General features: G+C 65.3%; 52 protein-coding genes and 1 riboswitch (1 of these 53 only partly in view). Of the genes, 24 read left to right on the forward strand and 28 right to left on the reverse strand.

Annotated elements, in window-relative coordinates:
- Positions 1 to 601: 601 nt before the first annotated feature.
- Together ACEN8I_RS19225 and mltB are read left to right on the forward strand one after the other, a co-directional pair.
- A complete protein-coding gene (locus tag ACEN8I_RS19225) occupies positions 602 to 2,629 on the forward strand; it encodes a transglutaminaseTgpA domain-containing protein (RefSeq protein WP_413330180.1) in 2,028 nt (675 codons plus the stop codon).
- 60 nt (positions 2,630 to 2,689) lie between these two features.
- Positions 2,690 to 3,766: a lytic murein transglycosylase B gene (gene mltB / locus ACEN8I_RS19230; RefSeq protein WP_413330181.1), complete on the forward strand. Its 1,077-nt coding sequence runs from the start codon at positions 2,690 to 2,692 to the stop codon at positions 3,764 to 3,766.
- A 17-nt stretch (positions 3,767 to 3,783) separates the two neighbouring features.
- Here the strand turns inward: mltB and ACEN8I_RS19235 are convergent, their stop codons facing one another.
- The 12 genes from ACEN8I_RS19235 to ACEN8I_RS19290 form a co-directional block, all read right to left on the reverse strand.
- Positions 3,784 to 4,875, reverse strand: coding sequence for a serine hydrolase domain-containing protein (locus tag ACEN8I_RS19235; protein ID WP_413330182.1), 1,092 nt, complete (start codon positions 4,873 to 4,875; stop codon positions 3,784 to 3,786).
- Between the two features lie 42 nt (positions 4,876 to 4,917).
- Positions 4,918 to 5,889, reverse strand: coding sequence for a Bug family tripartite tricarboxylate transporter substrate binding protein (locus ACEN8I_RS19240; RefSeq protein ID WP_413330183.1), 972 nt, complete (start codon positions 5,887 to 5,889; stop codon positions 4,918 to 4,920).
- A gap of 149 nt (positions 5,890 to 6,038) precedes the next feature.
- On the reverse strand, positions 6,039 to 6,473 hold the full coding sequence (locus ACEN8I_RS19245; protein ID WP_413330184.1) for a TIGR02594 family protein: 435 nt from the start codon (positions 6,471 to 6,473) through the stop codon (positions 6,039 to 6,041).
- A 10-nt stretch (positions 6,474 to 6,483) separates the two neighbouring features.
- A complete protein-coding gene (locus ACEN8I_RS19250) occupies positions 6,484 to 7,032 on the reverse strand; it encodes a cysteine hydrolase family protein (protein WP_413330185.1) in 549 nt (182 codons plus the stop codon).
- A 75-nt stretch (positions 7,033 to 7,107) separates the two neighbouring features.
- On the reverse strand, positions 7,108 to 7,602 hold the full coding sequence (locus ACEN8I_RS19255) for a GFA family protein (RefSeq protein WP_413330186.1): 495 nt from the start codon (positions 7,600 to 7,602) through the stop codon (positions 7,108 to 7,110).
- Positions 7,603 to 7,683: 81 nt separating this feature from the next.
- Complete coding sequence (locus tag ACEN8I_RS19260; RefSeq protein ID WP_413330187.1) at positions 7,684 to 8,460, reverse strand: hypothetical protein; 777 nt, start codon at positions 8,458 to 8,460, stop codon at positions 7,684 to 7,686.
- A gap of 112 nt (positions 8,461 to 8,572) precedes the next feature.
- The gene (locus ACEN8I_RS19265) at positions 8,573 to 9,064 is read right to left on the reverse strand and encodes a GNAT family N-acetyltransferase (protein WP_413330188.1); all 492 of its coding nucleotides are present in this window, start codon (positions 9,062 to 9,064) and stop codon (positions 8,573 to 8,575) included.
- Between the two features lie 74 nt (positions 9,065 to 9,138).
- The gene (gene lspA, locus ACEN8I_RS19270; RefSeq protein WP_413330189.1) at positions 9,139 to 9,633 is read right to left on the reverse strand and encodes a signal peptidase II; all 495 of its coding nucleotides are present in this window, start codon (positions 9,631 to 9,633) and stop codon (positions 9,139 to 9,141) included.
- Between the two features lie 38 nt (positions 9,634 to 9,671).
- Positions 9,672 to 10,490, reverse strand: coding sequence for a transglutaminase family protein (locus ACEN8I_RS19275; protein ID WP_413330190.1), 819 nt, complete (start codon positions 10,488 to 10,490; stop codon positions 9,672 to 9,674).
- A gap of 40 nt (positions 10,491 to 10,530) precedes the next feature.
- Positions 10,531 to 11,493, reverse strand: a complete 963-nt coding sequence (locus ACEN8I_RS19280; protein ID WP_007867221.1) for an alpha-E domain-containing protein — start codon at positions 11,491 to 11,493, stop codon at positions 10,531 to 10,533.
- 2 nt (positions 11,494 to 11,495) lie between these two features.
- Entirely contained in the window at positions 11,496 to 13,001 is a 1,506-nt protein-coding gene (locus tag ACEN8I_RS19285; protein WP_413330191.1) for a circularly permuted type 2 ATP-grasp protein, read from the reverse strand.
- 90 nt (positions 13,002 to 13,091) lie between these two features.
- A complete protein-coding gene (locus ACEN8I_RS19290; RefSeq protein ID WP_413330192.1) occupies positions 13,092 to 15,581 on the reverse strand; it encodes a DNA internalization-related competence protein ComEC/Rec2 in 2,490 nt (829 codons plus the stop codon).
- Between the two features lie 249 nt (positions 15,582 to 15,830).
- On the opposite strand from ACEN8I_RS19290, the gene ACEN8I_RS19295 reads away from it, so the two are divergent.
- The 3 genes from ACEN8I_RS19295 to ACEN8I_RS19305 all read left to right on the forward strand — a co-directional run bounded on the left by ACEN8I_RS19295 (position 15,831) and on the right by ACEN8I_RS19305 (position 23,332).
- The gene (locus ACEN8I_RS19295) at positions 15,831 to 19,433 is read left to right on the forward strand and encodes a DUF2126 domain-containing protein (protein WP_413330193.1); all 3,603 of its coding nucleotides are present in this window, start codon (positions 15,831 to 15,833) and stop codon (positions 19,431 to 19,433) included.
- Between the two features lie 151 nt (positions 19,434 to 19,584).
- On the forward strand, positions 19,585 to 22,368 hold the full coding sequence (locus tag ACEN8I_RS19300; RefSeq protein ID WP_413330194.1) for a circularly permuted type 2 ATP-grasp protein: 2,784 nt from the start codon (positions 19,585 to 19,587) through the stop codon (positions 22,366 to 22,368).
- A gap of 22 nt (positions 22,369 to 22,390) precedes the next feature.
- On the forward strand, positions 22,391 to 23,332 hold the full coding sequence (locus ACEN8I_RS19305; RefSeq protein ID WP_413330195.1) for a transglutaminase family protein: 942 nt from the start codon (positions 22,391 to 22,393) through the stop codon (positions 23,330 to 23,332).
- On the opposite strand, the gene ACEN8I_RS19310 is transcribed toward ACEN8I_RS19305, so the two are convergent.
- Positions 23,319 to 24,254: a LysR substrate-binding domain-containing protein gene (locus ACEN8I_RS19310; protein ID WP_413330196.1), complete on the reverse strand. Its 936-nt coding sequence runs from the start codon at positions 24,252 to 24,254 to the stop codon at positions 23,319 to 23,321. The genes ACEN8I_RS19305 and ACEN8I_RS19310 overlap by 14 nt on opposite strands.
- A gap of 83 nt (positions 24,255 to 24,337) precedes the next feature.
- On the opposite strand from ACEN8I_RS19310, the gene ACEN8I_RS19315 reads away from it, so the two are divergent.
- The 4 genes from ACEN8I_RS19315 (at position 24,338) to ACEN8I_RS19330 (ending at position 27,993) form a co-directional block, all read left to right on the forward strand.
- Complete coding sequence (locus ACEN8I_RS19315; RefSeq protein WP_413330197.1) at positions 24,338 to 25,525, forward strand: pyridoxal-phosphate dependent enzyme; 1,188 nt, start codon at positions 24,338 to 24,340, stop codon at positions 25,523 to 25,525.
- A 57-nt stretch (positions 25,526 to 25,582) separates the two neighbouring features.
- Complete coding sequence (locus tag ACEN8I_RS19320; protein WP_413330198.1) at positions 25,583 to 26,548, forward strand: tripartite tricarboxylate transporter substrate binding protein; 966 nt, start codon at positions 25,583 to 25,585, stop codon at positions 26,546 to 26,548.
- Between the two features lie 125 nt (positions 26,549 to 26,673).
- Positions 26,674 to 27,126 (forward strand): RidA family protein, encoded by a 453-nt coding sequence (locus ACEN8I_RS19325; protein ID WP_413330199.1) that lies wholly within the window; start codon positions 26,674 to 26,676, stop codon positions 27,124 to 27,126.
- 108 nt (positions 27,127 to 27,234) lie between these two features.
- Positions 27,235 to 27,391: riboswitch (FMN riboswitch) on the forward strand.
- Between the two features lie 92 nt (positions 27,392 to 27,483).
- Positions 27,484 to 27,993, forward strand: a complete 510-nt coding sequence (locus ACEN8I_RS19330; RefSeq protein ID WP_413330200.1) for a 6,7-dimethyl-8-ribityllumazine synthase — start codon at positions 27,484 to 27,486, stop codon at positions 27,991 to 27,993.
- A 52-nt stretch (positions 27,994 to 28,045) separates the two neighbouring features.
- Here the strand turns inward: ACEN8I_RS19330 and parC are convergent, their stop codons facing one another.
- From parC to ACEN8I_RS19345, 3 genes are all read right to left on the reverse strand, one after another.
- Complete coding sequence (gene parC, locus ACEN8I_RS19335) at positions 28,046 to 30,403, reverse strand: DNA topoisomerase IV subunit A (protein WP_413330201.1); 2,358 nt, start codon at positions 30,401 to 30,403, stop codon at positions 28,046 to 28,048.
- Between the two features lie 143 nt (positions 30,404 to 30,546).
- Entirely contained in the window at positions 30,547 to 31,419 is an 873-nt protein-coding gene (locus tag ACEN8I_RS19340; RefSeq protein WP_413330202.1) for a lytic transglycosylase domain-containing protein, read from the reverse strand.
- Positions 31,419 to 33,389 carry a DNA topoisomerase IV subunit B gene (locus ACEN8I_RS19345; protein WP_413330203.1) on the reverse strand — a complete coding sequence of 657 codons (1,971 nt, stop codon included), beginning with the start codon at positions 33,387 to 33,389 and terminating at the stop codon, positions 31,419 to 31,421. The genes ACEN8I_RS19340 and ACEN8I_RS19345 overlap by 1 nt, the downstream gene beginning before the upstream one ends.
- A gap of 189 nt (positions 33,390 to 33,578) precedes the next feature.
- On the opposite strand from ACEN8I_RS19345, the gene ACEN8I_RS19350 reads away from it, so the two are divergent.
- The 6 genes from ACEN8I_RS19350 (at position 33,579) to ACEN8I_RS19375 (ending at position 39,348) form a co-directional block, all read left to right on the forward strand.
- The gene (locus ACEN8I_RS19350) at positions 33,579 to 34,799 is read left to right on the forward strand and encodes an MFS transporter (protein ID WP_413330204.1); all 1,221 of its coding nucleotides are present in this window, start codon (positions 33,579 to 33,581) and stop codon (positions 34,797 to 34,799) included.
- A 182-nt stretch (positions 34,800 to 34,981) separates the two neighbouring features.
- Positions 34,982 to 35,794: an SDR family oxidoreductase gene (locus ACEN8I_RS19355; protein WP_413330205.1), complete on the forward strand. Its 813-nt coding sequence runs from the start codon at positions 34,982 to 34,984 to the stop codon at positions 35,792 to 35,794.
- Positions 35,791 to 36,372, forward strand: coding sequence for a class I SAM-dependent methyltransferase (locus ACEN8I_RS19360; RefSeq protein ID WP_413330206.1), 582 nt, complete (start codon positions 35,791 to 35,793; stop codon positions 36,370 to 36,372). The genes ACEN8I_RS19355 and ACEN8I_RS19360 overlap by 4 nt, the downstream gene beginning before the upstream one ends.
- A 92-nt stretch (positions 36,373 to 36,464) precedes the next feature.
- Positions 36,465 to 37,349, forward strand: coding sequence for a 4-hydroxy-tetrahydrodipicolinate synthase (gene dapA / locus ACEN8I_RS19365; protein ID WP_413330207.1), 885 nt, complete (start codon positions 36,465 to 36,467; stop codon positions 37,347 to 37,349).
- Positions 37,350 to 37,434: 85 nt separating this feature from the next.
- Complete coding sequence (gene bamC / locus ACEN8I_RS19370) at positions 37,435 to 38,529, forward strand: outer membrane protein assembly factor BamC (protein WP_413330208.1); 1,095 nt, start codon at positions 37,435 to 37,437, stop codon at positions 38,527 to 38,529.
- Positions 38,530 to 38,574: 45 nt separating this feature from the next.
- Positions 38,575 to 39,348 carry an MBL fold metallo-hydrolase gene (locus ACEN8I_RS19375; RefSeq protein ID WP_413330209.1) on the forward strand — a complete coding sequence of 258 codons (774 nt, stop codon included), beginning with the start codon at positions 38,575 to 38,577 and terminating at the stop codon, positions 39,346 to 39,348.
- 75 nt (positions 39,349 to 39,423) lie between these two features.
- On the opposite strand, the gene ACEN8I_RS19380 is transcribed toward ACEN8I_RS19375, so the two are convergent.
- The 3 genes from ACEN8I_RS19380 to ACEN8I_RS19390 form a co-directional block, all read right to left on the reverse strand.
- Positions 39,424 to 39,642 (reverse strand): hypothetical protein, encoded by a 219-nt coding sequence (locus ACEN8I_RS19380; protein ID WP_413330210.1) that lies wholly within the window; start codon positions 39,640 to 39,642, stop codon positions 39,424 to 39,426.
- A 245-nt stretch (positions 39,643 to 39,887) separates the two neighbouring features.
- The gene (locus ACEN8I_RS19385; protein WP_413330211.1) at positions 39,888 to 40,397 is read right to left on the reverse strand and encodes a hypothetical protein; all 510 of its coding nucleotides are present in this window, start codon (positions 40,395 to 40,397) and stop codon (positions 39,888 to 39,890) included.
- A gap of 42 nt (positions 40,398 to 40,439) precedes the next feature.
- Complete coding sequence (locus tag ACEN8I_RS19390) at positions 40,440 to 41,657, reverse strand: cupin domain-containing protein (RefSeq protein WP_413330212.1); 1,218 nt, start codon at positions 41,655 to 41,657, stop codon at positions 40,440 to 40,442.
- Between the two features lie 14 nt (positions 41,658 to 41,671).
- On the opposite strand from ACEN8I_RS19390, the gene ACEN8I_RS19395 reads away from it, so the two are divergent.
- Positions 41,672 to 42,196 (forward strand): FKBP-type peptidyl-prolyl cis-trans isomerase, encoded by a 525-nt coding sequence (locus ACEN8I_RS19395; protein ID WP_413330213.1) that lies wholly within the window; start codon positions 41,672 to 41,674, stop codon positions 42,194 to 42,196.
- A 54-nt stretch (positions 42,197 to 42,250) separates the two neighbouring features.
- On the opposite strand, the gene ACEN8I_RS19400 is transcribed toward ACEN8I_RS19395, so the two are convergent.
- The 4 genes from ACEN8I_RS19400 to coaBC form a co-directional block, all read right to left on the reverse strand.
- Positions 42,251 to 42,802 (reverse strand): glycine zipper 2TM domain-containing protein, encoded by a 552-nt coding sequence (locus ACEN8I_RS19400; protein ID WP_413330214.1) that lies wholly within the window; start codon positions 42,800 to 42,802, stop codon positions 42,251 to 42,253.
- Positions 42,803 to 42,982: 180 nt separating this feature from the next.
- A complete protein-coding gene (gene dut, locus ACEN8I_RS19405; RefSeq protein ID WP_413330215.1) occupies positions 42,983 to 43,429 on the reverse strand; it encodes a dUTP diphosphatase in 447 nt (148 codons plus the stop codon).
- A gap of 3 nt (positions 43,430 to 43,432) precedes the next feature.
- Positions 43,433 to 43,891 carry a hypothetical protein gene (locus ACEN8I_RS19410; RefSeq protein WP_413330216.1) on the reverse strand — a complete coding sequence of 153 codons (459 nt, stop codon included), beginning with the start codon at positions 43,889 to 43,891 and terminating at the stop codon, positions 43,433 to 43,435.
- Positions 43,888 to 45,183 (reverse strand): bifunctional phosphopantothenoylcysteine decarboxylase/phosphopantothenate--cysteine ligase CoaBC, encoded by a 1,296-nt coding sequence (gene coaBC, locus ACEN8I_RS19415; protein ID WP_413330217.1) that lies wholly within the window; start codon positions 45,181 to 45,183, stop codon positions 43,888 to 43,890. The genes ACEN8I_RS19410 and coaBC overlap by 4 nt, the downstream gene beginning before the upstream one ends.
- Before the next feature lie 102 nt (positions 45,184 to 45,285).
- Between coaBC and ACEN8I_RS19420 the strand changes: the two genes are divergently transcribed.
- From ACEN8I_RS19420 to ACEN8I_RS19445, 6 genes are all read left to right on the forward strand, one after another.
- Positions 45,286 to 46,977: a CTP synthase gene (locus ACEN8I_RS19420; RefSeq protein WP_413330218.1), complete on the forward strand. Its 1,692-nt coding sequence runs from the start codon at positions 45,286 to 45,288 to the stop codon at positions 46,975 to 46,977.
- 2 nt (positions 46,978 to 46,979) lie between these two features.
- Positions 46,980 to 47,837: a 3-deoxy-8-phosphooctulonate synthase gene (gene kdsA, locus ACEN8I_RS19425; protein ID WP_413330219.1), complete on the forward strand. Its 858-nt coding sequence runs from the start codon at positions 46,980 to 46,982 to the stop codon at positions 47,835 to 47,837.
- Positions 47,838 to 47,936: 99 nt separating this feature from the next.
- Positions 47,937 to 48,227, forward strand: a complete 291-nt coding sequence (locus tag ACEN8I_RS19430; protein WP_413330220.1) for a DUF1330 domain-containing protein — start codon at positions 47,937 to 47,939, stop codon at positions 48,225 to 48,227.
- Positions 48,228 to 48,277: 50 nt separating this feature from the next.
- A complete protein-coding gene (gene eno / locus ACEN8I_RS19435; protein WP_007873230.1) occupies positions 48,278 to 49,561 on the forward strand; it encodes a phosphopyruvate hydratase in 1,284 nt (427 codons plus the stop codon).
- A gap of 15 nt (positions 49,562 to 49,576) precedes the next feature.
- Positions 49,577 to 49,852, forward strand: coding sequence for a cell division protein FtsB (gene ftsB / locus ACEN8I_RS19440; protein WP_413330221.1), 276 nt, complete (start codon positions 49,577 to 49,579; stop codon positions 49,850 to 49,852).
- A gap of 39 nt (positions 49,853 to 49,891) precedes the next feature.
- Complete coding sequence (locus ACEN8I_RS19445; protein ID WP_413330222.1) at positions 49,892 to 50,356, forward strand: hypothetical protein; 465 nt, start codon at positions 49,892 to 49,894, stop codon at positions 50,354 to 50,356.
- Here the strand turns inward: ACEN8I_RS19445 and ACEN8I_RS19450 are convergent.
- Together ACEN8I_RS19450 and ACEN8I_RS19455 are read right to left on the reverse strand one after the other, a co-directional pair.
- A complete protein-coding gene (locus tag ACEN8I_RS19450; protein ID WP_413330223.1) occupies positions 50,350 to 51,318 on the reverse strand; it encodes an Hsp33 family molecular chaperone HslO in 969 nt (322 codons plus the stop codon). The two genes, ACEN8I_RS19445 and ACEN8I_RS19450, sit on opposite strands and share 7 nt — an antisense overlap.
- 49 nt (positions 51,319 to 51,367) lie before the next feature.
- On the reverse strand, positions 51,368 to 51,892 hold the full coding sequence (locus tag ACEN8I_RS19455; RefSeq protein ID WP_413330224.1) for a gamma carbonic anhydrase family protein: 525 nt from the start codon (positions 51,890 to 51,892) through the stop codon (positions 51,368 to 51,370).
- A gap of 110 nt (positions 51,893 to 52,002) precedes the next feature.
- Between ACEN8I_RS19455 and ACEN8I_RS19460 the strand changes: the two genes are divergently transcribed.
- Positions 52,003 to 52,815, forward strand: a complete 813-nt coding sequence (locus ACEN8I_RS19460) for a ferritin-like domain-containing protein (RefSeq protein ID WP_413330225.1) — start codon at positions 52,003 to 52,005, stop codon at positions 52,813 to 52,815.
- 101 nt (positions 52,816 to 52,916) lie between these two features.
- Positions 52,917 to 54,197: a class I SAM-dependent methyltransferase gene (locus ACEN8I_RS19465; protein WP_413330226.1), complete on the forward strand. Its 1,281-nt coding sequence runs from the start codon at positions 52,917 to 52,919 to the stop codon at positions 54,195 to 54,197.
- A gap of 112 nt (positions 54,198 to 54,309) precedes the next feature.
- Here ACEN8I_RS19465 and ACEN8I_RS19470 read toward each other — a convergent pair whose 3' ends face one another.
- From ACEN8I_RS19470 to ACEN8I_RS19480, 3 genes are all read right to left on the reverse strand, one after another.
- Entirely contained in the window at positions 54,310 to 55,299 is a 990-nt protein-coding gene (locus ACEN8I_RS19470; protein ID WP_413330227.1) for a Bug family tripartite tricarboxylate transporter substrate binding protein, read from the reverse strand.
- A gap of 35 nt (positions 55,300 to 55,334) precedes the next feature.
- The gene (xerD, locus tag ACEN8I_RS19475; protein WP_413330228.1) at positions 55,335 to 56,237 is read right to left on the reverse strand and encodes a site-specific tyrosine recombinase XerD; all 903 of its coding nucleotides are present in this window, start codon (positions 56,235 to 56,237) and stop codon (positions 55,335 to 55,337) included.
- 75 nt (positions 56,238 to 56,312) lie between these two features.
- A protein-coding gene (locus ACEN8I_RS19480) for a tripartite tricarboxylate transporter substrate binding protein BugE (RefSeq protein WP_413330229.1) crosses the window boundary here: on the reverse strand, positions 56,313 to 56,337 show its 3' portion. The gene runs 956 nt beyond the window's last position; 25 of the gene's 981 nt are visible here — the last part of the coding sequence; the start codon falls outside the window, past its right edge; its stop codon occupies positions 56,313 to 56,315.

Consider the following 56,337-nt stretch of genomic DNA (forward strand, 5'->3'; position numbering starts at 1 on the left):
CCCGGCGGGCGACCTACTTTCTTTTGCTTCGCCAAAAGAAAGTAGGCAAAGAAAAGGCGACCCGCAGTCTGGGTCCCTCCGCTTCGCTCCGGGCAACCTGCGCTGCTCGACTCCGGAGGGGGTCCGCAGAACTCGCTACGCTGCGCTTCGCTCAAACAACTGCGGCCCTAATCCCTCCTCCGTCTGCGCTGCTCGGCCCAGCCAGGACGGGGCAATCGGGATCGGGGACAGAAGACAAATACCAAAGAAAAATCAATACAAACAAGGACACGCCTTGGCGTGTTCTTGTTGATTTAGGTATCGGTATTTCTTTTCTCCATCCCTTGTGTATGCGCCGAGGAGCGGAGGTTCAGGCGGATCAGGGATCGCGTTGTCTGAGCGAAGCGCAGCGCAGCGAGTTTAGCGAGACCCCGCCTGAAGCGAGCACCGCAGGTTGCCCCGGAGCGAAGCGCAGGGGACGCAGACACCAGGGTCGCCTTTTCTTTGCTTACTTTCTTTTGGCGAAGCAAAAGAAAGTGAGTTGCCGCCGGGCAACCCCGGCCAGCAAGCCTATGCAACGGGCAAGAGCGCGCAAGCCGGAGCAAGACCCGGCGGAGACACCATGCTGAGCCGCCTCCAATCCCTCCCTCGCGACGCCCGCGACACCCTGTTCCTGCTGGCAGTCATCGCCTGGGTCCTACTACCCCAGGTCAACGAACTACCGCTTTGGTGCAGCGCCCTGGCAGGCGCGGTGCTGCTGTGGCGCGGCTGGCTGGCGGTGAAGGCGCGGCCGCTGCCGGGCAAGCGATGGCTGCTGCTGTTGATGGTGCTCACCCTGGCCGCGACCTGGCTCACGCACCGCACGCTGCTGGGACGCGATGCGGGGGTGACGCTGCTGGTGGTGTTGCTGACGCTCAAGACGCTGGAGCTGCGCGCCAGGCGCGATGCCTTTGTGGTGTTTTTCCTCGGCTTCTTTTGCATGCTGAGCAATTTCTTCTACTCGCAATCGCTGTTGACGGCACTCAGCATGCTGCTGGGCCTGCTGGGCCTGCTGACCATGCTGGTCAACGCGCACATGCCTGTCGGCAGGCCGCCGCTGTCGCAGGCCGCCAAAACCGCCGGCTGGATGGCCCTGCTGGGCACACCCATCATGCTGGTGCTGTTCCTGCTGTTCCCGCGGCTGGCGCCCCTGTGGGGCGTGCCCAGCGACACGCCGGCCGGGCGCAGCGGCCTGAGTTCCAGCATGCAGGTCGGCACCATCGCCAGCCTGGCGCTGGACGAAAGCGTGGCCCTGCGCATCAAGTTCGACGGCGCGCCGCCGCGCAAGCAGGACATGTACTTTCGCGGCCCTGTGCTGGCCAGCTTCGATGGGCGCGAATGGCGGCCCTCGCGCCTGAACACCTCCGCGCGCTATGGCGTGACGGCCGACCTTGCCGTCACCGGCACGCCGGTCAGCTACGAGGTCACGATGGAGCCCACCAACCGGCCCTGGCTGTTTGTGATGGAGGCGGCGGCCCAGAGCCCTGCGCTGCCGTCCGGCTTCCAGGGCGTGATGCAGCCCGACCTGCAATGGCTGGCGAACCGCCCCATCAACGACCTGCTGCGCTACAAGGCCCAGAGCTACCCGAGCTTTCAGCACGGCCCGCTGCAAAGCGCGCCGGGCCTGCAGGAGTTCATCGACCTGCCGTCCGGCTTCAACCCGCGCACGAAGGCTCTTGCCAACGAGATACGCAACACGCCACGCCTGGCGCGCGCCGGCACCGCCGCGCTCGTGGAAGAGGTCATGAACCGCCTGCGCACCGGCGGCTACAGCTACACGCTGGAGCCCGGCGTTTACGGCCAGCACAGCGCCGACGAATTCTGGTTCGACCGCAAGCAGGGCTTTTGTGAACACATCGCCTCGGCCTTTGTCATCCTGATGCGCGCCATGGACGTCCCGGCGCGCATCGTCACCGGCTACCAGGGCGGCGAATTCAATACCGTGGACGGCTTCTGGGTGGTGCGCCAAAGCAGCGCCCATGCCTGGGCCGAAGTCTGGGAAGCCGGCCGCGGCTGGGTGCGTGTGGACCCGACCTCGGTGGTCGCCCCGGGGCGCATAGGCGCGTTCGAGCGGCTGGAGGCGCCGCAAGGCGCGGTCGCGCGGGCCCTGCGCACTTTCAGCCCGACGCTCATGACCCAGCTGCGCCTCTTTTGGGAAGCGACCAACAACAGCTGGAACCAGTGGGTGCTCAACTACACCCAAGGCAGGCAGCTCAACCTGCTGAAAAACATCGGCTTTGAATCGCCAAGCTGGGAAGACCTCAGCTATATGCTGATCGCCATCCTGGTGGCGGCCGCGTTGCTGGGAGCGGCCTGGAGCTGGTGGGACCGCAGCCAGCACGACCCCTGGGTGCGTTTGCTCATGCGCGCGCGCCACCGGCTGGACAAGGCCGGCATCCCCAGCACACCGGCCACCTCGCCGCGCCAGCTCGCCCAGGAAGTGCTGGCCCGCTACGGCCAACAGCCGGGCAGCGCCGCGCAGGCCCTGGCCGACTGGCTGCTGCGCCTGGAGCAGCAGCGCTACGCCGCCGCGCCGGCCGGTGCGGGCAAGGCGGCGCCGCAGTTGCATGCGCTCAGGGAGGAGTTCAGCCGGCTGAGCTGGCCTGCGTAAAATCGGGACTGGCTCCGCCGTCCCTTCGCGCCTCCCCCACTTCATCCGACCACCCCACTCATGCCCCTTTACCGTTCCGGATTCGCCTTTTTCCTGATCGCCGCGCTGGCCTGTTCCGCCTGGGCCGGTGACGCCAAACCCTTACGGAAAAAAGTGGCCGCGCCAGCGCAAACCGAGGGGCCGCTGTATTCGACACGCCCCGAGGCCATGCAGTTCGCCGACGACATGGCCGCGCGCCGCGACCTGGACCCGGACTGGGTGCGCGACGCCATCGGCCAGTCGCGCTACAACGCCACCGTCGTGCGCCTCATGCAGCCGCCCACCAAAACCTTTGTCAAGAACTGGCGCGTCTACAGGAGCCGCTTCATAGACCCCGTGCGCATCGAAGCCGGCCGGCGCTTCTGGCTGGAGAACCAGGCGGCGCTGGAGCGCGCCGAAAAGGAATACGGCGTGCCCGCCGAAATCATCGTCGGCATCATCGGCGTGGAAACCATTTACGGCCGCGACACCGGCAACTTTCGCGTGATGGACGCGCTGACCACGCTGGCCTTTGACTTCCCCCCCAACCACCCACGTGCCAAAGAGCGCAGTGAATTCTTCAAAGGCGAGATCGAGCAATTCCTGACCCTGCAAAACCGGCTGGCAGCCAACCCCTTCGACGCGCGGGGCAGCTTTGCCGGCGCCATGGGCATGCCGCAGTTCATGCCATCCAGCTGGATCAAGTACGCCGTCGACTTCGACGGCGACGGGACGGTGGACCTCTGGAACAGCAAGGCCGACGTGATCGGCTCCGTCGCGAGCTACTTCAAGGCCTTCAACTGGAAGCCCGGCATGCCCACACACTATCCCGTGAGCTTCGACAAAAGCCGCCTCGACATGAACGCGCTGATGGCGCCCGACATCCTGCCGACCTTCAGCGTGGCCAGCTTCACCGAAAAAGGCGCGGTGCTCGAAGGCCCGGCCCTTGAGCACCAGGGGCCGCTCGCCCTGGTCGAACTGCTCAATGGCCAGGACGCTCCGCAATACGTGGCCGGCACCGAGAATTTTTACGCCATCACGCGCTACAACTGGAGCAGCTACTACGCAATGGCGGTGATTGAGCTGGGGCGGGAAGTGGCGGCGCGGGTGAGGCAGTAGGCCGAGCGACAGGCCGCTTAACGGCAGGGCGCCCCCGCCAATGTTCTGGCCGCCGTCAAAAAATCACCGGGAGCAACCCAGCTGACGTCCCAATTGCCCGCGACGGGGACCTGGCGCTTGTGGGCAATCACCATCTGGCGCTTGGGCACGACAAGAATGTACTGGCCATGCACGCCCCACGCCATGTAGGCACCCTGGAGCGGGGAATCCGATGGCTCCTCCAGTACCCACCACAGGTAGCCGTAAGCAAAATGGCGTCTGGCCGTTCGGGGCGGATGCATCTCCACGGAAGGGGTCACGGCAGCAGTGGTCTCGGCAACCCAGCGTTGCGGAATGAGTGTCTGCCCGCGCCAGCTGCCTTGCTCAAGCATCAGGTAGCCCAGGCGCGCCATGTCCCGGGTGGATAGAAAGAAGTGATAGGCGGCGTGCTCCGACTTCGTGAGGTCGCCGGTGCGGCGATGGCGTTCCAGGTGAAAGTCCTCAAGTTGCAAGGGGGCGGCGAGGTCATCGGCAAATGCGCGGTAGATGCTCTTTCCCGTCAGTGATTCAAACACTGTGCCGGCGGCGTTGAAATCCCAGTTGTTGTAGAGAAAGTACGTGCCTGGTATTTGCGAGCCCCGCGCCGGGGCAGACGCAAGGTCGTCACCGCCATTGGCGGCCGGATGGTACACACCGGAACGCGCCGTCAGCAGATCCCTGAGCCTGGCCTGCCGTTCGATGGGCAGGAGCCCGCCTATATCGTCGACACCAAGATCGGCCAGGGTTTTCTCGAGATCAATCGTTCCGTCCGCCACATATTTGCCGTAAAGCATGGACAGGATGCTTTTGCGGGCCGAGAACAAAATGCTGACGAGGTCAGTCGGGCCATAGCTGAACAACACCCTCCCCTGCTGCACCGCCATCAGTGACGTTGTGTCCAGGGTCCGCAGGTAGTCGCGTGCCCCGTCGAGCTGCGCATGGCATTCGGGACTCAGGGACGAGGGAGGGACCTCCTCCCACGACTTTCCGGGGTAAACCGCAGGCTCATCGGCCGGCGTTTGAGTCGCTCCCGCTGCCGATGGCAGCAGCAATGAGATGCAGAGGAAAAGTGGGGCCAGGTAATTCAGCATTTTTTAGATGCGATCATCGGCGGCCCAGCCAATGCAAACCACCTACTCAGGCTTGATGTTCGCGCTCTTGACCAGCTTGCCCCAACGATCAGCCTCCGACTTGATCAAGGCGGCGAACTGCTCGGGTGTACCGCCACCGATTTCGTTGCCCTGCCCCAGCATCTGCTCCTTGATGGTCGGGTCGGCGAGCGCCTTGTTGACGGTTTCATTGAGCAGCTTGATGAGGGCCGCGGGTGTGCCTGCCGGTGCTATCAGCCCCTGCCAGTTCTGCACCTCGAAGCCCGGCACGCCGGCCTCGGCCATGGTGGGCAGATCGGGAAACAGCGGCGAGCGCGTCTTGCTGGTGATGGCCAGCGCGCGCAGCTTTCCGGCGCGGATCGAGGGCGCGGCCGAGTACATCTGCTCAAACATCATGTCCACCTGTCCGCCCATCAGGTCGGTCGTGGCGGGCGCGCCGCCCTTGTAGGGAATGTGGGTGATGGACAGGCCGGCCAGCGACTTGAACATCTCGCCCGACAAATGGTGCGAGCCGCCCAAGCCGCCCGAAGCGAAGGACAGCTTGCCGGGGCTGGCCTTGGCGGCCGCGATGATGTCCTTGACGCTCTTGAACGGCGAGCTTGCGGGCACCATCAGCACCAGCGGCCCTTTTTCGATCAGGCAAACCGGCGCAAGGTCCTTGGCTGGGTCGAAGTTCAACTTCTTGAACATGGTGGGATTGACAGCGAGCGGCGCGAAATTTCCCATGCCGATGACATAGCCGTCCGGCTTAGCGTGGGCCACCGCGTCAGTGCCGATGTTGCCGCCCGCGCCCGGCTTGTTGTCCACGAGCACCGGCTGGCCCAGCGCCGTGGAGAGGAAACGGCCGATCTGGCGTGAGCGCTGGTCGGCATTGCCGCCTGCCGAATAAGGGCAGATGAAAGTGATGGGCTTGCTCGGGTATTTGTCCTGGGCCCAGGCCAGCGAGGGCAAGGCGATGGCAATCGAAGTGGCTTGCAGGAGATGGCGGCGTTTCATGGGGAATCCTTGTTGTCAGTGGTGTCCCCAACCTTAATGCGCGTAGCTGTCAATCTGCTGGCACAACGACCCGTGGTTTCCCCTAGATGTCACGGCCCACCGAAAGCAGAATGAAAGATATAGCCCCAACACGGCCCATCGCAAAAGAGTCAGGCCGTCTTTTGCGATGGCCAGCGATAAGCCAGCACCGCCGCCAGCGGATAAAAATGCTCACGCACCTCATCGAGCTGGTTGCCGCCCCACAAATACACATACTCTGCATCCGCGCGAAGAAAAAAACCGACATGGCCCTTCCAGCCGCCCGGGTCTTCGCGCGAAAGGACGGCAATGCAGCCGGGCACGGGCGCTGCCAGCGGCTCGCCCCACTCCAGCCATGAACGCGCGAGTGCGGAGCCGGTACCGGGAATGCCGGCCTGGTCCAAAACCCAGTTCACGAAGGAAGAACACCACGAGGCCTTGTCGTCATAGCCGCGGATATTGGTGAGCGCGTGGTATTCGGTGACCCGGGGGTTGCTCTGGCCCACGGGGAATGTGCGAACGCCGGCTTCGGCACGGGCGATGGGCATCCAGGGTGATTGCTGCATAAAAGTCAAATCAGGCGCAAGCCGTAACCTCGATCTCACTCGCAAGCTGCGGAGTGACTCTTGGACCAAAGCTCTCAATATTTGCCAGGGTTGCCGTATGGTGGGCCGAAATCTGTGCCGCGGTGAGAATCCCGTTGTCCACGGTGGAATGGCCGTCCGAGACCAGGGTAACCGGATAACCGAGCGCCAGGGCCCGCCGGGTCGTGGTGTCTACGCAGAAGTCGCTTTGCAAGCCGCAGATGATCAACTTCTTGACGCCACGCTCCTGCAGCAAGGTCTGCAGCTCCGTGTTGTGAAACGAGTCGGTCGCCTTCTTCCGCAGGTGGATATCGCTCGGCTGGACGTCCAGGCCATCGGCGAGTTTCCACCCTTCAGTTCCATATTCCAGCGGATCATTCGGCGCTTCGTGCTGGATCAGGATGACGGGAGCGCCTGCGGCACGGGCCTTGGCAGACACCTGGTTGATTCTGTCGATGACGCGCTGGCTTTCAAAGGCCCCGCCCTCACCGAAGCAAAGAGCCGTCTGAACGTCGATGATAAGGAGGGCAGTTGTCGTCATGGGTTCAAATCTGATGCTGAGGTGTGGAGGGACGAGGAAATTCAGCCTGCTGCAATTTGCAGACCCGACCTGTGCTTAGTTTGCATCGCCGGACCCACGTAGTTGCATCGCCTCCTGCCACAGCCTGGTGAGTTCCCCCGGGCGATCAGGGTGGGTTTCGTATGCGGCTACGCCCTGTGGAATCATCACCCAGGAAAGCGCGCTTTTTGTCCAAAGGTGCGCAACAGGCTCAAACTCCCGCGCGTTATGCAATGTGCCGGGTAGCAGCGCCGCCATGGTTGGCTTGTCGGCCGGTTCCGCCCACAACCGGGTATCGCAATCAATGCACACCCTCGCCCTGCGTTGGCGCCCATTTCCCATGTCAAATGTCAGGAGCTGCGGGCTTCCCTGCGTGACTTCCAGCGCCGAACGGTCAACCCACATGGCCAGCCGCATGCTACTGCCGGAGCGCCGCTGGCAGTCCGTGCAATGACACGCGTAGAACGTCAGCGGATGCGCGGTCAGCTTGTAATGCACCTTCCCGCAAAGGCAGCTGCCGGTCCATGGGGGTTTTGATTCTGGGTAACGCATTGCGGTCACAGGCTAGCACTGTTTGGAATTTGCATATGGCGAAAAGCCGCATTGTGTTGCGTGTCGGCGTCTATCCAAATGCTAGACCACACCCGGCACCTGTAGACCGTGCCTTCTTGCAACCCATGCCAGGCAGTGGTTTCGATCATCGGGCCTGGACAATGAGGGGGCTGAAACCTCGATTCGATAGTACTCAATGAACTGAGCTGCCATACCCGGGGGGGACTCGAGTTTCTTGAGGACCAACGCTTCAGCTGCTGCTTTGTTTCCAACCCAAAGGGCAATGTCTACCGCCCAGTCGGGTATCCAGGTCATCTCGCGGCGTTCCAGAAGACGCGCCGATAGAGTTTCCTTGGTGCAACAAACATCAAACGCAGGCATGGCTAATTCATGAATGGTTTTCACCATCGAATCTATTTCCTCTTGCCGCCTGGCGGGATCGACAAGTTGCCACTTCAGGTACTCATGCGCCTGAGAAAGATATCCGATCTGCGTGCCCCATACATAGTCGCCCGTGGTAACGCCATTTGCTTCGCGCCACCTGGCAAGCTCAGCAGATTTCGTCCGGGCATGCAGCGCGACGCCCACATGGGCCCCAGAGGAATTGGCACTATCGGCCTGGAAGGACACGATGTGCGTGAATGGTCCCACTTTCCTTGAAAAATGGAGTCCGCTTTTGGACCACCGAAAACCCAGCCCGGCGAACGCCCCCGCGACCGCCGCGCATGAACTCGCAATCACATCGGCAACGCGCTCTGTGCCAGGAGCCGCGGGTTGAAATCGACCGGACTGAGTCCGCCGACGTGCATCGAGCGTATCCTGAACGTGATCGTCAAGTGAGCGTAACGATTTGGGCATGGTGGTCGATTGTGTCTGGCCAAGACCAGGTCATTTGGCGGCCCGATGATTGACATGAGCGGCGCTCCACAGACAGCGGAGCCGGCTGTGAAATGTCCATTCGACGGAAAGTTCAGACCGCATCCGCAAGCCGTGACGGGGAGAGTTCGAGGGCCAGGTACTTGGTGCCAGGAACGGGATTGAAGGTGACGGGCGCCGCGGGTTGAAAACCCAGCGATTCGTAAATTCGCTGTGCGGCAGTGAACTCGGGCAGCACATCCAGGCAGATGCGCGAGTAGCCCGCGGCGCGCGCTTCATCGAGGATGCGCTCGATGAGACGTCGGCCCAGGTTCTCGCCTCTCGCACCCGGCCGCACGTAGACGCGCTTCATCTCGCAGGTGGTTTCATCAACGCGGCGAAGCGCCGCACACCCGACGACGGCTTGTCCCTTCCACGCGAGCAACAGGCGGCCGTCAGGCGCGGCGTACTTTCCCGGCAAGGCGGCGAATTCCGCCTCGTAGTTCTGAAAGGCCAGGCTCACGCTGGGGCTGGCGATGTATTCCCGAAGGATGGCGATGACGTGCTCAAGGTCGTCGGGAAAGTTTGCAGGCTTGATGTCGGTCATCTTGAAAGCGTACCTCATCTTGCAAACATAAGCAGGCCGCATGGCACGCAAGACCGCTGCGTTTGGAGCAAGGCTCAGGCCTTGCTGTGCCGTCCGCGCCAGCTTTGGACGCTAAGAAGGAAAGCGCCCACAACAATGGCGATGTCCGCGACATTGAATATGCCCGTTCGAAGGGAACCGGCGCCAAGGTTGATAAAGTCCACGACGTAGCCCTCATTGACGAAGCGGTCAATCAGGTTGCTGGAACCGCCGGAAAGGATGAGGGCCAGCGCGAACACAAACAAGCCCTGGCTGGACTTGGCCAGCAGCGTGTACGCGAGCAAGGCCAGCAACATTGCAGCAACTCCGGCACGGAATATTGCAACACGCCAGGGTTGTGGGGCGGAAGCCCCCAGGCTGAGGAAGGCGCCTTCGTTATGCGCCACCTGCAAGCGCACAGTATCCGAGAGCAGGGACAGCGCCTGCGCTTTGGGTAGATTGGCCTCGGCGTACATCTTTGTGGACTGATCGCAGGCCACGCAGCTCAGCAGTACAAACAGAACCAGCAGCAAACGTTTGACGATGGACAAAATGAAACTCCCTGGCACCCGAGTTGGCCCATGCCCACTCACACAGGCTCAATCGTAATCTCCACCGTCATCGACTCTTCCCCGCCGCCCTGGCGCACGCCCTTGATGGGCGGGCAGGCGTTGTAGTCGGTGCCCATGGCCAGGCGCACGTGGCGCTGGTCAATCAGGCAGCTGTGGGTCACGTCTATGCTGGCCCAGCGGCGGGTGGCGACGTCCAGGCAGACGTCGCACCAGGCGTGGCTGGCCAGGTCGGGCTCGTTGGCGGCGTAGAAGTAGCCGCTGACATAACGCGCCGGGTAGCCCAGGCTGCGGCAGATGGCGACCATGACATGGGCCTGGTCCTGGCAGACGCCCGCGCCGGACTTGAAGGCCTCGAGTGCGGTGGTGGTCACGCTGGTGCTGTTCTTGCGGTAGCTCACCGCATCGGCCACGCCCCGGCTCAGGGCCAGCAAGGCGGGCAGGCTGGCGGTGCCGTCCAGGCTTTGCGGGATAAAGCGGCGGCCGAATTCCGCGAGTTCAAAGTGCGGCTCGGCCAGGTGGGTGGCGCGCAGAAAAAAATACGGGTGCGGCAAGGTTTCCGCGTCATTGAACTCGGCCACGCCCAGGGTTTCGACATCGCCCGCCGCATTGACCAGGCTCCAGCGCACGTTGTCGGCGTCCCTGCCGACAAAGGTGTAGGAGCTGATGGTGTTGCCGAAGGCGTCGCGCTGGGTAAACAGCTTTTCGGGCGCGCCCAGGCTCCAGTAGTTCACGGTCTGCGCCGGGCCGGACTGCGGCGTGAGCCACAGCGTCTGCAACGCATAGCGCAGTGGCTCGGTATACCGGTAGTCGGTGATGTGCCGTATGTGCAATTTCATGAGTGGCTAGCCCCCACGCGCAGTGCGGCACATGCGGTGCTCAGTGGGTGGCCGGCACAAGAAACTCGCGGCTGATGTGCGCGCCTATTTCGTTGACGCGGTCCAGGAACTGGGTCAGGAAGGCGTGCAGGCCGGTGGCGAGGATTTCGTCGATGCGGGCGTACTGCAGGTCGGCGCGCAGCTTGCCGGCGCGGCGCTGGGTTTCGCTGGCCGTGTCGCTGGTCACCATGGCGAGGTTGCCCATGAGCTCGTTAAGGCAGGCCAACAGCGAACGCGGCATGTCGGGTCGCAGGATCAGCAGCTCGGCCACACGCTCGGGCTTGATCACGTCGCGGTACACCTTGCGGTAGACCTCGAAGCCGGAGACGCTGCGCAGGATCGCGCTCCAGTGGTAGAAGTCGTACTCCTGGTCCTTCTCGCCGTCGCTGCCCAGGAAGTCGTTTTGCACCGCGTGGAATTTCACGTCCACCAGGCGGGCGGTGTTGTCGGCGCGCTCCAGGAAGGTGCCCAGGCGCAGGAAGTGGAAAGCCTCGTCCTGCAGCATGGTGCCGGCCGTGACGCCGCGCGAGAGATGCGAGCGGAACTTGACCCACTCAAAGAACTGGCCGGGGTCGCGCTCGAAGTCGCCGTTGCGCAGCATGCGTATCACTTCGAGGTAGGTCTGGTTCTGGGTTTCCCAGACTTCGGTGGTCAGGGTGCCGCGCACGGCGCGGGCGTTCTCGCGGGCATTCTTCAGGCAGGAGACGATGCTCGAGGAGTTCTGCTCGTCGCGCACCATGAAGTCCATGACTTCGCGCGGATTGATGCTGTCGCCGTATTTGGCGGCATAAGAGGGCTTGAGCTCGCTGATGCTCAGCAGGCTTTGCCAGCCGCCCTGCACCACGGCGGCCGACTGCGGCAGCAGCGAGGTCTGGTAGTTGACGTCCAGCATGCGGGCTGTGTTCTCGGCGCGTTCGGTGTAACGCGACATCCAGAAGAGATGGTCAGCAGTACGAGACAACATGATTATTTTCCTCCCGCTTGGACTTGGGTCTGCGACTGCGATTGGGACTGGAACCCCACGGGCGATGACGGACCTTCCAGAATCCAGGTGTCCTTGGTGCCGCCGCCCTGCGAGGAGTTGACCACCAGCGAGCCGTCTTTGAGCGCCACGCGCGTGAGGCCGCCGGGCACCATCTGCACTTCCTTGCCGCTCAGCACAAAAGGCCGCAAATCGATATGGCGCGGCGCGATGCCGCTTTCAACATAGGTCGGGCAGGTGGAAAGGCTCAGCGTAGGCTGGGCGATATAGCCCGAGGGGTTGGCCAGCAAGGCGGCGCGGAACTCCTCGATCTCGGCCTTGGTGGCGGCCGGGCCGACCAGCATGCCGTAGCCGCCCGCGCCGTGCACTTCCTTGACGACCAAGTCCTTGAGGTTGGCCAGGGTGTACTGCAAATCCTCGTTGTTACGGCACATATAGGTGGGCACGTTCTTGAGGATGGGTTTTTCACCGAGGTAGAACTCGATCATCTTGGGCACATAGGGGTAGATGGACTTGTCATCGGCCACGCCCGTGCCTATGGCATTGCACAGCGAGACGTTGCCGCTGCGGTAGACGTTGAGCAGGCCCGCGCAGCCCAGCGTGGAATTGGGGCGGAAGGCCAGCGGGTCCAGGAAGTCGTCGTCGACGCGGCGGTAGATCACGTCGACGCGGCGCGGGCCGCGCGTGGTGCGCATATAGACGAAGTTGTCCTTGACGAAGAGGTCCTGGCCCTCGACCAGCTCCACGCCCATTTGCTGCGCGAGGAAGGCGTGCTCGAAGTAGGCCGAGTTGTACATGCCGGGCGTGAGCACCACCACCGTGGGCTCGGCCGTGGCGGGCGGCGCCATGGCGCGCAGGGTTTCCAGCAGCAGGTCGGGGTAGTGCGCGACCGGCGCGACGCGGTTTTCGCTGAAGAGCTCGGGGAACAGCCGCATCATCATCTTGCGGTCTTCCAGCATGTAGCTCACGCCGCTGGGCACGCGCAGGTTGTCTTCGAGCACGTAATACTCGCCCTCGCCCTGTGCATTGGGCGCGCGCACGATGTCGATGCCGCTAATGTGCGAATAGATGTTGCCGGGAACGTCAACACCCATCATCTCGGGGCGGAACTGCGCGTTCTGGAAGATCTGCTCGGACGGGATGACGCCGGCCTTGATGATCTCCTGGCCGTGGTAGACGTCGTGGATGAAGCGGTTGAGCGCCGTGACACGCTGGACCAGGCCTTTTTCCATGCTGGCCCACTCGTGCGCGGGAATGATGCGGGGAATCAGGTCAAACGGGATCAGGCGTTCGGTGCCGGCGCCGTCCTCGTCCTTGGCGCCGTAGACGGCAAAGGTGATGCCGACGCGGCGGAAAATCATCTCGGCTTCGGCGCGGCGCGCCTCCATCACGTCGGCCGGCTGTTTCGCCAGCCAGCGCTGGTAGCCCTGGTAGTGTTCACGGACGCTGGATTCCGTGGCATTCATTTCATCAAACATCGGTCGGCTCATTGGCTTGATCTCCAGCAAGTTATGCGCAGGGCACTGTTTTGATATAGCTTAGCAAGTTATGCGCCAAGACGGCGCTGCCCTGCGCTATTTTTAACGTCCGGGTACATGATGCCAGTAGCGTTTGCCCTCTTCCCGCTGGCAGCGCAGGGCATCACCATGCTGGCTGTCCCATGTCGCCGCCCCGCATGTCGCCGATTTGACAAGGCTGATGCCGCGCGCCTCGTAGCGCGCGACCACAGGCTCGGCCGGGTGGCCGAAGCGGTTGCGATAACCCGCCTGCGCCATGGCCCATTGCGGCTGGACGGCATCCAGGAATACCGCGCTCGACGATGTCTTGCTGCCGTGGTGGGGTACCAGCAGAAAGTCGGCCTTGAGGCGGGCCGGATCGCCGGCGGCCAGGGCGGCTTCCTGCGGCGCCTCGATGTCGCCCACCAGCAGGGCCGTACGGCTACCGTTGGAGATGCGCAGCACGCAGCTCATGGCATTGGGCTTGGCCGGCGTGCCGTAGGCTGCGGCGGGCGGGTGCAGCAGCTCGAACTGCACGCCGTCCCATTCCCAGTGCTGGCCGGCCGTGCAGCGTTCGGCCTTGCGCAGGGCCTGCAGCGGGTGCGTGTCCTCAATCGAGCTGAGCAGCCGCGCCCCGGGCTGCATGGCCAGCACCGCGGCCGCCCCGCCTATGTGGTCTATGTCGCGGTGGCTGACCATCAGGACGTCCAGCCGCTCGCCAAGCGCGCGCAGCAGCGGCACCAGCACGCGGTGGCCGGCATCGCTTTCGCGCGAAAAACGCGGTCCCGCGTCATAAAGCAGGCTGTGGCCCGCGGTGCGCACCAGCACCGCATTGCCCTGGCCGATGTCGGCCGCCAGCAGCTCAAACTGCCCAGGCGCGACCCGCAGGGGCTGCCACAGCAGCACGGGCAGCAGCAGCGGAATGCCCAGCAAGCGCCAATGCCAGGGTAGTCGCGTGGCCAGCAAGCTACCGCCCGTCACACCAGCGACGGCGCACCACAGCGGCGCCGCGGCCACGCTGATGGACGCCAGCGGCCAGCTCGCCAGCCATTGCAGGAACAGCGCCAGCAGGCTGACGCAGGCGGCGGTCGCGGCCCAGACCGGCGCCCACAGCACGCCCAGCAGGGCCAGCGGCGTGATCAGCAAGGTCACGGCGGGAATGGCCACGGCATTGGCCAGCAGGCCCACCAGCGAAACCTGGTTGAACAGCAGCAGCGACAGGGGCGTAAGCGCCAGCGTCACCACCCATTGCTCACGCGCGGCGCGGGCCAGGCCGGCCAGCCAGCGCGGCCAATGCCGCCATTCGCCTTGCGAAGCCGGCTCCTGAACACCATGGCCAGGACGGACACCGGAATCCGTCGCGAACAGCACCCCGACCGCCACAAAAGACAGCCAGAAACCGGCCTGCATCAAGGCCCAGGGGTCTACGGCCACCACCACGGCCATGGCCAGCAGCCAGGTCTGTGCCCAGGGCCATTGCCGACCGCCCTGGCGCAGCAGGATCACGGTGGCCAGCATCAGGAGGGTGCGCTGCGCGGGCACGCCCCAGCCGGCAAACAGCGCATACAGGGTAGCCAGCAGCAGGCCGCCCAGTGCGCCGGCACCGGCGGCCGGCAAGGCCAGGCACAGCCTGGGCGTGAGAAACGCGGAGCGGCGCCAAAGGCCGCCGACCAGCAGCGAGGCGGCCCAGGCAAACATGGTGATATGGAGGCCGGAAATACTCATCAAATGCGCGACGCCCGTGGCGCGGAACACATCCCAGTCGGCGCGCTCTATGGCGTTCTGGTCGCCCACCACCAACGCGGCAATGATGCCCGCCCACTGGCGGTTCTCCACACGCTCGAAAATTTTCTCGCGCACCGCCTGCCGGGCCTGCTCGACCGGGTACTGCCAGCTGCCGGAAAGCTTTTCAGGCGGCGCGTCATGCGCGCCGGCACGCACATAGCCGGTGGCCTGCAGGCCCTGCTCCCACAGCCACAGCTCATAGTCAAAGCCGTGCGGGTTGCTGTTGCCGTGTGGCGCTTTGAGCCGCACCGTCATGCGCCAGCGCTCGCCGGCTCGCAAAGGCTGCGGCTGGCGCTGCAGGGCCAGCGCCGCTTCAAAGGGGTCAGCTTCCTGCAGGTTCTGCGCGGGAGCGCGCGCTTCCCGCCCGGCAAAGCCCGAATACCAGCCCAGCAGGATGCGCGGCGGCAAGGCCACCTTGCGGCCGTCCAGGCGCGCGGACTCCACGTCGAGGCGAAAACGCAGGCCGTCCTCACCGGGCTGCGGCATGGCCGGCACGCTGCCTGTGACCTCGATGTCGCGGCCTTCCAGGGCGGACTCCAGCGCGCTGGACTGGAAAACGCTGGCCCGCCAGCCGGTGGAGCCAAAACCCAGCAGCGTCGCCAGGCCGAACGCCAGCAGCGCCTTGCCCCAGGAAGGGCCGGGCCCATGGCGCGCCAGGCGCCCCGCGAACAAGGCCAGCAAAGCCAGCAAGGCACACAGCGCATAGCCTTGCCACGGCCACAGCGCGGGCTGCTGCAATTGCAGGGCCACGCCCGCGATAAAACCGGCCAGGGCGAGCCCCGGGCTCATGGCACGGGCCATGACACGATGATGAATACAACTGGCCCCAAAGCCGCCTCCCCTGTTTTTTGCTTTTTTTCGAACTTGTTTAACGGGAAGGCGAGGCAAGAAGCCGACAGTGCGCCATGCAAACTCCGCATGGCGCAGCTCTTGCTTACGGAAATACCATCAAATCCGGGTAAGCTGTTCACACGTCATTGAGAAGACCGCATGATGTGGCGGTCCTTGCGCCCAGTTATTTTTTTAAGCGAGGTTGCCTTGTCCATCCACGTTGCCCTGAGCCACATCACCCACTACAAATACGACCGCCTGGTGCGGCTGGGCCCCCAGGTGGTCCGCCTGCGGCCCGCGCCGCACAGCCGCACCCAGGTGCTGTCCTACTCCCTCAAGGTCGAGCCCGCCGGGCATTTCATCAACTGGCAGCAGGATCCCTTCGCCAACTACCAGGCCCGGCTGGTGTTTCCCGAGCCGACGCGCGAGTTCAAGGTCACGGTGGACCTGGTCGTGGAAATGGCGGTGTTCAACCCCTTTGACTTCTTCCTGGAGCCGGCCGCCGAGGAGTTCCCCTTCAGCTACAACGCGCTGCAGGCCCGGGAACTGGCGCCCTACCTGGCCACACAGCCGGCCACGCCGCTGTTCAAGCGCTACCTCGAGAAAATCGACCGCACGCCCAAACGCACCATAGACTTCCTGGTGGGCCTGAACCAGAGCCTGCAGTCGGACATCCAATATTCGATTCGCATGGAGCCCGGCGTGCAGACGCCCGAGGAGACCCTGCGCCTGGCCTGCGGCTCCTGCCGCGACACCGGCTGGCTGCTGGTGCAGTTGCTGCGCCACATGGGCCTGGCCGCGCGTTTTGTCTCGGGCTATTTGATACAGCTCAAGGCCGACGTCAAATCGATAGACGGCCCCAGCGGCGCCGAAGCCGATTTCACCGACCTGCACGCCTGGTGCGAGGTGTTTTTGCCGGGCGCCGGCTGGGTGGGCCTGGACCCAACCTCGGGCCTGATGGCCGGCGAAGGCCATATCCCGCTGGCCTGCACGCCCGAGCCCTCGAGCGCCGCGCCTGTCGAGGGCGGCGTCGACAAATCCGAAGTCGAGTTCGAGCACCACATGGCGGTGCAGCGCATCTACGAATCGCCGCGCGTGACCAAGCCTTATACCGAAGAGCAATGGCAGGAAGTGCTGGCGCTCGGCGAGAAAGTCGACCAGGACCTGGCGGCCGGCGACGTGCGCCTGACCATGGGCGGCGAACCGACCTTTGTGGCCACCACCGACCGTGACGCGGCCGAATGGAATATCGCCGCGCTGGGCCCGACCAAGCGCGGCTATGCGACCGAGCTCGTGCAAAAGCTGCGCGCCGAATACGGCGAAGGCGGTTTCCTGCACTTCGGCCAGGGCAAGTGGTACCCGGGCGAGCAGCTGCCGCGCTGGGCGCTGAGCATTTTCTGGCGCAAGGACGGCCAGCCGATCTGGCAGAACCCGGCCCTGTTCGCCGACGAACGCCAGCCCTGTAATTACACCAGTGCCGACGCGCAGCGTTTTATACAAACCCTGGCAGGCAAGCTCGGCCTGGCCACGACTTACATCACGCCGGGCTATGAGGACACCTGGTACTACCTCTGGCGCGAACGCCGGCTGCCGGTCAATGTGGACCCCTTTGATTCGCGGCTGGACGACGCGATGGAGCGCGACCGCCTGCGCCGCGTCTTCATGCAGGGCCTGGATTCTGTGGTGGGCTACGTGCTGCCGCTGCAGACCAAGGAGCAGCTCAAGCAGAGGAGCTTCGGCGCCTCGCCCGCGCTGGCCGGCCCGAAATGGACCACGGGCCCCTGGTTTTTCCGCGACGAACGCATGTACTTGATGCCGGGCGACTCGCCCATGGGCTACCGCCTGCCGCTGGATTCCGTGCCCTGGGTGTCCAAGACCGACTACCCCTACATGATCGAATCCGACCCCTTCGCGTCGCGGCAGGAGTTGCCGCCGGCTTCGGCGCTGGCCGCGCGCTACAACGGCAGCTTCAGCGATGCCCGCGGCACCACGGCGGCAAGCCCTTCCGCGGGCGGCAGCGCCAGCTCGCTGGCGCAGTACGTGGCGCGTTACCTGAGCGGCAACACCGCGCTATCGCAGGCCAGCCGCATCCTGCAGTTCCGTCCGACGGGCAACAATGGCACTGGCGGCGCGGGCGGCCAGTCGGCCGGCGCATCGCCCGAGGCGGCCGCGCCCGGCGACGACCGCGCGCCCAAGCCTTTTGAATCGGCCGCCTGGCTCACGCGCACCGCGCTGTGCGTGGAAGTGCGCGACCCGCAGCGCGCCAACGGCCCCAAGGACAAACCCAAGGCCGACCCGGACAGCCAGGCCAACAAATCGGGCCGTGGCGAAGTGGGCGCGATCTATGTCTTCATGCCGCCCATGGAACGGCTCGAGGACTACCTGGACCTGCTGGCCGCGGTGGAAGCCACGGCCCAGTCGCTGGGGGTGAGCATCGTGCTTGAAGGCTACCCGCCGCCGCGCGACCCGCGACTGAAAATGCTGCAGGTCACGCCCGACCCCGGCGTCATCGAGGTCAACATCCACCCGGCCTACAACTGGGGCGAGCTGGTGGAACACACCGAGTTCCTCTACAAGATTGCGCACGAGACGCGCCTGTCAGCCGAGAAGTTCATGACCGACGGCCGCCACACCGGCACCGGCGGCGGCAACCACTTTGTGCTGGGCGGCGCCACACCGGCCGACAGCCCTTTCCTGCGCAAGCCGGAGCTGCTGGGCAGCCTGATCGCCTACTGGCACAACCACCCCTCGCTGAGCTACCTGTTCTCGGGCATGTTCATAGGCCCGACCAGCCAGGCGCCGCGCGTGGACGAGGCCCGCAACGACCAGCTCTACGAACTCGAGATCGCGCTGCGCGAGATCGAGAACAACCGCAAGAAGTACGGCGCCGACATGCCGCCCTGGCTGGTGGACCGCACCTTGCGCAACATCCTGGTCGACGTGACCGGCAACACCCACCGCAGCGAGTTCTGCATCGACAAGATGTACTCGCCCGACTCCACCACCGGCCGCCTGGGCTTGCTGGAGCTGCGCGCCTTCGAGATGCCGCCGCATGCGCGCATGAGCATCGCCCAGCAACTGCTGCTGCGCGCGCTGGTGGCGCGTTTCTGGAACAAGCCCTACCACGGCCGCGTCACGCGCTGGGGCACCGAGCTGCACGACCGCTTCCTGCTGCCCGGCTTTGTGCGCATGGACTTCGAGGACGTGCTGACCGAGCTGCGCGAAGCCGGCTACGCCTTCGACATGGCCTGGTTTGAGCCGCATTTCGAGTTCCGCTTCCCGCTGATAGGCCAGGTCAAGAGCAACAGCATCGAGCTGACGCTGCGCAGCGCGCTGGAGCCCTGGCACGTGATGGGCGAGGAAGGCTCGGCCGGCGGCACGGTGCGCTACGTCGACTCCTCGCTGGAGCGCATCGAGGTGCACGTCACCGGCCTGAACGACAACCGCTACGTCATCACCGTCAACGGCCGGGCCCTGCCGCTGCAAAGCACGGGCCGCGTCGGCGAATATGTGGCGGGCGTGCGCTACAAGGCCTGGAACCCGCCTTCGGCCCTGCACCCTTCCATAGGCGTGCATGCGCCGCTGACCTTCGACATCGTCGACACCTGGATGGAGCGCTCGCTGGGCGGCTGCCAGTACCATGTGGCCCACCCGGGCGGGCGCAACTACGACACGCTGCCGGTCAATTCGTACGAGGCCGAAAGCCGCCGCCTCACGCGCTTTTTCCGCATGGGCCACACGCCCGGCAAGATGCGCGTGGCGCCGGCGCAGCCCAGCCGGGAGTTCCCGTTCACGCTGGACCTGCGCTGAGGGCGGCCGGGGGGCGCCTTTCCCGGCGCCCATCAGCCTGTCTTATGGCTGCAACAATTGCATGCGCAAGCGGCATAAATCGTCCATTTAGCGGGAAAGCCGTACCTGATTGAGACTTTGCGCCTGCGGGCCGCAGGCATACTTGCAGCACGTGGAAAATAACACCCAGTCACTTTTTGCCGCCCAGGCGCTCGAATCCCCCTGCGCCCTGGCCGCCGCGCTGGCGCCGCATGCGGCAGCCGGCCATTTCGACGAGTTGCGGGGCCGTGTCTCCGAAGGCCCCGCGCCCGTGGAGACGGCCGTGCCCGCCCAGCCCGTGCTGCGGGCCGCCGGCAGCGCCGCTGAAACCGCCGCTCCCCAACCCGAAGCCGCCGCCACCGACGACAGCCTGTCGCCAGAATGGACGCGCTTTTTCAACTTCCTGGGCGCCGACGGCTTTTACGACCTGAATCACCGCACCGCCAACCTGCGCCGCCAGATCCGCGACAACGGCGTGACCTACAACGTCTACGCCGACGCCAACGGCCCGCAGCGCCCCTGGGCGCTGGACCTCTTCCCCATGATGGTCTCGGCCGGCGACTGGGCGCAGATCGAGGCCGGCATCCAGCAGCGCGCCCGCCTGCTGGACCGGGTCATGGCCGACATCTACGGCCCGCAGGAACTGCTCTCCAAAGGCCTCTTGCCCAGCGCGCTGGTGCATGCCCACCCTGGCTACCTGCGCGGCATGCAGGGCGTGCAGCCGGCCGGCGGCACCTATCTGCACATCGCCGCCTTCGACATCGCCCACGGCCCCGACGGCCGCTGGTCGGTGGTGTCGCAGCGCACGCAGGCGCCTTCTGGCCTGGGCTACCTGCTGGAAAACCGCCTGACCATCTCGCTGCTGTTTCCCGAGGCCTTCCGCGAAATGAAGGTCGAACGCCTGGGTGCCTCTTACAAGGCGCTGGTCGACGGCCTCAAAGCCATGAGCCCGGCCGACGGCAATGAGGAAAGCCGCGTGGTCCTGCTGACCCCGGGGCCTTACAACGAAACCTATTTCGAGCATGCCTACCTTGCGCGCTTCCTGGGCCTGACCCTGGTCGAGGGCAGCGATCTGCTGGTGCGCGACGACAAGCTTTACCTCAAGACCCTGCGCGGCCTGGAGCCGGTGCACGGCCTGCTCAAGCGCCTGGACGACGAGTTCCTGGACCCGCTGGAGCTGCGCTCGGACTCCACGCTGGGCGTGCCCGGCCTGCTGCAGGTGATACGCGCGGGCAATGTGCTGGTGGTCAACACGCCGGGCTCGGCCTTCCTTGAATCAAGCGCGCTGCTGGGCTTTTTGCCCGCGCTGTCGGAACACCTGCTGGGCGAAACCCTGGCCCTGCCCTCGCTGGCCACCTGGTGGTGCGGCGAGCAGGCGGTGCTGCAGGATGTGCTGGGCCAGCTCAAGAACTGCGTGATCAAGCCGACCTACCCGGGCTCGGGCATGGAATCGGTGATAGGCCACACGCTGTCGCGCCGCGCGCTAGACGAATGGGCCGGCCGCATCGTGCGCCGCGGTGAGGACTACACGGTGCAGGCCTATTTGCCACTGCCGCAGACGCCGACCTGGCAGGGCGAGCGAATTTCCCCGCGATCGGCCATGCTGCGCGTGTTTGCCGTGGCCGACGGCAAGGGCTCCTGGCAGGTGCTGCCCGGCGGGCTGGCGCGGCTGGCCGGCAAGAACGAGAACATGTCTTCCATGCAGCACGGCGGCAGCAGCGCCGACGTCTGGGTGCTGGGCGATGCGTCCGCGGCCAAGGCGGCAGCCCCGCGTGCCGAGCAGCCCTCGCCCGCCTGGGCCACCGCCCCGCTGCGCCACCGCCCGCCGGTCACCAGCCGCGCGGCCGAAAACCTTTTCTGGCTGGGCCGCTACACCGAGCGCGCCGAAAACTCCACGCGCCTGGCGCAGATCACGCTGCAATGCCTGGGCGGCGAAGACCAGACCTCGCAGCCCTTGCTGGCCTGGCTGACCAGCATGGCGGTCGGCAATGCGCTGGTGCTGGACACCGTGCCGCCGGCCACACATGCGCGCCGCGTGTTTGAACGTGCGCTGATCGCCAACCTGGCCGATACCGAACAGGCCGCCAGCGTGGGCTTTAACCTGCGCGCGCTCAAGAGCGCGGCCTCGGCCGTGCGCGAACGCCTGTCGCAGGAACAGTGGCACATGATCGTGCGCACCGAAGCCGATTTTTTCCAGCGCTGCGCGATATTCAGCAGCGTGGGCCAAAGCCAGTCGCAAAGCCAGGGCGGGCAAGGCCAGAGCCAATCCAGCCAATATCTGCTTGAATACTCCTCCGTCGAGGCGCTGCGCGCGCTCGAATCGGCCAGCGGCTTCCTCTCGGCCATGACGGGCGCGCAGACCGACCGCATGACGCGCGACGACGGCTGGCGCCTGCTCAGCGTGGGCCGCCTCATCGAGCGGCTCAACACCCTGGCCGGCGCGCTGGCGCGCGGCTTTGAAACCGGCTCGGTCTTCGAGGAAGGCGGCTTCAACGCCATGGTGGCGCTGTTCGACAGCACCATCACCTTCCACGCGCAATACCAGCAGCGCCGCGACATCCCGGCCCTGCTCGACCTGCTGGTGCTGGACCGCGACAATCCGCGCTCCCTGGGCTGGGTGGTGCAGACGCTGCGCGGGCGCCTGGCCAAGCTGGCCGGCAGCGCGCCGGGCGACATGCCCGAGCTCGCGATGGAACTGCCCGATCCCGGCAGCTGGGCGCTGGCCGATTTGTGCGCGGGCATGCAGTCCGATGATGGTGATCAAGGTGATGAAGGCGATGAAGATAGCCGGCAGCACGACGGCCGCCTGGTGCAGATGCTGGAGCAATGCTGCGACGCCGCGCTGGACCTGTCGGACACCCTGAGCCGCCGCTATTTCAGCCACGCGGCCTCCGGCAGCCAGAGCCTGGGCGCTTGAGCCCCGGGCGCGGAGTCATCCCATGCTGCTGCACGTCGTCCACGAAACCCGCTACCGCTATGCGCCCGCGGTGGAAAACGCCCACCATGTGGTGCACCTCAAACCCGCCAGCCGCAACGGCCAGAGCCTGCTGAGCTACGCGCTGCGCGTCGACCCGGCGCCCGTGCAATTGCGCGAAACGGTGGACATCTACGGCAACACGCGCAGCTATTTTTCGCTGCAGGCCGCGCATGAAAGCCTGACCGTGGTGGCCGACAGCGTGGTGGCCACCACGGCACTCAACCCGCTGCAGTCCGAAAGTGCCCTGTCTGCCGGCGCAGCGGTGTCGCAGCCCTGGGAGCAGGTGCGCGAGCAGTTCCGCTACCGCGCCGGCGCAGCCTACGACAGCGCCTCCGAATTCCTGTTCGCCTCGCCCTATGTGCCGCGCGACGAGGCCTTCGCCGAGTTCGCGCGCCCCAGCTTCCTGCCCGGCCGGCCGCTGCCCGAAGCGGCGCGCGACCTGATGGAACGCATCCATGACACCATGACCTACGAGAGCGAAAGCACCGAGGTCAACACGCCGGCGCTCGAGGCGCTGCGGCAGGGCAAGGGCGTGTGCCAGGACTTTGCCCACATCATGGTGGCCTGCTGCCGCGCCATGGGCCTGCCGGCGCGTTACGTCAGCGGCTACCTGCTGACCAGCCCACCGCCCGGCCAGCCGCGCCTGGTGGGCAGCGATGCCTCACACGCCTGGGCCTCGGTCTATTGCCCTGGCCTGGGCGCCTGGCTGGACTTCGATCCCACCAACAACCGCGCGCCGGGCGAAGACTATGTCACGCTGGCCACGGGGCGCGACTTCCTCGATGTCTCGCCCATGCGCGGCGTGATACGCGGCGGGGCGCAGCACATCCTGGACGTGGCGGTGACGGTGGAGCCCTTGCCCGCCGCCGACGCGCCATCCGCCGAAACCGCTACGCTGGACTGAGCGCCTCTCCGAGCAACGAACCCTCGGGCAGGCTGCCCACCAGCCGGCGCCTGCACAAGCCCACAAACTCTTGCGCCGCGCCCGACTGCGCCTGCTTGGGCTTGAAGGCCAGCAAGGCGCGGAACCACACCTCGGCCGCCAGCGGCACACTGCGCAGGCCCAGCGCCAGGTATTCGCGCGCCACCAGCGGATTCGTCACCGCCAGCCCGGCGCCGGCGAGCACCAGCGCGCATTGCGTCGCGCTGTAAGGCGTCTCGATCACAAAACGCGGCTGCACGCCGGCCTGCGCCAGCGCCGCCTCCAGGCGCCGCTGCGCCGGGTCGAACGCCGACAGGCCCACCAGCGGCACCTCTTGCAAATCCTGCGGCAGCAGCACCTGCCTGCGCGCCAGCGGATGGGCGGCCGGCATGATGCAAACGGCGGGCGCCTGGTAGAACAGCGAAGACACCAGGCCGCTGGTGTCGGCCTCATCGCCCAGGAAAGCCAGGTCCACCGCGCCCTGGAACAAGGCCTCGCGCAGCACCTTGGAGCTGTCGACCAAAAGCAGGCAGCGCGTGCGCGGGTAGCTGCGCTGGAACTCGGCCAAGGCCCAGGGCATGACGCTGGCGGCCATGGCGTGCAGCGAGCCGATGCGCAGCACCGTGTCTTCATGCGACTGCAGCGCCACGATTTTTCGCTGCACGGCCTCCAGGCCTTCGTAGACCCGCTCGACCTCTTCCATCAGCGCATGGGCTTCGGGCGTGGGCGTGAGCTTGCCCTTGGGCCGGTCAAACAGCTTGAGGCCGGCGCGCGCTTCGAGCTGCTGCAGCAGCTGCGTGACCGCCGGCTGGCTCACATGCAGGGCCGCGGCCGCGCGGTTGGCCGTGCCCAGCCGCATGACCATGCGGAACACCTCGATCTGGCGCGCACTGGCTTCGGCCATGGCGGTCTCCTTATAAGTTTCACTTATTCTAAATCGCCAACAAAGCGCGCACAGCAGGCCCGGGCCTTCCTACCATTGGCCGCATGAATTCCCTTGTTTCCGAATCCCCCGCGGCATCCCATACGGTGACCCGCAACCCGCGGCTGTCCGGGCTGCACTGCATCCATTGCGCCCGTGAATACTCCTTGCAGGACTTGCCGGCCGGCTGCCCGCATTGCGCGGCGGCCGGCACGCCCGCGAGCCTGGAGGCGGTCTATGCCGAGCTGCCCAAAACCCTCAAAACTGCCAGCACGGGTTATAAGTGGGGCGCCTGGCTGCCTTACAGCCGGGGCGTGTCCCTGGGCGAAGGCGGCACGCCCTGCCTGGACCTGCCCCGCCTGGCGCGCACCTTGGGCTTGCGCCAGCTCTCGGCCAAACACGAGGGCATAAACCCCACAGGCTCGCACAAGGACCGCATGTCGGCCCAGGCCGTGAGCCGGGCGCTGGACGTGGGCGCGCAAACCGTGGTGCTGGCCTCCAGCGGCAACGCGGCGGTGTCGGCCGCCGCCTATTGCGCGGCCGCGGGCCTGGCCTGTGAAGTCGCCACCTACCACGACATGCCGGAACCCTTCGCGCGGGCGCTGCAGCGCCTGGGCGCCCGACGCCTCACGTTTGACCGCGGCTTCGGCCGCTGGGAACACCTGCGCCGGCGCGTCGAGCAGGACGGCGCCTTTGCGCTGACCAACTACAGCGTGCCCGCCGTCGGCAGCCCAGCCTTCGGCGTCGAGGGCTACCGCGCGGTGGCGCTGGAATGTGTGGCCGAAGGCTGCATCCCCGACCACGTACTGGTGCCCACCGCGCGCGGCGATCTGCTCTGGGGTGTTTACAGCGGCCTGCGCGACCTGCTGCAAGCCGGACTGATCGCGCGCATGCCGCGCCTCTGGGCGGTTGAACCTTTCCCGCGCCTGGCCCGCGTGCTGGGCGGCGAGCCGCTGCAGGCCGACTTCGCCGGCCAGACCGCGCAGTTTTCCACCGGCGGCAGCACCGTCACGCTGCAGCAGGCGCTGGCTGTGCAGCGCTCGGGCGGCGGGGCGGTGGTGGTGGACGATGCCGGCGCCGCTGAAGGCAGTGCCCGGCTGGCCGCGCAAGGCCTGTGGGTGGAGCTGTGCGCGGGCGCCTGCCTCAGCGCGCTCGCACAGCTGCGCGCGCGCGGCGAGATCGCGCCTTCGGAGCACGCCCTTCTGCTGCTGACCGCCAAGGGCGACCGCGACACCTTTGACATTTTTTCCTGATTCCCTGAACCCTCCCTGAACCCTCCTTGAATCGCCCCCCCTGTAAAGGATTTCCCCATGAAGACCCGATTGCTCACCCCCCTGCTGCTGGCCGCCAGCCTGATCAGCACCGCCGCCCAGGCGGCCTACCCCGACAAGCCGCTGCGCCTTATCGTGCCCTGGGCACCCGGCGGCAGCACGGACGCGATCGCCCGCGCCGTCGCGCAGCGCATGGGCGAGACCATGGGCCAGAGCGTGGTGGTGGACAACCGCTCCGGCGCCTCGGGCCGCATAGGCACCGAGGCCGCGGCCAAGGCGGCGCCCGACGGCTACACCTTCGCCATCGTCGAGCTGCCGCATGCGATCGCGCCGGCCGTGTTCAACAAGATGCCTTACGACCTGCTGCGCGACTTCACGCCGATTTCCATGGTCGGCACCTCGCCGCTGATGCTGTTTGCCAGCGGCACGCCCTACAAGAACGGCGACCTCAAGGGTTTCCTCAAACACTACCGCGCCAGCAAGGTGCCGCTGACGCTGGCCAACAGCGGCAACGGCTCCATCAGCCACCTCTCCAGTGAGCTGTTCGCCACGGCCGCCGGCATCAAGGTCAACGCGATCCCCTACCGCGGCTCGGCGCCGGCGCTCACCGACGTCGCGGCCGGCCAGGTGGACGCCCATTTCGCAACGCTGGCCAGCGCCAGCGCGCTGCTGGGCGCGGGAAAAATCTCGGCCCTGATGGTGACCGGCAACACGCGCGTGGCCTCTCTGCCCGAGGTGCCCACCGCGCGCGAAGCCGGCATGGACAGCATGCAGTTCAACCAGTGGTGGGCCCTGGTGGCGCCGGCCACCACGCCCATCGACATCGTCGAGCGGCTGCGCAGCGAAGCCGTCGCAGCGCTGGCCCACCCGTCGACGCGCGAGCGGCTCACGACGCTGGGCATAGACCTCAAGGGATCGAGCCGCGACGAGCTGCGCGCCTTTATGCGCAGCGAGGTGGACCGCTGGGGTGCGGTCGTGCGCAAGGCCGGCATCAAGCCCGAATAGGCGGGTACGCCGGCCGGGGCTGCATCACTTCCTTTCATACCGCAACAGGCCGGCGCGAGAACGGGCCCGCCCTACAATTCCCCGAAGCACCCGCCCCGGGGACTGCCATCAACCAAGGGAACACCATGAGCGCCTACGACAAGCTGAAAGCACTGAACATCACCCTGCCCCCCGTGGCAATCCCCGTCGCCGCCTATCTGCCTTTTGTGCGGACGGGCAACCTGGTGTTCCTGAGCGGCCATATCGCCAAGAAGGACGGCAAGCCCCTGGTCGGCCAGTTGGGCAAGAACATGACAACCGAAGAAGGCAAGGCCGCCGCGCGCTCGGTCGCCATCGACCTGATGGGCACGCTGGAAGCCGCCGTCGGCCTTGGCAAGGTCAAGCGCATCGTCAAGCTCGTGAGCCTGGTCAACTCGACCGGCGACTACACCGAGCATCACCTGGTGACCAATGGCGCCAGTGAACTTTTCGCTGAAATTTTCGGTGATGCCGGCACGCATGCGCGCGCCGCCTTCGGTGTGGCGCAGATTCCCATGGGCGCTTGTGTCGAGATCGACCTGGTCGCGGAAGTCGAGTAAACACTGCCGCCGCAAGCACCCGCAGTCACTGTGGGGCCGGCAAAGCGGCGGCGAGCGCCCGCTCGCGCGAGCCTTTAAACTCAACACGCCCCGGCCATTTCGCCGGGGCAGCGTTCTCAGGGCGGGGTGAAATTCCCCACCGGCGGTGTTTGCAGGCAACTGCATCAGCCCGCGAGCGCCCGGCCCTCCTCACGGTGGGCCGGGGTCAGCAGATTTGGTTCAAGTCCAAAGCCGACGGTCACAGTCCGGATGAAAGAGAGCGCGATGCCATCGGCTACGCCGTGGGCGCCTGCGCGTCCATGACTGGCCGCAGGCTCGTGCGCCCTGATTCTGGTAACACCTAGTTAGAGGCCATCCATGAGTCAGACCATTGTTTCCTCCCCTTCCACCGCCCATTCCGGTGGCGTTCACAAGGCGCGTTTCGCCTTTATCCAGTCGTCCTGGCACGAAGACATCGTGGACCAGGGGCGCGGCGCCTTCCTCGCCGAAATGGCCAGGCAGGGCGTGGGCCCTGAATCCATAGACACCTTTGAAGTGCCGGGCGCTTTCGAGATTCCGCTGCACGCGAAAAAGCTCGCTCAGTCGGGCCGCTACGCGGGCGTGGTCTGCTGCGGGCTGGTGGTGGACGGCGGCATCTACCGCCACGAGTTCGTCGCCGATGCGGTGATCAGCGCGCTGATGGGCATTCAGCTGGAGACCGGCGTGCCGGTGTTTTCCGCGGTGCTGACGCCGCAGCATTTCCATGAGCACGAGGAACACCGCCAGTTCTTCAGCACCCACTTCCTGACCAAGGGCAAGGAAGTGGCGCAGGCCTGCCTGGCGACGGTGGCGGGCCTCAGGAAGCTCGAAACGCTGCTCGCGGCCTGAGGCCGGATGCCCGCCCCTTCAACAGGGTGGCGGGCACCGCGCTTATCCGAGCTTATTCGACGCGGGTGACGCCGGTGGGCTTGAAGCCCAGGTCGGCTGCCTTGCCCTTGCGTGCGCGCGCCGCACGGGCATTGTTGAGCGTGCGGATTTCCAGGGTTTCCTCGCGCGCCTTGCCTCCGCGGCCTATGCCTTCAATCTTCACGCTGCGGGTGTAAGCCGCCGCGCCGGCCAGGGTGTCCTTGGCTTCAAGGTCTATCAGCATCAGGCCGCGCCCGCCGGCGGCTTGCATCTTGAGTTCGCCGATTTCAAAGGTCAGGATGCGGCCGCCCGTGGAGGCGCAAGCCACGTGGGTGGCCGGCAGCATGGGCGTCGCGCCGCTGTTGAAGGCGGCGTGCGAGGGTCTGCAAATGGTTTCGCCCTCGGCGCAGCTGATAAAGGCCTTGCCGGCCTTGAGGCGCGAGGTCATGTTCTCGACCGTGGCGAGGAAGCCGTAGCCACCGCTGGCGCTGAGCAGCAGCGCGGCATTGGACGGACCCGCGAAGTAGTGCACCAGCTGCGTGCCCGACTCGAGGTCGATCATCGTGGTCAGCGGCTGTCCGTCGCCGCGCGCGCCGGGCAGCGAGGACACCGGCACCGAATAAATGCGGCCGCGCGAGCCGAAGGCCAGCAGCGTGTCGACGGTGCGGCATTCAAAAGTGCCGTACAGCCCGTCGCCAGCCTTGAAGGCAAAGCCCGCCGGGTCATGGCCGTGGCCGCTGCGCGCGCGCACCCAGCCTTTGTCGCTGATGACCACGGTCACGGGTTCGTCGAGCACCTTGACTTCGAGCACGGCTTTTTTCTCGGCCTGGATCAGCGTGCGGCGCGCATCGGCGAACTGCTTGGCGTCGGCCTCGATTTCCTTGACCAGCAGGCGCTTGAGCGCCGCCGGGCTGCCGAGGATTTCCTCGAGCTTGCCCTGCTCTTCGCGCAGGTTTTTGAGCTCCTGCTCGATCTTGATGGCTTCAAGCCGCGCCAGCTGGCGCAGGCGGATTTCAAGAATGTCCTCGGCCTGGATTTCGCTCAGCTTGAAGCGATCCATGAGCGCGGCCTTGGGCTCGTCCGACTGGCGGATGATGGCGATCACCTCGTCGATATTGAGCAGCACCAACTGCCGGCCTTCGAGGATGTGGATGCGGGCCAGCACCTTGTCCAGGCGGTGCTGCGAACGTTTTTGCACGGTGGTCTGGCGGAATTCGATCCATTCCGACAGCATCTGGCGCAGGGTTTTCTGCGTCGGTTTGCCATCCAGCCCGACCATGGTCAGGTTGATGGGCGAGGAGCTTTCGAGGCTGGTATTGGCCAGCAGGGTGTTGATGAGTTCGGACTGGCCGATCTTGCTGGTCTTGGGCTCGAAGACCAGGCGCACCGGAGCGTCCTTGCTGGACTCGTCGCGCACCACGTCGAGCACGGCGAGGACCGTTTGCTTGAGCTGCACCTGGTCCTGGCTCAGGGCTTTTTTGCCGGCTTTGATTTTCGGGTTGGTGAGCTCCTCGATCTCCTCGAGCACACGCTGGGTGCTGACGCCGGGCGGCAGCTCCTGCACCACCAGTTGCCACTGGCCGCGCGCGAGCTCCTCGATTTTCCATCGCGCACGCACCTTGAGCGAGCCGCGGCCGGTGCTATAGGCGGCTGCGATTTCTGCGCTGCTGGAGATGATTTGTCCGCCGCCCGGGTAGTCGGGGCCGGTGATCAGCGAGAACAGCTCGTCGTCGGACAGCTTGGGCGTCTTGATGAGGGCCACGCAGGCGTCGGCGACTTCGCGCAGGTTGTGGCTGGGGATTTCGGTGGCCAGGCCGACCGCGATGCCGCTGGCGCCGTTGAGCAACGCAAAAGGCAGGCGCGCGGGCAGCTGGCGCGGCTCCTCGAAGGAGCCGTCGTAGTTGGGCACGAAGTCGACCGTGCCTTCGTCGAGTTCGTCGAGCAGCAAGGTCGTGATGCGCGCCAGCCGCGCCTCGGTGTAACGCATGGCCGCCGCGCCGTCGCCGTCGCGCGAGCCGAAGTTGCCCTGGCCGTCGATCAGCGGGTAGCGCTGGCTGAAGTCCTGGGCCATGCGCACCATGGCATCGTAAGCCGCCTGGTCGCCGTGCGGGTGGTATTTACCGAGTACGTCGCCGACCACACGGGCGCTTTTGACAGGCTTGGCCCCGCTGGCACCGTTGGCGCCGCCAAAGCCCAGGCCCATGCGCGACATACTGAAGAGGATGCGTCGCTGCACAGGCTTCTGGCCGTCGCAGACGTCGGGCAAGGCCCGGCCCTTGACGACGCTGAGCGCGTATTCAAGGTAGGCCCGCTGCGCGTACGCGGCCAGCGAATCCTGGTCGGCGGGCTCGGGAATGGGAGCGACTGCGTCCGGTGTAAAGAGATCGTCCATCGTGAATTTGGCTTGGGGCTAAGTCGGTTGATGCCGGGCCGGCATGCTTAAGCGCGCCGGTGCGGGATTATGAAAAGAAAAGAAAGGGGGCGCCGCTTCACAGCACTGCCGGATGTTCCGGCGAAACGCCAGCTGCATGGGTCTCAGTTCCGCTCGGGTGGGGCCTCTGGCGTGGTGGTGGCCGCGACCGTGGTCGGCACCATGTTGCCGCGGCCCGTGCTGCCGCCCATCATCTCCATGCGCACGCGGCCACCGGGCGCCATCATGCTGGGGGGCTTGAGGTGGTTGTAGAGCTGCATCACGGTTTTGACGTAGTTTTTGGTTTCGGGGTAATTCGGAATTTTGTTGCCCGCGCGCTGTACCGCACCCTCGCCGGCGTTGTAGGCGGCAATCGCCAGCTCAAGCTGGCCAGGAAACATGGCGATCAGGTCGCTGAGGTAGCTGGAGCCGGCCCGGATATTGGTCTTGGGGTCGGTGAGCTTTTTGTGGACCGTGGAATCCTTGCTGGCCCGCACGCCGTAGCGCTCCGCCGTCGGCGGGATCAGCTGCATCAAGCCGACCGCGCCCTTGGGCGAAACGGCCTGGGTGTTAAAGCCCGACTCGGTGGCGATCAGGGCCTGCAGCAGTTCGTAGTCGATGCCGTGCGTGACGGAAGCCTCGCGCAGCAGGTGCTTGACGGCCTTGTAGTTGGGCGACACGTCGAAATAAGCCAGCAGCTTGGGCGGCGCGGCGGCCACGCCGGTGGCGCGGTTGGCACCGTTGCCCACGGCCTTGCCGCTGCGGCCGGTGTTGCTACCGTCGGCGCTGAAGCTTTCGCCGCCGCGGAAAAAGAGTTCATAGCGCTCGTCCAGCCGCACGGCCGAAAAGTGCGCGATGCCGTCCTTGTCGACATAACCCCAGATGTCGGCATGGGCGGGAGACGCGAACAGCGCGGCCAGACCCATGACCGCCAGCGGCAGGCCCAGCGCGCGCAAGGGCCGCCGCAGAAAGGAAAGAAAAGTCTCAGGCAGGTTCATCAAATATCAATTTCCACGGCATCACCGTGCAACTCCATCAGTTCGCGGCGTGCCGCAGCTTCGCCCTTGCCCATCAGCTTGGTGATCAGGGTCTCGGTTTGCAGGAAATCCTGGTTGCCCAGTTGCACAGGCAACAAACGGCGGGTATCCGGATTGAGTGTGGTCTCCCACAGTTGTTCCGCGCTCATTTCGCCCAGGCCCTTGAAGCGGCTGATGCTCCAGGCGCCTTCGCGCACGCCGTCCTTGCGCAATTTGTCCAGAATGGCGGTCAACTCGCCTTCATCAAGGGCATAAAATTTGGATGCCGGCTTTTTGCCCCGCGCTGGCGCGTCCACCCGGAACAGCGGCGGGCGGGCGACATAGACATTACCCGATTCGATCAATTTGGGGAAGTGGCGGAAAAAGAGCGTCAAAAGCAGCACCTGAATGTGCGAGCCGTCCACATCGGCATCGCTCAGGATGCAGACCTTGCCGTAGCGCAGGCCGCTGAGGTCGGGCGTGTCGTTGGGGCCGTGCGGGTCCACGCCGATGGCGACCGCGATGTCGTGGATTTCGGTGTTGGCAAACAGGCGGTCGCGCTCGACCTCCCAGGTGTTGAGCACCTTGCCGCGCAGCGGCAGGATGGCCTGGCTCTCCTTGTCGCGGCCCATTTTGGCGCTGCCGCCGGCCGAGTCACCCTCGACCAGGAAGACCTCGTTGTGCGCCAGGTCGCGGCTTTCACAGTCGGTCAGCTTGCCGGGCAGCACGGCCACGCCCGAGCCCTTGCGTTTTTCGACCTTCTGGCCGGCCTTCTGGCGGGTTTGCGCGGCCTTGATGGCGAGTTCGGCGAGTTTGCGGCCGTAGTCGACGTGCTGGTTGAGCCACAGCTCCAGCGCCGGGCGCACAAAGCTGGAAACCAGGCGCACCGCGTCACGCGAATTGAGGCGTTCCTTGATCTGGCCCTGGAACTGCGGGTCCAGCACCTTGGCGCTCAGCACATAGCTGGCGCGGGCAAAAACGTCTTCAGGCAGCAGCTTGACGCCCTTGGGCAGCAGCGAATGCAGGTCGATAAAATTTTTGACGGCATTGAAAAGGCCGTCGCGCAGGCCACTTTCATGGGTGCCGCCGGCGCTGGTCGGGATCAGGTTGACGTAGCTCTCGCGCACAGGCTGGCCGTCTTCGGTGAAGGCCACGCACCACTGGGCGCCTTCGCCTTCGGCAAAGCTGTCGTGCTGGGTGTCGGCAAACCCCTCGCCTTCAAACATCGGGATGACCGGGTCGCCGGTCAGGGTCTGCATCAGGTAGTCGCGCAGGCCGCCCTTGTAGAGCCAGGTCTGGGTGTCCTTGGTTTTCTCGTTGGTCAGCGTGACGGTGACGCCGGGCATGAGCACGGCTTTGCTGCGCAGCAGGTGGGTGAGTTCGGCCATGGGCAAGGCCGCCGACTCGAAGTACTTGGCGTCGGGCCAGGCCCGCACGGTGGTGCCGGTCTTGCGGTCGCCGTCGCCGTTTTTGCGCAGGTGCAGTTTCTCGATGACGTCGCCGCCCGAAAACACCAGGTGGGCGACCATGCCTTCACGGTAGGAGGTGACCTCCAGGCGCTTGGACAGCGCGTTGGTCACGCTGACACCCACGCCGTGCAGGCCGCCCGAGAAGCTGTAGGCGCCGCCCTTGCCCTTGTCGAACTTGCCGCCGGCGTGCAGCCGGGTGTACACGAGCTCGATCACGGGCGCTTTTTCTTCCGGGTGCATGCCGAAGGGAACGCCGCGGCCGTCGTCGTCCACGCTAACCGATCCGTCGGTGTGCAGCGTGACCTTGATCTTCTTGCCGTAGCCGGCCAGGGCCTCGTCGGCGGAGTTGTCCAGCACCTCCTGGATGATGTGCAGGGGGTTGTCGGTGCGCGTGTACATGCCCGGGCGCTGCTTGACGGGCTCCAGGCCCTTGAGCACGCGGATCGAGCCTTCGGAATATTCGGTGGGTAGTTTGTCAGCCATGGCAGTTGAAAGAATTGCCGCAATTGTAGTCCGGGCCGCAAAAGTCACTGTATGGACATACAGCCAGCCCGATTCGGGCGTGGAAACCGGGGGCGGGCGCGGCAGCGTTTTGCCATTTTCGTTACAGTCGGCGAATCACCTCCTTGCCGCCCAGGCTTTTTCCATTTTCGCCGCTCGCGGCGGCCACCCATGACCACCGACACCAAAAAACTCTCCATGCTGCAGGTGCTGATCTGCGGCGCCACCATCGTCACGCTGTCCATGGGCATACGCCACGGATTCGGGCTGTGGCTGCAGCCCATTACCCAGGCCCAGGGATGGACGCGCGAGACCTTTGCCTTCGCGCTGGCGGTGCAAAACCTGTCCTGGGGCGTGTTCGGCATCTTCGCCGGCATGGCGGCCGACCGCTTCGGCGCTTTCCGCGTGATCGTGGGCGGCGCCCTGTTGTACGGGCTGGGCTTGGTGGGCATGGCACTGTCGCCCACGGGCTTTCTGTTCACCATGACGGCCGGTGTGCTGATAGGCGCCGCGCAAGCCGGCACCACCTATGCCGTGATCTACGGCGTGATAGGCCGCAACATCCCGGCGGAAAAGCGCTCCTGGGCCATGGGCGTGGCCGCGGCGGCCGGCTCTTTCGGCCAATTCCTGATGGTGCCGGTCGAAGGCCTGCTGATCAGCGGCCTGGGCTGGAAAGAAGCGCTGTTGGTGCTCAGCGGCGCGGTGCTGCTGATCGCGCCGCTGGCGTTGGGCCTGCGCGAAGGCGGCTTTGCCGGCGGCCAGCCGGCCAAACGCGAGCAGACCATAGGCCAGGCGCTGCGCGAAGCCTTCAAGTACCCAAGCTTCCAGCTGCTGATGGCGGGCTATTTCGTCTGCGGCTTCCAGGTGGTGTTCATCGGCGTGCACATGCCCAGCTACCTCAAGGACAAGGGCCTGTCGCCCCAGGTGGCCAGCTACGCCCTGGCGCTGATAGGCCTGTTCAACGTCTTCGGCACCTACATCGCCGGCTCGCTGGGCCAGAAAATCGCCAAGCGGAAAATCCTGGCGACGATTTATTTCTCGCGCGCGGTGGTGATCGCCGTGTTCCTGGCGGCGCCGCTGAGCCCGCTGAGCGTCTACATCTTCGCCAGCCTGATGGGCCTGCTGTGGCTGTCAACCATCCCGCCGACCAACGCGGTGGTGGCGCAGATCTTCGGCATCCAGCATTTGTCGATGCTGGGCGGCTTCATCTTCTTCAGCCACCAGATAGGCTCCTTCCTGGGCGTTTGGCTGGGCGGCTATTTATATGACCGCACCGGCAGCTACGACATCGTCTGGTACATCGCCATCGCGCTGGGCGTGTTCGCAGCCCTGGTGAACCTGCCGGTGCGCGAGGCGCCGATTGCACGCGCCGGTGTGCCGCAAGGGGCCTGAGATGGCCAAAAAAGCCGGCCTGTGGGCGCTCGCGGTCATCGCGTCGCTGGGGGTGTTTGCCCTCTACACACGGCCGGATTTCCTGTTCACACTCGCCAACCAGATCTGGGCTTGCTTTTAGGGCCTGGCGGTTTTGCGAGTGAGCGGGGCAGGCGCCCCAAAAAAAGCGGGAAGGGGACATCATGAAAACCATCATCATCACCGGCGCCTCGGACGGCATAGGCGCGGAAATGGCGCGCCAGCTGGCCAAAACCCATGGCGCCGGCGTGGCGCTGGTGCTGGCCGCGCGCAATGAAACGCTGCTGGACGAGGTCGCGCACCAGTGCGCCGCGCACGGCGCGCAAACCCTGGCCGTCAAGACCGACGTCTCCATCGAGGCCCAGTGCCGCCACCTGGTGGATGCCGCCGTCGGCCGCTTCGGCCACATCGACGCCCTGATCAACAACGCCGGCATGTCGGCGCAGGCCCTGCTGGAGGACGTCAAGGCCCAGGACCTGGGCTGGTATGAGCAGCTGATGCGCATCAACTTCTGGGGCAGCGTATGGTGCACCCATGCCGCCCTGCCCTACCTGAGGCTGCGCCACGGCAGCATCGTCGCCGTTTCCAGCCTGGCCGGGCTGATAGGCGTGCCGGGCCGCACGGCCTACAGCGCCACCAAGTTCGCCATGGTGGGATTTTTCGAGGCGCTGCGTGCCGAAATGAAAGGCGCCGGAGTCAGCGTGACCACCGCCTACCCGGGCGTGGTCGCCACCCACATCCGCCACCGCGGCTTCAACGCGGCGGGCGTGGCGGCGGGCTCCAGCGGGCTCAAGGAAGACAAGGCCATGAGCGTGGAGGAATGCGCGCGGCTGATCCTGCAGGGCATGGAACGCCGGGACCGCGAGGTGATCATGACGGCCAAGGGCAAGCTGGGCCGCTGGCTCAAGCTGATCGCGCCCGGCCGCGTGGAGGCGATGGCACTGGCGGCGCTTAAGGATGAGGTGAAACCGCTTTGACCGACCCCAGGCCGCACGGAACGGAGCCGCCCTCCGCCTGGGTGCAGCGCTGGTCGCACCTGGTGCGCGAAGGCGGCGTGGTGCTGGACGTCGCCTGCGGTTATGGCCGCCATGCCCGCTGGTTTCACGGGCGAAACCACCCCCTGGTCCTGGTGGACCGGTCGCGGGAAGCCCTGGAGGCCGCCACAAGCGCCCTCCCCGCATCGGCCTGCGAGGCCGTGGTGGCCGATATTGAAGCCGGTCCCTGGCCTTTTGCGGGCCGCCAGTTTGACGCGGTCGTCGTCACCAACTACCTCTGGCGCCCGCTGTTGCCGACCCTGCTGGCCGGCCTGGCGCCGGGCGGCGTGCTGATTTACGAAACTTTTACGCAAGGCAATGAGACCGTGGGCAAGCCCTCGCGCCCCGATTTTTTGCTGCGCACCGGCGAATTGCTGGAAATCTGCCGTAGCCTGCGCATTGTGGCCTTCGAGGAGGGTTTCCACGAGAACCCGCCGCGCTTCATCCAGCGCATAGTCGCCGTGCATGAAACCGCCGCGACTGCGGGTTTGCCCGCACCGCCGCGCTATTTCCTGTCCTAGGCTCTGGGTAGAATGCAGGATTGGCTTTTCGGGGCCGGCCTGGCGCTATTTCGGCCAGACCCAATCCGGCCGCGAACGTTTACAAGTACAGCATGAAACCCATTACTGGCAGCATCGTTGCATTGGCAACACCCTTGCATGATGACGGCAGCGTAGACTACCCCACCCTGCGCAAACTGGTGGACTGGCACATCGCCGAAGGCACCGACTGCATAGGCGTGGTCGGCACCACCGGCGAATCCCCGACTGTCAATGTCGAGGAGCACTGCGAAATCATCCGCGTCTCGGTGGAGCAGGCCAAAAAGCGCGTGCCCATCATGGCCGGCTGCGGCGCCAATTCCACCGCCGAGGCGATCGAACTCGCCAAATTCGCCAAGCAGGTGGGCGCCGACTGCCAGCTGCAGGTCGTCCCCTATTACAACAAGCCCACGCAGGAAGGCCAGTACCGGCACTTCAAGGCGATTGCCGAAGCCGTCGGCGACCTGCCCACCGTGCTCTACAACGTGCCCGGCCGCACCGTGGCCGATATGGCGCACGCCACCGTGCTGCGCCTGGCCCAGGTGCCCGGCATTGTCGGCATCAAGGAAGCCACCGGCAACATCGAGCGCGCGCAATGGCTGATCAAGGAAGTGCCCAAGGGCTTTGCTGTGTATTCGGGCGACGATCCAACGGCCGTGGCGCTCATGCTCTGCGGCGGCCAGGGCAACGTCAGCGTGACGGCCAACGTGGCACCCCGGCTCATGCACGAGCTGTGCGTGGCCGCTGTGGCGGGCGACACGCGCCGCGCCATGGAGCTGCAGCTCAAGCTCCTGCCGCTGCACAGAAACCTGTTTATTGAAGCCAACCCGATTCCCGTCAAATGGGCCATGGCCCGGATGGGTCTTTGCGGTGGCACCTTGCGCCTGCCCATGACGCCGCTGGAAGCATCGAACGAAGCGGCCGTGGAAAACGCCTTGCGCGCCTGCGGCCTGATTTGATTTGCCTGATCTGATTTTTAAGGGAACCCAAGTGAAGATATCGCCAACACGTCCTGCATTTTCAAAAGCCCGGAGCGCCGCAGCCGTGTCCGCGCTGGTTGCCCTCGGCCTGCTCGCCGGCTGCTCCTCCCTGCGCGAGGTGATGGACGGTGAACGCGTCGATTACAAGAGCAGCGGCGCCAAGGGCCCTTCGCTGGACATCCCCCCCGACCTGACGCAGCTCAGCCGCGACACCCGTTACGTGGTGCCCGGCACGGCGGTGTCCGCCAGCAGCTACCAGGTGGGCCAGCCCACCCAGGCCGTGCAGACGGCAGCCACCGCCGTCGGCGACGTGCGCATCGAGCGCGCGGGCAGCCAGCGCTGGCTGGTCGTGAACCGGCCCGCCGACAAGCTCTGGGGCCCTGTGCGCGATTTCTGGCTGGAAAGCGGCTTCCTGCTCGCGCAGGACCAGGAAAACCTGGGCATCATGGAAACCGACTTCGCCGAAAACCGCGCCAAGCTGCCGCAGGACTTCATCCGCAGTGCGCTGGGCAAGGTGTTCGATGGCCTCTATTCGACCGGCGAGCGCGACAAGTTCCGCACGCGCCTGGAGCGCCGCCCTGATGGCGGCACCGAAATTTACGTCAGCCACCGCGGCATGATTGAAGTGGTCACCGGCGGGAAAACCGGCAACGCCGCTTCGGGCGACAGCACGGTCTGGCAGCCCCGTCCCGCCGATCCGGAACTCGAAGCCGAATTCCTGCGCCGCCTGATGGTCAAGCTGGGCGTGTCGCAAGAACAGTCCAAGGCCTTGGTGGCTGCGGGCGCCACCAAGCAGACCTCGCGCATCGCCACAGTCAACAACCTGCCAGTCGTGCAGATCGACGAAGGTTTTGACCGCGCCTGGCGCCGGGTCGGCCTGGCACTGGACCGCACCGGCTTCACCGTTGAAGACCGCGACCGCAGCCAGGGCACCTACTTCGTGCGCTATGTTGAGCCCGTCGTGAACAAGACCGAGCCCGGCTTCTTCAGCAAGCTGTTCAGCGGATCGCCGGCCGCCACACCGCCCTTGAAGTACCGCATCGCCGTCAAGAGCCAGGGCGAGAGCACCACGGTTTCCGTTCTCAATGCCCAGGGCGCTGCCGAATCTTCGGCCAATGCCCAGCGCATCGTGCAGGTGATCGCCGACGACCTCAAATAATCCGGGCTTGCCGCCCGACCGCCCCGGCCACGCATTGCGACGCCCATGTTGAGGTTCAAAAGCCTGGGCAGCGGCAGTTCGGGCAATGCCACCGTGGTTGAAGCGACGGGAATCGCGCCATCGCGGGTTCTTGTCGACTGCGGGCTGGGCCTTAAACATCTGCTTTACCGGCTTGGCGAGGCCGGGTTGCAGCCCGAGGACATCCATGCCGTGTTCATCACGCATGAACACGGCGACCATATCGGCTGCGCCCGCTCGCTCGCCCTGCGCTACCGCATCCCGGTCTGGATGAGCCACGGCACGTATGCCGCCATAGGGGCGCCGGATTTCGACGGGCTGTTGCACACCGCGCGTGACGGCAAAGCCATAGAACTGGGAGGCCTGCAGCTCACGCCATTCACGGTGCCACACGACGCCAGAGAGCCCTTGCAGCTCAGTTGCACCGACGGCTCGGCCAAGCTCGGCATCCTGACCGACCTGGGCCACGCCACCAGCCATGTCATGTCGCATCTCATGGCTTGCGATGCCCTGATGCTGGAGTGCAACCACGACACCGACATGTTGGCGCGATCGTCGTATCCGCCCTTTTTAAAGCGGCGCGTGGGCGGCCAATACGGGCATCTCTCCAATGCCGCGGCGGTGGAGATTGCCCGCACCCTGATTCATGGACGTTTCAGGCACCTGGTGGCCGCGCACCTGAGCGTGCAGAACAACCGGCCCGCGCTGGTGCAGGCGCTGATGGCTGAAACCCTGGGTTGCGGCGCGGACGACGTCGTCGTGGCCAAGCCCGACACCGGAACGCCCTGGCTTTCGCTTTGAGGCCGCAGTGCCCGCCGAAAACACGGCACGGCGAAAAATAAGGGCCGAAAAAAAGCCGCCTTACGGCGGCTTTTTTCAATTCATTGAAGAATTACTTGGCAGCGCTTGCAGCAGCGGTGGTAGCAGCAGCGGCGGCGGCGTCAGCGGACGGAGGAGCAGACGTGGCAGCGGCAGGTGCGGATGCGGCAGCGGCAGGTGCGGAAGCTTCAGCAGCAGGTGCAGGAGCTGCAGCGGCTGGTGCGGGTGCTGGGGCTTCTTCTTTCTTGCCGCAAGCAGCCAGTGCAACAGCGGCAACGATAGCTGCCAAAACGAGGGACTTGTTCATTTTTACGATCCTTGATGATATTTAAGAAAACAATTTCCGGAAATTGTCAAAAGAAACCCAAACCGGAATTCAAGTTATTTTTGACCGGGGAAAGGACTCGAGCTCTTTCTACCCAGCTTTAAATTATATGCTGGATATTACAAGTCCGGAAACCCTTAGTCGGCAAAGCAAGACCATATGACGGCTCCGTATGAGGCTTGCGCAATCCTTGCGCTTAAAGGCCCAGGGTGGTGGCAGGGAAAGCCGGCGAACTTTTCAGCAGCCTTTCATTGAGCCGCTCCCTCAGCGCGACCCGGCGCGCCGGCTCGGACCCGGCTATGCCCGTGCAGCGCTGCAGGTCCAGGCGTTCAAAGACCCAGCCTGGCCCCAGCAAGGCGCTGGGCAGGTCATCGGCCGGGGCAGACGCGTTGGCACGGCATTCGATGATGTGGGCCCAGGTCCGCCGCCAGGTGACGAAGCGCGCATGCCGGCGCAGCACTTCGTCGTAGTTTCTGGCCAGCATGGTGAAGGTCCGGCCGGTCTTGGACCAGTCGTTCAAGGCCTGCACCACCGTGCGTTCCCCCAGGGGCCAGTCTTCAAAATCCGGGTCGCAGACGATGATTTCACGCCAGCCCTGCTGCGCCGCCGCCACAAAAGCCTGGCGGATCATCTCGGTAAAGTCGGCGCGCCCGGTGAAGCGGCCTTCCGGCAAGGCCTGCGGGGTAGGTGTTGCGTCGGTCTCCATGGAGTATCTCCTTGGCAAAGTGGCAAACAGGTACTGGGCCGATCAGGAATCCGCGAGAGGCTCCTGCCGCAGCCAGCCGGCATCGTGCCAGTCGCCCAGCAAGGCCATCGCGGAGCCGCTGGCCTTGCGCAGCTCATGCGGCACCAAGCCGCGGCCGTCGGCCAGCCGCCGCATCAGCGTCGCATCGGCGCCTTTGGCACGGTAACTTTCCCCGTTGATGAACACATGGTCTGCGTCATACATCATCCGGGTGCGCGCGTCCAGCCTGACCCCTGCGCGGCCGGCCCGCGCGGCCTCGGCATCCCATTCATCGGCGGCTTCGTCAAACCACACCGAGGGCTTGGGCTCGGTCATGTATTCGCCCAGGGCGCAGGCCAGCGCGAGAGGGTCTTTCAGCGCGTCCTGCACGGCCCGGCTGGCGAAGGCGGCCAGCTCTGCCGGCAAGGCCGCGGGGGTGGCCGTGGCGTCCTGCCCGGGGTCGCGGTAGATCTCGGGTGCTTTGGCTGCGCGGCGCCCCGCCGGGGCATCCGCCTGCTGGTCGTCCTGGCTGAATTCCGCCAGACGCTGCAGCAGTTCCGCCGCCAGTTCGCCGCGCCCCGGCGACCTGAAGCCGATCGAATAGGTCATGCAGTCGGCCGCCTTGCCGTCGCCCGAGGTCGCAGCCTCGGCAATACCGTCATGCGCATAGCGCGGGGGCAGGTACAGCATGTCGCCGGCTTCCAGCACAAACTCCTGCTCGGGCTCGAAGTTCTGCAGGATTTTCAGCGGCACGCCCTCCTGCAAGCTCAGGTCTTTTTGCCGCCCTATCTTCCAGCGCCGCCGCCCGCTGGCCTGCAGCAGGAACACGTCATAGCTGTCAAAATGCGGCCCCACGCCTCCTCCCGCCGTGGCGAACGAGATCATCAAGTCATCAAGCCGCGCATCAGGAACAAAACGAAACCGCTGCAAAAGCTCGTGCGCCCCGGCGTCATGCAGGTCCACGCCCTGCACCAGCAAGGTCCAGGCCTTCTGGCTCAGCGGCGGCAGGCTGCGCGGCGCAAAAGGCCCCTGCTTCATGCGCCAGCCCTTGGCCTGCTGGACGATCAAACGCGACTCCGCCTGTTCGCTCGCGGCCAGTTTGAACAAGGCCGCGCGGCTCAGCAAAGGCTGGAAGCCGGGCAGGGCCTGGCGAACGAGAAGGGGCTTTTTCTGCCAGTGACGGCGCATGAATTGCGCCGGGCTCAGGCCGGCAAGGAGCGCTAGAGATTGGTTTACATCCATGGGACAATTGTCGGATGAAAATCACCCCGCAATGCGTCGTAGCCCTGACATGGACGCTGAAAGACACCCTGGGCGATGTGCTGGACGAACTGGACGAGCCCATAGAGTTCCTGCTCGGCGGTGACGACCTGCTGGCCAAGATCGAGCACGCCCTGCAGGGCCATGAAGCCGGCGACAAGCTTGAGTTGCACCTGGAGCCCGAGGACGCCTTTGGTGACTATGACGAAAGCCTGGTGTTTCTCGAGCCGCGCAAGGCCTTCCCGGCCGAACTCGAAGAAGGCATGACCTTCGACGGCGCTGCTCTTCCCAAAGGTGTCAGCGGAACGGCACCGCACGACCATATCTATACGGTCACCGAAATCTATCCCGACCACGTGGTGCTGGACGGCAACCATCCGCTGGCGGGCATCGCCATCCGGCTGGCGGTCAAGGTCGAGTCGGTGCGTGAAGCAAGCGAAGAGGAAATCGGCCAGGGCTCCCTGGGCACCGGCTTCTTCAAGCTCGAGCCGATCACACCCGGAAGCGGCACCCTGCACTAAAGGCCAAGGCAAATGCGGCGGTTTTGGGCCGCCGCATTTTGGCGCCTTTGCCGCCTACATCCGGTACAGCAGGCCGTTCTCAATCCTCACGCGATCGCCGATGCGCAGGTCGCCGGTGGAAGGCACGTCATAGGCACGGCCGGTGCCGTTGTCGAGCTGGACCGATACGCGGTAGGTTTCGCGAACCGCACCAGGATTGCGGTTTTTCTCAATCGCATTACCAGCCACGGCGCCGCCCACTGCGCCGACAACCGTCGCCACGTCCTTGCCGGTGCCGCCGCCGATCTGGTGGCCCACCACCGCGCCGGCCACACCGCCGAGGATGGCACCTACACCTGAGCTCCTGGCCTGTTCCTGGGTGCGAAACACTTCCACATTGCTGACGCGTCCGTATTCGACATAGCGGTTCTGCTGGTTGGCGGGATAGGTGCCCGCCGGGTAGGTTCCAGCAGGATAAGTCTGGTTAGGGTAGCTGGCGGTATTGGGATAGGCGGGCGGGTAACTCGCGTCAGAGGTCGGCGGCGGGTTCATGGGTGCGCAGGCCGCCAGGGTGGCCAGCGCCAGCACCACGGACGCGGATGAAATAAAGCGGGATGTGTTTTGCATGAGTCTCTCCTGTTGGTAAGTCATGAGATCCCGGCACCACAGGCGCATGGACTCTCATGGCTTATTAAGGACGCGACCCGCTACTCCCCAGGTGGGGATAGGGCCTGTGGCGGCGTGGGAGCCTTGTTGCAAGGGTTGTAGGAAAACCCCCCAACCTCTGCTGGGCGCGGCGGGCCGGGCTCAGGCCTTGCCGGTGGAGCCGTAGCCGCCCTCCCCGCGCTCACTGGCGGGAAACTCGGACACCACCTTGAACTGCGCCTGTACCACGGGCACGATCATCAGCTGCGCGATCCGCTCCATGGGTTCAATCGTGAAGGGCACGTCGCTGCGGTTCCAGGCGCTGACCATCAGCTGCCCCTGGTAATCACTGTCGATCAGGCCCACCAGATTGCCCAGCACGATGCCGTGCTTGTGGCCCAGGCCGGAGCGCGGCAGGATCAGTGCGGCATAGCCCGGGTTGTGCAGGTAGATGGCGATGCCGGTGGGCACCAGTTGCCAGGCGTTAGCGGCCAGCGTGAGCGGCGTATCGAGGCAGGCGCGCAGGTCCAGGCCGGCGCTGCCGGGCGTGGCGTAGGTAGGAAGGTTGTTCTGAAGGCGCGGGTCGAGAATCTTGACGTCGATGTGCATGAACTATTTTTTCTTCGGGGGTTGATTTGTTTGGGCCTGTTGGGCCTTTTGGGACTTTTGAGCCTCTTCGGCCGCTTGCTGCGCCAGCTCGCGCAGGCGCTGGAGCAGCGCCCCGGATGACCGGCGGTTGGCCTGGAACACCGCCCACGCGCCGTATACCAGCAGTGCGGGCAGGAACAGGAAACCAGCGCCGGGTACCACTTCGGACAAAACCTGGGTGGCGATCCACAGGATAACGACCCATTTGACGTGGGAGACAAAGGCGGCGACTGGCGCCGCGGGTTTAGCGGGCGGCGTGACGATGCTTGCCGGAGACGGTGCGCGCAGCGCGGTCTTCTCCCCGGGCTTGAGCCGGTCTTCGCGGGCTTCGGCCGAGGCATGCGCATTCGCATTCGCGTGGGTCAGGCGCTCCACGTAGGCCACAAAATCACCGTCCGGTGGCGTGTTCGAAGGAAGGTTCACGGCGCGGCCGCTTTCCCTTTGGGGGCATCCGCATCCGCCATCCTGGCCGCGATTTCCCCCACCAGCCGCCTCGCCAGCGAAAGCTTGGAAGCCCGGGGCAAGGCTTTGCTGCCCTGCGCATCCACCAGCAGCAGCGCGTTATGGTCCTGGCCGAAGGTGTCGGGGCCGATGTTGCCGACCAGCAGCGGCACTTTTTTGCGCAGGCGCTTGGCCTCGGCGTTTTCCGCGAGGTCCTGGCTTTCCGCCGCGAAACCCACGCAGAAAAGCCGGCCGGCTCGCGCCGCGGCGGACTGGGCCACCGTAGCCAGGATGTCCGGATTCTCGCTAAACGCGAGTTGCGGCGCCTGGCCGGAGCCGTCTTTCTTGATTTTCTGGGCTGAAGGCGCGGCGGGACGCCAGTCTGCCACCGCCGCCGTGGCGATAAAAACGCTGGCGGCCTGGGCGCGCGCCGCCACGGCGTCCAGCATTTGCTGCGCCGACCTCACGTCGACGCGGGTCACGCCGCGCGGCGTGGGCTGGCTCACCGGGCCGGCGACCAGCGTCACTTCGGCGCCCGCCTCGCGCGCCGCGCGCGCAATGGCAAAACCCATCTTGCCGCTGGACAGGTTGGTGATGCCGCGCACCGGATCTATGGCTTCATAGGTGGGGCCCGCCGTGACCAGCACGCGCTGGCCGACCAGCACCTTGGGCGCAAAAAAGGCCACCAGGTCCTCGAGGATCTGCTCGGGCTCCAGCATGCGCCCGTCGCCGGTCTCGCCGCAGGCCTGGAACCCGCTGCCCACGCCCAGCACCGTGGCGCCGTCAGCGTCCAGCTGCACAAAATTGCGCTGCGTGGCCGGATGCGCGTACATCTCGCGGTTCATGGCCGGCGCCACCAGCAGCGGCACCTTGTCGATGGGGCGGGCCAGGCACATCAGGCTGAGCAGGTCGTCGGCGCGCCCGTGCAGCAGCTTGGCCATGAAGTCGGCGCTCATGGGCGCGATCAGGATGGCATCGGATTCGCGCGACAGGTTGATGTGCGCCATATTGTTGTCTTCGCGGCTGTCCCACTGGCTGGTGTAGACCGGCCGGCCGCTCAGGGCCTGCAGCGTGACGGCCGTGATGAACTGCTCGGCCGCCTCGGTCATGACCACCTGCACCGTGGCGCCAGCCTTGATCAGTGCCCGGCACAGCTCGGCCGCCTTGTAACAGGCGATACCGCCCGACAGGCCCAGCACGATGTGTTTGCCGGCCAGGTCCAGGGTTTCGTCGCTGTCCAAGCCGCTTCCCGCGGGGGTCACTTGATTCGTCATGCCCGCAATGTATCAGCTAAGCCCCCTGAATTCATCGACCCCCGCGAGCAACCCGTATAATCTCCGTTTACCACCTCTACGAACTTGCGGTTCGTACCTGACATGACCAAATTTGTCTTCGTCACCGGCGGTGTGGTGTCTTCCCTGGGCAAGGGAATCGCCTCAGCCTCCTTAGCTGCGATCCTGGAATCGCGAGGCCTCAAAGTCACTTTAATCAAGCTCGATCCTTACCTCAATGTGGATCCGGGCACGATGTCGCCCTTCCAGCACGGCGAGGTTTTTGTGACTGACGACGGCGCCGAAACCGACCTGGACCTGGGCCACTACGAGCGTTTCATTGAAACGCGCATGCGCAAGGCCAACAACTTCACCACCGGCCAGATCTACAAAAGCGTGCTCGAAAAAGAGCGCCGCGGCGATTACCTCGGCAAGACCGTGCAGGTCATCCCGCACGTCACCAATGAAATCCAGGAATTCGTCAAGCGCGGCGCCGGCTACGAGACCGCAGATGCCGTCGACGTCGCCATTGTCGAAATCGGCGGAACCGTCGGCGACATTGAGTCCCTTCCCTTCCTGGAAGCCGTGCGTCAGATGAGCCTGCGCCTGGGCGCCAACAACACCGCTTTTGTGCACCTGAGCTACCTGCCCTGGATCGCCGCCGCCGGCGAGCTCAAGACCAAACCGACCCAGCACACGGCCAAGCAGTTGCGCGAAATCGGCATTCAGGCCGACGTGCTGCTGTGCCGCGCGGACCGCCCCATCCCCAGCGAAGAGCGCGAGAAGATCTCGCTGTTCTCCAACGTTCCCGAATGGGGCGTGATCTCCATGTGGGACGTGGACACGATTTACAAGGTGCCGCGCATGCTGCACGAGCAAGGCCTGGACGGCCTGATCTGTGACAAGCTGCGTCTCAATACGCCGCCAGCCAACCTCCGGCGCTGGGACGACCTGGTCTACGAGACCGAGCACCCGCAGACCGAGGTGCACATCGCCATGGTCGGCAAGTACGTCGACCTCTCCGACAGCTACAAGTCGCTCAATGAAGCCCTGCGCCACGCCGGCATGAAAAACCATGCCAAGGTGGTCATCGAGTACGTCGACTCCGAAACCATCACGCCGGACAATGTTTCGCGCCTTGCGCGCTTTGACGGCGTGCTGGTGCCCGGCGGTTTTGGCGTGCGCGGCGTCGAAGGCAAGATTTGCGCGGCCCGCTTCGCGCGCGAGAACAAGATGCCCTACCTCGGTATCTGCCTGGGCATGCAGGTCGCCACCATCGAGTTCGCGCGCCACGTTGCCGGCCTGAAGGACGCCAACAGCACCGAGTTCGACCCCGCGACGCCACACCCCGTCATCGCGCTGATCACCGAATGGAAAGACGCCGACGGCACCATCAAGACGCGCGACGCCAAATCCGACCTGGGCGGCACCATGCGCCTGGGCGCGCAAAGCTCGGACGTCGCCCCCGGCACGCTGGCGCACAAGATCTACGGCGACGTGGTCACCGAACGCCACCGCCACCGCTACGAAGCCAACGTCAACTACCTCGACGCCCTGCGCGCCTCGGGCCTGGTCATCTCCGCGCTGACGCAGCGCGAGCAGCTCACCGAAATCATCGAGCTGCCGCAGGACGTCCATCCCTGGTTTGTCGGCGTGCAATTCCACCCCGAGTTCAAGTCCACGCCCTGGGCCGGCCACCCGCTGTTCAATGCCTACATCGCGGCCGTGCTCCAGCTGCGCGCCAGCGCGGGCCAGGGCGGCAAACCCGCGGCCAAGCCCCTGAAGGCGGTGGCCTGACCATGAAGCTGTGTGGATTCGACATCGGCCTTGACCAACCGTTTTTCCTGATCGCCGGCCCCTGCGTGGTGGAGTCCGAGCAGTTGCAGATGGACACCGCCGGAACGCTCAAGGAAATCACCGCTTCACTGGGCATTCCCTTTATCTTCAAGTCAAGCTACGACAAGGCCAATCGCTCCAGCGGCACCAGCTTTCGCGGCCCCGGCATGGCCAAGGGCCTGGAAATCCTGGCCAAGGTCAAGCGTGAACTGGGCCTGCCCATACTGACGGACGTGCACTCAGAAGCCGACATTGCCACCGTCGCCTCGGTGGTCGACGTGCTGCAGACCCCGGCCTTTCTGTGCCGCCAGACCGATTTCATCCACGCCGTGGCGCAATCAGGCAAGCCGGTCAACATCAAAAAAGGCCAGTTCCTGGCCCCCGGCGACATGAAGAACGTCATCGACAAGGCCCGCGCCGCCGCGCGCGAAAAAGGCCTGGATGAAGACAGCTTCATGGCCTGCGAGCGCGGCGCAAGCTTCGGCTACAACAATCTCGTATCCGACATGCGCAGCCTGGCGATCATGCGCGAGACAAAAGCCCCCGTGGTGTTCGACGCCACCCATTCGGTGCAACTGCCCGGCGGCAACGGCACCAGCAGCGGCGGCCAGCGCGAGATGGTGCCTGTGCTGGCCCGCGCCGCGGTGGCGGTCGGCGTGGCCGGCCTCTTCATGGAAACCCACCCCGACCCGGCCAAGGCCATGAGCGACGGCCCGAATGCCGTGCCGCTCAAGCACATGAAGGCGCTGCTCGAAACGCTGCTGGCGCTGGATCGCGTCACCAAGAAAAACGGCTACCTCGAAAACAATTTTTCCGCCTGACCATGGATGTGGCGCCCGGGCACTGCCGCGGGCACCCCGGTAACACGCCGTCCCACGCCAGCCGCATGCGGATACTTTTAAAAAATTTTGGAACCCCACATGCCCAGTGCCTACATCATCGCCAATGTGACGGTTACGAACCCCGAACAATACGAACAGTACAAAAAGCTGTCTAGCATTGCCATGCAGGCGCATGGCGCCGAGGTTTGCGTGCGCGGCGGCAAGATCGAAGTGCTGGAAGGCGACTGGACACCCAACCGCATCGTGGTGCTGAAGTTTCCGAGCGTAGAGCAGGCCCGCGCCTTTAATGAATCCGCCGAGTACGAAGCGGCGCGCCAGTCGCGCCAGGGCATCGCCGTCATGCGCATGGTGCTGGTCGAAGGCGTGTAACCGTTTTTGTTTTTTATCTTTGTTTTTTTCTGATTTTTGAAAGAGCCTAAATGAGCGCAATTGTTGATATCGTCGGCCGCGAAATTCTCGACAGCCGTGGCAACCCTACCGTTGAATGCGACGTGCTGCTGGAGTCCGGCGTCATGGGCCGGGCGGCCGTCCCCTCCGGCGCCTCCACCGGCTCGCGCGAAGCGATTGAGCTGCGCGACGGCGACAAGTCGCGCTACCTCGGCAAGGGCGTGCTCAAAGCGGTCGAGCACATCAACACCGAAATCTCCGAAGCCGTGCTGGGCCTGGACGCCAGCGAACAGGCCTTCCTGGACCGCACGCTGATCGACCTGGACGGCACCGACAACAAATCGCGCCTGGGCGCCAACGCCACGCTGGCCGTCAGCATGGCCGTGGCCCGTGCCGCCGCCGAAGAGGCCGGCCTGCCCCTGTACCGCTATTTCGGCGGCAGCGGCGCCATGCAAATGCCCGTGCCCATGATGAACGTGGTCAACGGCGGCGCGCACGCCAACAACAACCTGGACCTGCAGGAACTGATGATCATCCCCGTGGGTGCACCGAGCTTTCGTGAAGCCGTGCGTTATGGCGCGGAAGTCTTCCACGCGCTCAAGAAAATCCTGCACGACAAGGGCATGAGCGTGGCCGTCGGCGATGAAGGCGGCTTCGCCCCCAACGTGCCCAGCCACGAAGCGGCCATCCAGATGATTCTGGAAGCCATTTCCGCGGCAGGTTATGTGGCCGGCGAGCAGATCGCCCTGGGCCTGGACTGCGCGGCTTCCGAGTTCTACAAGGACGGCAAGTACGTGCTGTCCGGCGAAGGCCTGAGCCTCTCCGCCGAAGAATGGACCAACATCCTGGCCACCTGGGTCGACAAATACCCCATCATCAGCATCGAGGACGGCATGGCCGAGGGCGACTGGGACGGCTGGAAGATACTCACCGAGAAGCTCGGCAAAAAAGTGCAGCTGGTCGGTGACGACCTGTTCGTCACCAACACCAAGATCCTCAAGGAAGGCATCGACAAGCACATTGCCAATTCCATCCTGATCAAGATCAACCAGATCGGCACCCTGACCGAAACCTTCGCCGCCATCGAGATGGCCAAACGCGCCGGCTACACCGCCGTGATCTCGCACCGCTCCGGCGAAACCGAGGACTCGACCATCGCCGACATCGCCGTGGGCACCAACGCCGGCCAGATCAAGACCGGCTCGCTCTCGCGCTCGGACCGCATGGCCAAGTACAACCAGCTGCTGCGCATCGAGGAAGACCTGGGTGACGTCGCCTCCTACCCCGGCCGCGCGGCTTTTTACAACCTGCGTTAACCGCACGCGCCGCACGTGGGAAACCGACTCGTCCCTGCCGTCCTGATTGCGCTGCTGGTCATACTCCATGCGCAACTCTGGGTGGGCCGGGGCAGCGTTCCCAGCGTGCGCGAAATGCAGCACCGGCTGACCGAGCAACAGGCCAAAAACGCCCAGGCCCAGGCCGCCAACGACCAGCTCACGGCGGAAGTCAGGGACTTGAAGGAAGGCCTGGAAATGGTCGAGGAAAAGGCCCGCAGCGAGCTGGGCATGGTCAAGCCCAATGAAATCTTCGTGCAGGTCACCAAGTAGACCTGGGCAGGCTTGGCCGGTGCGCTTGACGGATTGACCGTGCTGAAAATCGCCGTCACCGGCGCCCCTTCGACCGGAAAACACCAGTTGGCCTCCGACTTGGACCGCGCCCTCAAGGACGCGAGCCGGGATGCGCAGGTGGCCGTGACGGACCCGTCCGTGCCTTCAGGCGGCGCAGCCGGCCATACCGACCATGCCCGCTATGGCCTGACGCTGCTGTGCGGGCTGGAGTCGGCCGAAGCGGCCCGGCAGGCTGCCGACCAGTCCATACGGTCGGCCCTGGCCGCCGCCGGCACGGCTTACTGCGTGCTCTATGGAAGTGCCCCGCAACGCCTGGAGCAGGCGCTGGGCGCCGTCGAACGCCTGCTGCCGGGGTCACCGCTGCGGAAACAGGCACAGGCCGGCAGGAGCAAGGCCTGGGTGTGGGTCTGCGACAAATGCAGCGACCCGGTCTGCGAACACCGCCTGCTGAGCGACCTGCTGGCGCAGCGCGCCGCTTATTGAACCGTCGAGGTCGGCGGCTGCTGGTTGGTCTGGCTGGTAAAGAGTTGCGCCGCGTCGACCGGATCGAACTCATACTGCGCGCCGCAAAACTCGCAGTCGACCGCCACCTTGCCGCGCTCGGAAATAATGCTCTCGATTTCGTCGGCACCCAGGCTGCGCAGCATGCTGCCCACGCGCTCGCGCGAGCAACTGCAGGCAAAGCTGGGCGTTGCCGGCTCAAAGCGCGTGACCTGCTCTTCCCAGAACAGTCGGCGCAAAATGGTGTCGGCATCCAGGCCCAACAGCTCTTCGCGCTTGAGCGTGCCGGCCAGCATCGCAATGCGCTTATAGTCCTCATTGACGCCTATCTGGTCTTCGTTGGCGTCGCGGTCTATCTGGCCTTCGAGGTTGCCCTGGCCCTTGACCGGCAGGCGCTGGATCAGCAGGCCCGCGGCAACATTGCCGTCGGCCGCCAGGATCAGCTTGGTGTCCAGCTGCTCGCTTTGCAGCATGTAGTGCTCAAGCACCTCGGCGAGGTTTTCGATCTTCTCGCGTTGGTCACCGTACAGCGGCACCACACCCTGGTAGGCCTGCTGGCCCGGCAGCTTGTCTTTCGGGTCCAGGGTGATCGCACAACGCCCCTGGTTGTTCACGTTGACCAGCTGGCTCAGCGAGCTGCCCGGGTCCACCGTGCCCGTCACCGTGGCGGTGGCGCGCAGGCTCAGGTTGGGCTGCACCTCGGCCACGGCCAGCTTGACCGGTCCGTCGCCGAAAATCTGCAGGATCAGCGAGCCGTTGAACTTGATGTTGCTCTGCATCAGGGCACCGGCCGCCGTCATTTCCCCCAGCAGGTTCGTAACCTCGGCCGGATAGCCACCGGCCGCTTCACGGCGCTTGAGGATTTCCTGCCAGGAGCCGGTCAGGCGCACCAACATGCCGCGCACGGGCAAACCGTCAAAGATGAATTTATGGAGTTCAGACATAGCGGGAAAAGGGTAAAAGTGGCGGGCCAATAAAAAAAGAAGGTCGGCCTCAGCCCACCTTCTTGAGCCCGGTCTTGTAGCGCCGGGCATTGTCTACATAGTGCTTCGCGCTCATTTTTAAACCCTCGATCTGCTCCGGGGACAGCTGCCTGACAGCTTTGGCGGGGCTTCCGAGGATCATGGATCCGTCCGGGAACTCCTTGCCTTCCGTGACCAGGGAGCCGGCGCCGACCAGGCAGTTCTTGCCGATTTTGGCGCCATTGAGCACCACCGCCTGGATGCCTATCAGCGAGCCGTCGCCGATGGTGCAGCCGTGCAGCATGACCTGGTGGCCGACCGTGACGTTCTCGCCTATGGTGAGCGGCAGGCCCATGTCGGCATGCAGTACGCTGTTGTCCTGGATGTTGGAGCCCCGGCCCACGGAAATGATCTCGGTGTCGCCCCGTATCACCACCCCAAACCAGACGCTGCTGTCCTCGGCCAGTTTCACATTGCCCATCACCTGGGCGTTGTCGGCCACCCAGGCGGATTCATGAACATCGGGGGCCAGGTTATCCAGTTGGTAGAGGGCCATGGGTTTTGTACTTTGTGAGGAGGCGGGGTCAAAAAAGCAGGGCCAGCACCCAGCCGGCCCCGATACCCCCGATTGTAAGGAGCCACTGCCGTATCGCCGACAATCCCCCCATGAGCAGCGCCCCGCCCCCCGCAGAACTGCGCCAGTTGGCGCTGCGGGCGCTGCTGGAAACCGATCCCGCGCAAAAGGTGCTGATGGCCCGGCAGACCATGGCGCAGGCGGGCACGCTGACAGTCGAGGCCGGGCTGGAACTCCTGGCCCCGGCCGGCCTGCCCGGCTGCCCGGAGCGCCCCGAGCTGCGCTCCCACCTGGACGTGCCCAAGCGCTCGCCCTTCACGCGCGAAGGCCTGGCCGCCCTGCTCCATGCCGTGACGCACATCGAATTCAACGCGATCAACCTGGCGCTGGACGCGGTCTGGCGCTTTTCCGGCATGCCGCGCACCTACTACCTGGACTGGCTCAAGGTCGCCGCCGAGGAGGCCGAGCACTTCAGCCTGCTGCGCGCCCAGTTGCAGGCCATGGGCTACGACTATGGCGACTTTCCGGCCCATACCGGCCTCTGGGACATGACACGCAAGACCGAAGGCGACCTGCTGGCGCGCATGGCCCTGGTGCCGCGCACCCTGGAAGCGCGGGGCCTGGACGCCACCCCGCCCATGCAGGCCAAGCTGCGCAAGGTCGGCACGCCGGACGCGCTACGGGCCGTGGACATCCTGGACGTGATCCTGCGCGACGAGATCGGCCATGTCGCCATCGGCAACCACTGGTACCGCCAGCTGTGCGCCCAGCGCGGGCTGGAGCCGGTCGCGACCTACGCCCTGCTGGCCCGCCAGTACGAGGCGCCCCGGCTCAAGGGGCCGCTGAACCTGGATGCCCGCCGCCGCGCGGGGTTTGACGAGGCGGAACTGGCTTTTCTGGGTTAAGAATAAAGTCTCCAAAACGCGGCGAATTCCTACACAAGGACGGCGGCAAGGATTTTCGAACGGCGCTAGACTGCGAAACTCTCTTGCAAAGGAGTTTGCGCATGATCCGGCACCTGGTTCCAGATATTCCATCGCAAATGCCGCGCTTGCCCGCGGACGTGGCCCTTCAGTTGCCCCAGGGCCAGCGCCTGGGCTCGGCCAACGCACCCGTCAAGCTCGCGTTTTCCCATTGGTCCAGCATTGCCCGCCTCAAGGCCGGCCAGATAGGCGCCCTGGCCGAAGACTATGTCGAGGGCAAGCTCCAGCTTGAGGGCGCGATGCGAGACGTGATGCGCGCGGTCACCAAGCTGCTGCCCGGCAACCCGGTGCAAAGCGACACAAGCTGGTGGTCCAGCCTGCTGCACCACGCCAAGTCCCTGGCGGCCCACACCCATGCCCGCGATGCGGCGCAGATCCAGTTCCACTACGACGTGTCGGACGCCTTTTACGCGCTCTGGCTGGATCCGCGGCGCGTGTACTCCTGTGCCTATTACCGCGATGCCTCCATGAGCCTGGCCCAGGCGCAGGAAGCCAAGCTCGACCACATCTGCCGCAAGCTCATGCTCAAGCCCGGCGAGCGCTTCCTGGATATAGGCGCTGGCTGGGGTGGCCTGCTGATGTGGGCCGCCGAGCACTACGGCGTCGACGCCACGGGCATCACCCTGTCGAAAAACCAGCATGCGCACGTGCAGAGGCTGATCGAGGAAAAAGGCCTGGGCGGGCGCGTGCGCATGGAGCTGCGCGACTACCGCGACCTGCCCGAAGACCAGTCCTTTGACAAAATTTCCTCGGTCGGCATGTTCGAGCATGTGGGCAAGGCCAAGATGACGGGTTACTTCCAGAAAATCATGCGCCTGCTGGCCCCCGGCGGCCTGGTCATGAACCACGGCATCACGGCCGGCGGGCTGGAAAACCGCCAGCTCGGCGCCGGCATGGGCGATTTCATCGAGAAATACATTTTCCCGGGCGGCGAGCTAATGCACGTCAGCGCCGTGCTGGAGCACATGTCGCGCGCCGGCCTGGAAATGGTGGACACCGAAAACCTGCGCCCGCACTACGCGCGCACGCTGTGGAACTGGTCCGACCGGCTGGAAGCCAGGCTGGACGAGGCGCGCCAGGTGCTGGCCCAGGACGGCGGACCCGAGCGCGCCGAAAAAACCCTGCGAGCCTACCGGCTCTACCTGGCCGGCAGCGCCATGAGCTTCGAGCAGGGCTGGATCTCGCTGCACCAGATGCTGGCCGCCAAGCCTTCGGGCGATGTGCACAACACCCCCGTAGCCGGCGCCCAGTCCAGCTACCCCTTCAATCGGGGCTATATGTACACCCCCGTCCAGGTGGATTAGCCCACCCCTGTCCAAGCTCACTTCGTGTAGCTTGTTCCCCCCTCTAGGGGGCGGGCGCCAGCGGCCCGGCAAAGCCGGTTCCGCGGCCCCCCCCACTGGAGGAATACCTCCATCACTGCTCGGCCTTGATGTTCGCGGCTTTGATGATGCGGGCATTGCCGGCCGATTCGGCGGCGATCTGGCGGGCAAAGTCCGCCGCGCTGCCGCCAGTTGGGACGTTGTCGGCATCGAGCAGCTTCTTGCGCAGCTCGGGCGTGCGTAAAGCCAGGTTGATCTCAGTGTTGAGTCGCTGCAGCAGTTCCGCCGGTACCTTCGCCGGGGCGAACACCCCAAACAGCGAGCTCAGGTTGGCGGAGGCCAGGCCCAGTTCGGCAAAGGTCGGCACCTGCGGCAGGGCTTCCACGCGCGCCGGCGCGCCCACCGCGAGCGGGCGCAGTTTGCCAGACTGGATGTGCTGCATCACGGTGCCGCTGAGGTTGGTCGAAACCAGTTCCACCTGCCCACCCAGCGCGTCGGTGAGCTGCTGGCCGCCGCCCTTGTAGGGCACATGGGTGAATTCCACCTTGGCCCCGTGACTGACCTGCTCGAGCAGCAGATGGCCCACCGTGGCCAGCCCCGAGGTCGACCAGCGCAGGCTGCCCGGCTTTGCCCTGGCCACGGCCAGCATGTCCTTGAAATCCTTGCCCGCAAAGGCCGGCGTGGCCAGCAGCACCACGGGCGAATACATCACGCTGGCGACCGGGGCGATGTCGCGGGCCGGGTCATAGGCCTGCTTGCCCAGGTGCGGGTTCAGAGCCAGCGGGCTGATGGACGAAAACCCGAGGGTGTAGCCGTCGGGCGCGGCCTTGGCCACAGCATCCATGCCTATGCTGCCGCCCGCGCCAGCGCGGTTTTCAACCACCACCGGCGTGCCCAGCTGGGCGGACAGTTTGTCGGCCAGGGCGCGCGCCACCGCATCGCTGATGCCGCCCGGCGGGTAGGCCACCACGATGCGCAGCGGGCACGCCGGCCATGCCGGGGCCGGCTGGGCCAGGGCGGTCCCAAGCGGCGATAAAAGCATGAGCAGCGCCGCCGCGCGGCGCCGTCGAATCAGTCCTGACATAACGCATTCCAAAGATGAAGTGTGGGAAAAATTGTCTAGCCCCGGGGATGATGCTGCGCATGCAGCGCCTTGAGCCGCTCGCGCGCCACATGGGTGTAAATCGTGGTGGTGGAAATGTCGGCATGGCCCAGCAGCATCTGCACCGCGCGCAGGTCGGCGCCGTGGTTCAGCAAATGGGTGGCGAAGGCGTGGCGCAGGGTGTGGGGCGACAGCGGCGAATGGATGCCGGCCAGCTGTGCATATTTTTTCACCAGCATCCAGAACATCACGCGGCTCATGCCCTTGCCGTGGCCGGTGACGAACAGGTCGTCGGTCTGCTGCCCGCCGAGGATGGCCGGCCGCGACTCAGCCAGGTAGTTCACGATCCATTCCCGTGCCACCTGGCCGAAGGGCACCAGGCGCTCCTTGCTGCCCTTGCCCATGACGCGCAGCACGCCCTCGTTGAGGCTGAGGTGAAAAGTCTTCAGGCCCACCAGCTCGCTCACGCGCAGGCCGCTGGCATACAGCAGCTCCAGCATGGCGCGGTCGCGCAGCCCCAGCGGCGTGCCTTCATCGGGCGCGGCCAGCAGGGATTCGACCTGGGCCTCGCTCAGCGTCTTGGGAACCCGCAGCGCCTGTTTGGCCGACTGCAGCTTGAGCGTCGGGTCCGCGTCTATCAGGCGCTCACGCATCGCCCAGCGGAAGTAGCGCTTGAACACCGTGAGGCGCCTGTTCGCCGAAGTCGCCTTGGTCGCGGCATGCCGGGCGGAAAAGTAGCTATTGAGATCGCTCTCGGCCGTGGCGTCCAGCGCGCGCGCGCCCTGCTCCTTTGCGCCCAGCCAGCCGGCGAACAGGGACAGGTCCCGGCGATAGGCCGCCAGCGTGTTTTTTGAGAGGCCGTCTTCCAGCCACAGCGCATCGATGAACGCGTCTATGCTGGACTGGCTTTGTGCTTGCATGGAGGCAACCATAACAAAAAAAGCCGCCGCGCAATCTCTTGCACGGCGGCCTGGCGGGGGATTGAACCCGGCGGCTTAGTCAAGCTTGAGCTTGGCCCCG

The sequence above is a fragment of the Polaromonas sp. CT11-55 genome, assembly GCF_047303325.1.
Classification (GTDB): Bacteria; Pseudomonadota; Gammaproteobacteria; order Burkholderiales; family Burkholderiaceae_C; genus Polaromonas.

Coding starts and splice junctions, on each gene's coding strand:
- ACEN8I_RS19225 (WP_413330180.1), top strand. CDS start 602: ATGCTGAGCCGCCTCCAATCCCTCCCTCGCGACGCCCGCGACACCCTG.
- mltB (WP_413330181.1), top strand. CDS start 2,690: ATGCCCCTTTACCGTTCCGGATTCGCCTTTTTCCTGATCGCCGCGCTG.
- ACEN8I_RS19235 (WP_413330182.1), bottom strand. CDS start 4,875: ATGCTGAATTACCTGGCCCCACTTTTCCTCTGCATCTCATTGCTGCTG.
- ACEN8I_RS19240 (WP_413330183.1), bottom strand. CDS start 5,889: ATGAAACGCCGCCATCTCCTGCAAGCCACTTCGATTGCCATCGCCTTG.
- ACEN8I_RS19245 (WP_413330184.1), bottom strand. CDS start 6,473: ATGCAGCAATCACCCTGGATGCCCATCGCCCGTGCCGAAGCCGGCGTT.
- ACEN8I_RS19250 (WP_413330185.1), bottom strand. CDS start 7,032: ATGACGACAACTGCCCTCCTTATCATCGACGTTCAGACGGCTCTTTGC.
- ACEN8I_RS19255 (WP_413330186.1), bottom strand. CDS start 7,602: ATGCGTTACCCAGAATCAAAACCCCCATGGACCGGCAGCTGCCTTTGC.
- ACEN8I_RS19260 (WP_413330187.1), bottom strand. CDS start 8,460: ATGCCCAAATCGTTACGCTCACTTGACGATCACGTTCAGGATACGCTC.
- ACEN8I_RS19265 (WP_413330188.1), bottom strand. CDS start 9,064: ATGACCGACATCAAGCCTGCAAACTTTCCCGACGACCTTGAGCACGTC.
- ACEN8I_RS19275 (WP_413330190.1), bottom strand. CDS start 10,490: ATGAAATTGCACATACGGCACATCACCGACTACCGGTATACCGAGCCA.
- ACEN8I_RS19280 (WP_007867221.1), bottom strand. CDS start 11,493: ATGTTGTCTCGTACTGCTGACCATCTCTTCTGGATGTCGCGTTACACC.
- ACEN8I_RS19285 (WP_413330191.1), bottom strand. CDS start 13,001: ATGAGCCGACCGATGTTTGATGAAATGAATGCCACGGAATCCAGCGTC.
- ACEN8I_RS19290 (WP_413330192.1), bottom strand. CDS start 15,581: ATGAGCCCGGGGCTCGCCCTGGCCGGTTTTATCGCGGGCGTGGCCCTG.
- ACEN8I_RS19305 (WP_413330195.1), top strand. CDS start 22,391: ATGCTGCTGCACGTCGTCCACGAAACCCGCTACCGCTATGCGCCCGCG.
- ACEN8I_RS19310 (WP_413330196.1), bottom strand. CDS start 24,254: ATGGCCGAAGCCAGTGCGCGCCAGATCGAGGTGTTCCGCATGGTCATG.
- ACEN8I_RS19315 (WP_413330197.1), top strand. CDS start 24,338: ATGAATTCCCTTGTTTCCGAATCCCCCGCGGCATCCCATACGGTGACC.
- ACEN8I_RS19320 (WP_413330198.1), top strand. CDS start 25,583: ATGAAGACCCGATTGCTCACCCCCCTGCTGCTGGCCGCCAGCCTGATC.
- ACEN8I_RS19325 (WP_413330199.1), top strand. CDS start 26,674: ATGAGCGCCTACGACAAGCTGAAAGCACTGAACATCACCCTGCCCCCC.
- ACEN8I_RS19330 (WP_413330200.1), top strand. CDS start 27,484: ATGAGTCAGACCATTGTTTCCTCCCCTTCCACCGCCCATTCCGGTGGC.
- parC (WP_413330201.1), bottom strand. CDS start 30,403: ATGGACGATCTCTTTACACCGGACGCAGTCGCTCCCATTCCCGAGCCC.
- ACEN8I_RS19340 (WP_413330202.1), bottom strand. CDS start 31,419: ATGAACCTGCCTGAGACTTTTCTTTCCTTTCTGCGGCGGCCCTTGCGC.
- ACEN8I_RS19345 (WP_413330203.1), bottom strand. CDS start 33,389: ATGGCTGACAAACTACCCACCGAATATTCCGAAGGCTCGATCCGCGTG.
- ACEN8I_RS19350 (WP_413330204.1), top strand. CDS start 33,579: ATGACCACCGACACCAAAAAACTCTCCATGCTGCAGGTGCTGATCTGC.
- ACEN8I_RS19355 (WP_413330205.1), top strand. CDS start 34,982: ATGAAAACCATCATCATCACCGGCGCCTCGGACGGCATAGGCGCGGAA.
- dapA (WP_413330207.1), top strand. CDS start 36,465: ATGAAACCCATTACTGGCAGCATCGTTGCATTGGCAACACCCTTGCAT.
- ACEN8I_RS19375 (WP_413330209.1), top strand. CDS start 38,575: ATGTTGAGGTTCAAAAGCCTGGGCAGCGGCAGTTCGGGCAATGCCACC.
- ACEN8I_RS19385 (WP_413330211.1), bottom strand. CDS start 40,397: ATGGAGACCGACGCAACACCTACCCCGCAGGCCTTGCCGGAAGGCCGC.
- ACEN8I_RS19390 (WP_413330212.1), bottom strand. CDS start 41,657: ATGGATGTAAACCAATCTCTAGCGCTCCTTGCCGGCCTGAGCCCGGCG.
- ACEN8I_RS19395 (WP_413330213.1), top strand. CDS start 41,672: ATGAAAATCACCCCGCAATGCGTCGTAGCCCTGACATGGACGCTGAAA.
- ACEN8I_RS19400 (WP_413330214.1), bottom strand. CDS start 42,802: ATGCAAAACACATCCCGCTTTATTTCATCCGCGTCCGTGGTGCTGGCG.
- dut (WP_413330215.1), bottom strand. CDS start 43,429: ATGCACATCGACGTCAAGATTCTCGACCCGCGCCTTCAGAACAACCTT.
- coaBC (WP_413330217.1), bottom strand. CDS start 45,183: ATGACGAATCAAGTGACCCCCGCGGGAAGCGGCTTGGACAGCGACGAA.
- ACEN8I_RS19420 (WP_413330218.1), top strand. CDS start 45,286: ATGACCAAATTTGTCTTCGTCACCGGCGGTGTGGTGTCTTCCCTGGGC.
- kdsA (WP_413330219.1), top strand. CDS start 46,980: ATGAAGCTGTGTGGATTCGACATCGGCCTTGACCAACCGTTTTTCCTG.
- ACEN8I_RS19430 (WP_413330220.1), top strand. CDS start 47,937: ATGCCCAGTGCCTACATCATCGCCAATGTGACGGTTACGAACCCCGAA.
- eno (WP_007873230.1), top strand. CDS start 48,278: ATGAGCGCAATTGTTGATATCGTCGGCCGCGAAATTCTCGACAGCCGT.
- ACEN8I_RS19450 (WP_413330223.1), bottom strand. CDS start 51,318: ATGTCTGAACTCCATAAATTCATCTTTGACGGTTTGCCCGTGCGCGGC.
- ACEN8I_RS19455 (WP_413330224.1), bottom strand. CDS start 51,892: ATGGCCCTCTACCAACTGGATAACCTGGCCCCCGATGTTCATGAATCC.
- ACEN8I_RS19460 (WP_413330225.1), top strand. CDS start 52,003: ATGAGCAGCGCCCCGCCCCCCGCAGAACTGCGCCAGTTGGCGCTGCGG.
- ACEN8I_RS19465 (WP_413330226.1), top strand. CDS start 52,917: ATGATCCGGCACCTGGTTCCAGATATTCCATCGCAAATGCCGCGCTTG.
- ACEN8I_RS19470 (WP_413330227.1), bottom strand. CDS start 55,299: ATGTCAGGACTGATTCGACGGCGCCGCGCGGCGGCGCTGCTCATGCTT.
- xerD (WP_413330228.1), bottom strand. CDS start 56,237: ATGCAAGCACAAAGCCAGTCCAGCATAGACGCGTTCATCGATGCGCTG.